Origin of the sequence: Streptomyces sp. NPDC091371 (assembly GCF_040684275.1) — a bacterium.
GTDB lineage: Bacteria > Actinomycetota > Actinomycetes > Streptomycetales > Streptomycetaceae > Streptomyces.
The window spans coordinates 53,270-107,658 of sequence record NZ_JBFBFP010000013.1; the positions used below are offsets into that span (position 1 = coordinate 53,270).

Genomic DNA, 54,389 nt, shown 5'->3' on the forward strand with positions numbered 1-54,389 from the left:
TGAAGACGTGTTGGCAGGCGGTGCAGCGCATCCAGACCATCGTTGGTGCGATGACCGGCTTGTAGAGAGGATGCCGCGAGCAGTCGCCGGTGCGCAGCACGGCGATGTCGGGGGCCGAGCAGAGCGGGCAAGCGGTGTACTGCAGGCGTGAGTCGTGCGGCGCGGGGGCGGGCGGCTGCGTGGGCGCGGCCGGGGTGACCGTGCTGGCGGACATGCCCCGGAAGGTACAGGCCGCCGCCTACGACACCACGTCGGCGCGCAGGGCCTATCGGGTGGTCCAGCCGCCGTCGAGGACGAGGTTCGCGCCGGTCATGTTGGAGGACATGTCCGAGGCCAGGAAGAGGGCCGCGGCGGCGACCTCGTCCGGGCGGCCGAGGCGGCCGAGGAGGGTGCGGGACTCGAAGTCGGCGCGCATGGCCTCCGGTTCGGGGGAGGCGAGGAAGACCTCCTCCAGGAGCCGGGTGGAGATCGGGCCGGGGCACAGGGCGTTGGCGCGGATGCCGGCCTTCGCGTGGTCGACGGCCGTGGCCTTGGTGAGCTGGATGACCCCGCCCTTGGAGGCGCAGTACGCCGCCACGCCCGCGTCGGCCACCACGCCGAGCTCGGAGGCGACGTTGACGATGACCCCGCCGCCCCGGGCGGCCATGGCGGGGACGGCGTGCTTCGAGCAGAGGAAGACGCCGCGCAGGTTCACCGACATCAGCCGGTCCCACTCCTCGACGGTGGTGTCGAGGATGGTCTTGGCGAACTCGATCCCCGCGTTGTTGACGAGGATGTCCGGGCCGCCGTGTTCGGCGGTGGTGCGGGCGATGAGCGCCTCGACCTCGGCCTCGTCGCTCACGTCGGCGCGGACGTAGTGCGCGCCGAGCGCGTCCGCCTCCGCCCGCGCGTCCAGTACGTCCGAGAGCACCACGGTCGCGCCCTCCCGCGCGAACCGCTCGGCGATCGCGTGGCCGAGCCCCCGCTTGGCGCCGGTGACGACGGCGGTCTTCCCGTTGAGCAGCATGATGTCGGCCTCCCGTGGCTCCGGGGGCCATCCTCCCGCCCGGGCGCGTCCGGCGTGCCGGGGCGAAGTCCCCGATCCGCCGGCCGAAGGTCACTTCTCGTGGTGGGCCTGGGTGATGAGGTCCATGGCGACCTCCAGCGCGGCCTGGCGGGTCTGCTCCGGGTCGCTGTCCATGTGCTGGAGGAACATCATCCCCGCGTGCATCGTGAACAGGGCGCTGACGCAGCGCACCTGGTCCACCAGCGGGCCGTCCTCCGTGCGCACCAGCCCCACCAGGCGGAACAGCCGCTGCTTCATCGTCTCGCCGATGCTCAGCTCGCGCATCGTCGCCTGGTTCTCCTGCATGAAGCGGAACAGCGGCACGCACCCGGCCACCGCCTCGCTGTAGCGCCGCAGCACTTCCTTCTTCATCTCCAGGGTGAGTGGCTGCGGCTGCTCGTCGGCCCACTCGATCAGCTCGTCGATGGGCCGCGTCAGGTCCTCGAAGAGGCTGATGATGATGTCTTCCTTGGTCTTGAAGTGGTAGTACAGCGCCGCCTTCGTGACCTCCAGCCGCTCCGCGATCTCGCGCAGCGACGTCTTCTCGTACCCCTGCTCCGCGAAGAGCTCCAGTGCGACGTCCTGGATGCGCTGGCGCGTGTTGCCGCGGCGCTGCGGACTGCTGCTGGACATGGCTCTCCTCAGGTACTTACTTGACGCCCGGCTAGTTACGGGTCTACCGTCCCCATTGTAGTGAACTAGCCGGGCGGCAAGTAAGTCCGGCGAGCGGACGAGCGGCAGAAGAAGTACACGGGGAGTGGACATGGTGGACGTGGCGAAGAAGGCCGAGGCCTCCGGGGAGGTGAAGCCGCGCAGCGTACGGGTCGTCCTGATGGCGCTCATGATCGCGATGCTGCTGGCCATGCTCGACAACATGATCATCGGCACCGCGATGCCCACGATCGTCGGCGAGCTCGGCGGTCTGGAGCACCTCTCCTGGGTGGTCACCGCCTACACCCTGGCCACCGCGGCCTCCACCCCCATCTGGGGCAAGGTCGGCGACATGTACGGGCGGAAGGGCTCCTTCCTCACCTCGATCGTCATCTTCCTGATCGGCTCCGTGCTCAGCGGCATGGCCCAGGACATGGGCCAGCTGATCGGCTTCCGCGCGATCCAGGGCCTCGGCGCCGGCGGTCTGATGGTCGGCGTCATGGCGATCATCGGCGACCTGATCCCGCCCCGCGAGCGCGGCAAGTACCAGGGCATGATGGCCGGCGTGATGGCCCTCGCCATGATCGGCGGCCCGCTGGTCGGCGGCACCATCACCGACCACATGGGCTGGCGCTGGTCCTTCTACATCAACCTGCCGCTCGGCGCGGTCGCGCTCGCGATGGTCACCGCGGTGCTGCACCTGCCGAAGCGGACGGACCAGGCGCGCCCGAAGATCGACTACCTCGGTGCGGCGCTGCTGACCATCGCCATCACCTCCACCGTGCTCGTCACCACCTGGGGCGGCACCGAGTACGCCTGGGGCTCCGCCGAGATCATCGGCCTGGTCGTCGCCGGCATCGTGTCCACCGCCGCCTTCCTCTACGCCGAGACCAAGGCCGCCGAGCCGGTCATGCCGCTGCACATCTTCCGCAGCCGCAACTTCACCCTGATGTCCGTGATCGGCTTCCTGGTCGGCTTCGCGATGTTCGGCGGCGTGCTCTACCTCCCGCTGTTCCAGCAGTCGGTGCAGGGCGCCTCCGCCACCAACTCCGGTCTGCTCCTGCTGCCGATGCTGCTCTCGATGATGGTCGTCTCGCTGATCGCGGGCCGCGTCACCACCAACAGCGGCAAGTACAAGATCTTCCCGATCATCGGCGGCGCGCTCATGGTCGTCGGGCTGTTCCTGCTCGCGACGATGGACACCGGCACCACCCGCCTGGTCTCCGGCGTGTACATGGCCATCCTCGGTGCCGGGCTCGGCTTCCTCATGCAGATCACCATGCTCGTCGCCCAGAACAGCGTCGACATGAAGGACATGGGCGTCGCGTCCTCCTCGGCCACCCTCTTCCGTACGCTCGGCGGCTCCTTCGGCGTGGCGCTGATGGGCTCCCTCTTCACCACCCGGGTCACCGACACCATGGCGGAGCGCCTCGGCCCGCAGGCCGCGAACGCCGCGGGCTCCGCCCAGCTCGACGCCGCGAGCCTGGCCAAGCTGCCGGAGGCCGTGCGCGAGGCCTACCAGCACGCGGTGGCGGCCGGCACGCACTCCGCGTTCCTGCTCGGCGCGGGCATCGCCGTACTGGGCTTCCTGGCGGCCTGGTTCGTCAAGGAGGTCCCGCTGCGGGGCGCGGGCCCGGCCCCGGCCGGCGGCGCGGAGGGCGGCGCGGAGGGCGGCAAGCCCGCCCCGGCGCAGCAGGAGTCGCTCGCGCACTGACGCAAGGCGGCACGTGACGAGTGCCCGGCCCCGGTGGAGATTGCGAATCCACCGGGGCCGGGCCTTTTCTGAACACGCGTCACACCAGCCCCGCCAGGCCGTTCTGTCCCATTAACTGGATTTTATGGCCCATTTGGCTGGAACCTCCCCGCTGTGGAGATCGTCCTGATCCACAGAACGCTGACAAGGCGGATGGGGAGTGGACAGCATGAACAAGCAGGGCATCAGGGCCCGTGCCGCCGTCGCGGCCTCGGCCGTCGCGGTGGCGGCCACGGTCTGGGGGGTGACGGCCCTCGTCGACCCGGGGGACCCGATGCCGCGCCAGAACGTGTCACGGCAGAAGGACGCCGAGCCGGGACAGCAGCAGCAACCGCAGCTCATACCCGAGTCCATAGCCCACGCGTCGGAAGCCGGCGCGAACGCGGTCAACATCACCATCGACGACGGGCCCGACCCCCGGTGGACCCCGAAGGTGCTCGACGTACTGAAGAAGTACGACGTGAAGGCGACCTTCTGCATGATCGGGCCGCAGGCCAAGGACCACCCCGACCTGGTCAAGCAGGTCGTCGCGGCCGGCCACCGGCTCTGCGACCACACCATGGACCACGACACGTCCATGGACAAGAAGCCCCTCGCCTACCAGGAACAGCAGATCCTGGAGGCGAAGAAGCTGATCGAGGAAGCCGCGGGCGGCGGCGCGAAGGTCGACTACTACCGGGCCCCCGGCGGCGCCTTCACCCCCGACAGCCGGCGCATCGCCGCCGCGAACGGCATGCGCCCGCTCGGCTGGAACGTCGACACCAAGGACTTCGAGAAGCCCGGCACGGCCGCCATCGTCGAGGCCGTGAAGCGCGAGATCGCCAACGGCCCGACCGTCCTCTTCCACGACGGCGGCGGCAACCGCACGCAGACCGTCGAGGCGCTCGACCAGGTGCTGGCCTGGCTGAAGGAACAGGGCCGGCCGACCGGCTTCCCGGTCCGCAGCTCCTGACACGCCGTCCGGCGGCGAACGGGTGAGGGTCGACGACGCGGACGGGCCCCGGGTGTTCCCTGGTCACGCGCGTACGAACGGACGCGCGACCGCCCGCACCACCCGGAGGCCCCCCGTGACCATCGCCCCCGCCAAACTCTCCGACCCCGTGGTCGGCGCCCTCGTCAGCGCCATCAACGCGCACGACAAGGACGCCTTCCTGGGTCTCCTGACCGCCGACGCGACCATGTCCGACGACGGATCCGACCGCGACCTCCAGGACTGGATCGACCGGGAGATCTTCGACTCCGGCGGCCACATGGACGTCCAGAAGGAGTCCGACGGCGGCCACCACCTGGTAGCCAACTTCCGCAACGACACCTGGGGCGAGATGCGCACCGCCTGGCGGTTCGTCATCGCCCCCGGCGGCGGAAAGATCAGCCGCTTCGAGACCGGCCAGGCCTGAACGCTGGGACCGCCCGGCGGGGCGGGGGCCGAGGGGGGCGGGCCCGGGCGGTCGCCGGGGAAGCTGAAACGTCGGCGGGTGTACGAGGGCTCCCGTACGGGTGAAAGCGCGCCCGGCGTCGTTCCGGCCCGCCGGAGGGCCCCGTTGGACGGGGCATGAAGCGCACCCGCATCGCAGCCATCGCCCTCGCCACCGCCGCGGCGGCCCTCGCCCCCGCCCTCGGCCAGGCGGCCACCGCCGCCGAGGGGACCTCGTTCCTCCAGGACCCCTCCGACGGCGAGAAGGCCATGAAGTCGATGTGGACCAAGGACGAGATGCACAAGGTGGAGGCGCAGTTCCGCTTCCACCCCGGGGTCCAGTACAAGACGGTGACCCGCCCCGGCCCCGCGGCCGCCCCGGACTACGAGCGGCAGGCGCCCGACCCCAAGACCCTCGCCTGGCAGCCGAACTACGAGTTCGCCTGGTCCGTTTCGGACTCGACGGTGGTCAAGAAGACGCTGACGACCAAGGAGGGGAAGCACCCGATCGTCGTGCACGCCGTCCTGCGCCGGGCGGGGGAGCGCGCCAAGGCGGGGGAGGTGCACCAGGAGCTGACCGGGAAGCCGGCGACGGGCCGGGCGAAGGTCGCGGGCGGCAAGCGGATCGCGTGTGACACCGGTGAGTACACGGTGGAATGGTCCGTCACGCGCTCGGGCTACGGGACGCTCACGGGCACGCTGCGCTGGGACTCCAGCTGCGAGCAGTACCGGACGGCGTTCGCGCAGGACCACGGTCGGCAGCGCTGACGGACGGGTGGTGGCCTGCCGCCCCGCGCACCTTGTGGGTGCTTGGTGGGCGACCGGGCCGCGGCCTCGGATCGAGTGCCGTGATGGCCATCCTGCCGCACGCGGTGGGCCGCGGCAGGGGGAGAAGGTCCCGTTTCAACGGGCCTTTCAGCGCTTCTTGGAGGCCTCGTTCGCCTTGCCGGCGATCTCCTCCAGGACGGTCTTCGGGTTGCCCGCGGGGTCCACGGCGCGGCCGATGTTGCGCTTGATGGTGTCGCTGACGGTCACCCAGGACGGGTCGTTCACCGGGTACAGCTGCGCGCCGCGCAGCGCCGTCAGGAACTGCGTGTCCTTCGCGTCGATGCCGCTGCTGCCCGCCACGGCGCGCGAGGCGGAGACGGTGGACGGCAGCAGGTGGTAGCGGTTCGCGAACTCCGACAGGTTCTTGTCCTGGTAGATGAACTGCAGGAACTCGCTGATCGGCTTGCGGTTGCCGTTCTGCTTGAAGGCCATCATCCAGTCGGCCACGCCGACGGTGGGCGGCTTCTCCCCGGAGCCGAGGTTGTCCGAGACCGGCATCTCGATGGCGTTGACGCGGATGCCCTTGGCACGCGCCTCGTGGAGGAGCGAGGGGTAGCCGTTGACCATGCCGACCTCATTGCGCAGGAAGGCGGCGAAGGCGTCGGCGCGGTTGAGCTGGGCGGGCGGGACGGGGCCGGTGAGGCCCGGCTTGACCAGCTGCTCCTTGACCCAGCCCCAGGTCTCGATGTTCTGCGCGGAGGCCAGGGCGTAGTTGCCGCTGCTGTCCGCGTAGCCGCCGCCGTTGCTCAGCTCCCAGATCAGCGCCTCGGCGTGCGCCTCCTCGGGACCCAGGGGCATGGCGTACGGGTAGAGCACGCCCTTGTTCTTGAGCGCCTGCGCGGCGGTCTTGAGCTCGGCCCAGGTCCTGGGGGGCCTGACGTTGGCCTTCTCGAAGAGCGCCTCGTTGGTGAAGAGGAGGCGGCTGCTCGCCACGAACGGCAGGCCGTAGAGCGTGCTTCCCACGGAGCCCGCCTCGGCGAGGGGCTGGAGGAAGTTCGCCTCGGAGGTGACGGAGAGCAGCTCGTCCGCGGAATAGAGCTTGCCCTGCGCGGCGAAGTCCGAGTACGAGCCCATGAGCGCGATGTCCGGGGCCTTGCCGGCCTTGACCTGTCGCGAGACCTCGCGGTCGATGTCGGCCCACGGCTGGAGCTCGACCTTGACCTTGATGCCGGGGTGGGCGGCGGTGAAATCGGCCGTCATCTTGTCCCAGAAGGCCTTGGAACTCGTGGCCGGGGTGTCGCCGTATTCGGCGGCCACCAGGCGCAGGGTGCCCTCGCCATCCGAGGCGTCCTCGGAGTCCCCACACGCGGACAGAGGTATCAGCAGAGCGAGCACGACCGCGGTTGCGGGCGCGCCGAAAATTCTTCGTCGCACGGGTGTATTCCCCTGAATTTCTTTCGGATGACGTTGCTACTTATGAGTCACTCCGGGCTGGGGTGTCCCTCCGTGGCCCGTTGGCCGGAATTCTCTCCCGAAGGTGGGTGGGTTGATTCCATTGGGGGCGCACTTATGGTCAATGCTCCAACCGGGCCTTTTCGCAATGGTGTTTTCCGATATGAGATCAACAATTCGGACGCGCGTAGACATGCCGAAAAGCCCGTTTCCGGTTTCGGAACGGGCTGGAACGCCTCTGGGAGGTTTGAAACGGGTTCTGGCGTGGACTAGTCGGCGAAGTCGCCCGCGTACGGGTCCGGCTCGCCCGTCTCGGGGTTGCGGCCCTCCTGCCACCGGCGCTGGGCCTTGCGCCAGTGCACGAAGCTCAGGTGGCCGCCGTCCCAGAAGGTGATGCTGACGGGGCTCACGTCGAACTCGTCGGAGCAGAGCCGGTACAGGAACTCGGCCATGCCGTACGGATACACGGCGAAGGAGTCGGCCGTGTGCCGCCCGCACACCAGGACCGGCCACCGGTCCGGGTCCGGGTCGGAGGTGAGCCAGCACAGGATGTCGGCGCCGCCGGTGACGCCCCAGGCGAGGATCGACTCCGGGTCCACGTCGAAGGCGGCCCGGCCGCCCTCGTCCTCCCAGGTCTGGCGGGCGTTGGCGGTCTCCTCGGCCATCTCCGCCGGGGCCCACTGGAGTCCGGGCTTGGGCAGCGGGAGCAGGACGCTGGCCTCCCCGTTGATGGAGCCCGCGCCGAAGCGGCCCATGAACGCGACGAAGTCGGCCGGGAACCTGGTCCCCCACGCGGTCTCGGCGGCCCGCCAGTCGATGTCCTCGTCGGCGCCGTGCGTCGCCGGCATGATCTGCTCCAGCGCCTTGACCCGCGCGTTCTCCGTCATGCCGCTCCCCTGAGACCCCAGCTCAACCGCCCCAACCTACCGCCGGGCCGGGGCCTCGCCTAGCCGCGCATGAGACGCCCGGATACGTCCACCTTCACCCGCGTTCCGACCCTCAGACCCCATCCGGCCATCGCCCCCGCCTCGGCCTCCAGGACGTGCCGGGAGCGCAGCCGGGGCCGTCCGAGGCGGCCGGGGGGCATGGTGGTGACGGCGAGGACGCGGAGGTTCCGGTCGAGGTGCGCGACGTCGATCGCGAACCGCATCCGGAAGGTGTGCACGCTGGCGGCGGGGGTCAGCAGCAGCGCGCCGTCGATCCCGCCCCGGCCGAGGAGCCCGCGGGTGCGGGCCCGGTAGGAGGCGGCCACCTCCAACGGCACCGCCGTCGCGCCGACGGTGAGCGTGCCGTAGCCGTCCTGCCAGTTCGCCATGCGGGCCAGCGTAGGGGCGCGGCGCCGTTGCCGGGGCTCCGCCCCGGGAAGCGGCGTCAAGCCCGCGCTCTTGGCGGGGGTCGCTCTTGGGGGGTACGGGCGGGGGGTATGCGCGAGCGGGGTTCCCCGGCGGGCCTGCCCTTGTGCTGCGGTGCGCGAAGGGCTCACCGGAGTGCGGCCGGGCGGCTCCGGAGCGTAATCGTGTCGCGGCAATGCACGCATCACGCTTTACGAAGGGTTATGGTGGAACCCCCCCCTCGGGCCGGTCCGTATCCCCCCCACGGACCGGCCCGTTTTTCGTTCCCCGGGCCCTGCGGGCAAACGCGCAGGTCAGCCGCGCTGGGCCCAGATGTTCGTGCCGGGCGTGGAGACCGCGAAGGAGTCGATCTCCTTCAGCTCCGCCTCCGAAAGAGGGGCTCCGGCCAGCGCCGCGACGTTCTCCTCGAGCTGCTTCACGCTCGACGCGCCGATCAGGGCCGAGGTCATCCGCTCGTCGCGCAGCACCCACCGCAGCGCGAGCTGGGCGAGGGACTGCCCGCGCCGCGCGGCGATCTCGCCCAGGCCCGTGAGACGGCGTACGACGTCCTCCGACAGCAGCGCCGGGTTCAGGGACTTGCCCGCGGCGGCCCGGGAGCCCTCCGGGATGCCCTGGAGGTACTTGCCCGTGAGCAGCCCCTGCGCGAGCGGTGCGAAGGAGATGCAGCCCATGCCGGCCTCCTCCAGGGTGTCGAGCAGGCCGTCGTCCTCCGTCCAGCGGTTGATCATGGAGTACGAGGGCTGGTGGATCAGCGGCCGCACGCCCATGCCGCGCAGGATCCGCGCCGCCTCGGCCGTCTGCTCCGCGGTGTAGGAGGAGACGCCGACGTACAGCGCCTTGCCCTGCTGGACCGCGGACGCGAGGGCGCCCATGGTCTCTTCCAGGGGGGTCTCCGGGTCGAAGCGGTGCGAGTAGAAGACGTCGACGTAGTCCACGCCCATCCGCTTCAGCGAGGCGTCGAGCGAGGCGAGCAGGTACTTGCGGCTGCCCCACTCCCCGTACGGCCCCGGGTGCATGTGGTAGCCGGCCTTGGTGGAGAGGATCAGCTCGTCGCGGTAGGGCGCGAAGTCCTGCGCGAAGATCTTGCCGAAGTTCAGCTCGGCCGAGCCGGGGGGCGGCCCGTAGTTGTTCGCCAGGTCGAAGTGGGTGACGCCCAGGTCGAAGGCCCGGCGCAGGATGGCCCGCTGGGACGCCAGGGACTTGTCGTCGCCGAAGTTGTGCCAGAGGCCGAGGGAGATGGCGGGGAGCTTGAGGCCGCTGTGGCCGGTGCGCCGGTACTCCATGGAGTCGTAGCGCGTGCGCTCTGCCCGATAGGGATTGGTATCAGTCACGTTGTCCTCCCTATCACGGAGTTGTGACAGACCGAGTTGGGTACCCCATCCCGGCGCGCAGTAATGTGGCCGCCTCGGGGGAGGGACCACACCGCATTTCGCACGGGGGCAATGCACGGAGGGGCTGGAAGATCGTGAAGCTGCGCGACCTGGTGTACAGGCTCTACGCACGCCGGGTGGAAGGCCGCCTCGACCATGACGCGGCGCCCAAGCACATCGGTGTCATCTTGGACGGGAACCGCCGCTGGGCGAAGGCGTCCGGAGGCACGACGGAACAGGGCCACCAGGCCGGGGCCGACAAGATCTCCGAGATGCTGGGCTGGTGCACCGAGACCGACGTCGAGGTCGTCACCCTGTGGATGCTCTCCACCGACAACCTGGACCGGCCCGAGGTCGAGCTCCGCCCGCTGCTCAACATCATCGAGAACACCGTGCGGGGCCTCGCCGCGGACGGCCGCTGGCGGGTCCACCACGTGGGCAACCTCGACATCCTGCCCGCCCGGACGCAGACGGTCCTCAAGGAGGCCGAGCAGGCCACGCACGACATCGACGGGATACTCGTCAACGTCGCCGTGGGCTACGGCGGCCGCCAGGAGATCGCCGACGCGGTCCGCTCGCTGCTGCTGGAGCACGCGCAGAAGGGCACCTCCTTCGAGGAGCTCGCCGAGATCCTCGACATCGACCACATCGCCGAGCACCTCTACACGCGCGGCCAGCCCGACCCGGACCTGGTGATCCGCACGAGCGGCGAGCAGCGGCTGTCCGGATTCATGCTCTGGCAGAGCGCGCACTCCGAGTACTACTTCTGCGAGGTCTTCTGGCCGGCCTTCCGCAAGGTCGACTTCCTGCGGGCCCTGCGCGACTACGCGGCCCGCCACCGGCGCTACGGCACCTGAGCGGACTTCTTCCCCTCCCTGCCCCGGGGCGTCTGACGGCGCCTCGGTCCCGGCACGCCCTCATTACGACACCAGAACCCCCCGGAACCCTTCACCAGGGATTCACCGAGCGTCCGTCATATGCCATGGCATGGCCTGGCCTGATCGGGGAATATCCCTTTCAGGTCGATGCCCGATCCACGGGTGTCGAGTCTCAGCGGACGGCATGGGGTCGTCCGCCCGGGAGGCCCTTTGCACCAGGACGCACGTGCGGTTCGCACGGACGGAGTGGGAGGGCCGGAAATCGGCCCCGGCATGGGTGCCGATGACCGGTCCGGTCTTCATGGCCCGACCTCTTCCGAGGGGGTACGTCCTTCCGTGGTGACCAGCACAAAGCGCCGCCTGCCCGACAGGCGGACCTACGTCCTCGACACCAGCGTCCTGCTGGCAGACCCCAACGCGATCTCCCGTTTCGACGAGCACGAGGTCGTGCTCCCGATCGTGGTGATCACCGAGCTGGAGGCCAAGCGGCACCATCCCGAACTCGGCTACTTCGCGCGCCAGGCCCTGCGCCTGCTCGACGACTTCCGGGTTCGCTACGGTCGCCTCGACGCCCCCATCCCACTGGGCGATCTGGGCGGCACCCTGCGCGTCGAGCTCAACCACTCCGATCCGGGTGTCCTGCCCGCCGGCTTCAGGCTGGGGGACAACGACTCGCGCATCCTGGCGGTCGCCCGCAACCTCCAGGCCGAGGGCTACGACGTCACGGTCGTCTCGAAGGATCTCCCACTGCGCATCAAGGCCTCCTCAGTGGGCCTGCTCGCGGAGGAGTACCGCGCCGAGCTCGCGATCACCGACGCGGGCTGGACCGGCATGAGCGAGCTCTCCCTCTCCGGGGAGCAGGTCGACCTCCTCTACTCCGAGGACCGGCTCTACGTGCCGGAGGCCGCGGAGCTCCCCGTGCACACCGGACTGGTCTTGCAGTCCGAGCGCGGCAAGGCGCTCGGCCGGGTCACGGCCGACGGCAACGTCAAGCTCGTACGCGGCGACCGCGAGGCCTTCGGCCTGCACGGCCGCAGCGCCGAGCAGCGCATCGCGCTGGACCTCCTGCTCGACCCCGAGATCGGGATCATCTCGATGGGCGGCCGGGCCGGCACCGGAAAGTCGGCGCTCGCGCTCTGCGCCGGCCTGGAGGCGGTGCTGGAGCGGAGGCAGCACCAGAAGGTGATGGTCTTCCGGCCGCTGTACGCGGTGGGCGGGCAGGACCTCGGATACCTGCCCGGGGACGCCAACGAGAAGATGAGCCCCTGGGCCCAGGCGGTCTTCGACACCCTCTCGGCGGTGGCCGGGCGCGAGGTCATCGAGGAGGTGCTGAACCGCGGGATGCTGGAGGTCCTGCCGCTCACGCACATCCGCGGCCGCTCGCTGCACGACGCCTTCGTGATCGTGGACGAGGCCCAGTCGCTGGAACGGAACGTCCTGCTGACCGTTCTGTCCCGAATCGGCGCGAATTCGCGGGTTGTTCTCACCCACGACGTGGCCCAGCGGGACAACCTCAGGGTCGGCCGGTACGACGGAGTCGTCGCCGTGGTCGAGAAGTTGAAGGGGCATCCGCTCTTCGCCCACGTCACGCTGAACCGCTCCGAGCGCTCCCCGATCGCCGCCCTCGTCACGGAGATGCTCGAATCGCTGTGACCGGCACACGGAGCACACAGGGGTAAAACGCCCATAGCGGGAAAGGGAGTTGATGCCGCCCGGCAAAGGCCCGAGAGCCTAGCCGGGCGGCGTCGTGCTGCACAGGCCTTTGGTGAAAACAGCGGCGACATGCCAGGTGTGACCTTTCCCACGCAACGGGGAATTGCCTTGCGGCGTCGCGGTCCGGCAGAGTCTGGTTTCCGTCAGGCCCCGCATACGGCACACCTGTATCTCCCGTGAGGTACGCGCAGCACCACAACTCCACAGCCGATTGCCGTATGCCGCCCGGAGTTTCAAACGGCAGCCCCCGCGAGGGAGCTGTCCACGGGCCCGCGCCTCCAGTGACCGAAGCAGCACGGAGGCCAGCGTCGAGGGGCAATTTTGCGCCCGCGCGGTCACTGCGGACGCTGCTGGAAGGACACCGTGTGAGCCGGATCTCGGTCCGGGGGTTCGCAGTGGCTTCGGCCACCGCGGTCACCACCGTCGGCGCAGTCGTGGGCGTTGCCACTGGCGACCCCACCAACGATTTCGAGACGACAGCGTCCGGCGCGACTCTCCTCACTGACATCCCGGTCGGCGATGAGGCATCGGTCCAGAGCGGGTCCCTGACCCAGCAGGCCGACACCATCGCCCACGCCGCCGACGCCGACGCCAAGCGCTCGACGGAGGAGGCAGCCCGTCTGCAGGCCGCCGAGGACGCCAAGGCCAAGAAGGCCGAAGCGCAGAAGGCCGCGGAGGAGAAGGCGCGGAAGGACCGCGAGGCGAAGGAAGCGGCCAGCCGCTCCGCCACCCGCAGCGCCGGCGACTTCGCCGTGCAGAGCTCCTACACGGTCGCCCAGGTCAAGGCCATCGCCCAGCAGATGGTCCCGTCCGGCCAGTTCCAGTGCTTCTCCAACATCATCAACCAGGAATCCACCTGGAACTACCTGGCCGTGAACAAGTCCTCCGGGGCGTACGGCCTGGTCCAGGCGCTCCCGGGCTCGAAGATGGCCTCGGCCGGTGCCGACTGGCGCACCAACCCCGCCACGCAGATCAAGTGGGGCCTGAACTACATGGAAGACCGGTACGGCAGCCCCTGCGCCGCCTGGAACTTCCACCAGGCCAACGGCTGGTACTAGGCACCACCGCCGCCGCACCACGCGCTCAACCCCGGAGAGCCCCGCACCGTCCTACGGTGCGGGGCTCCTCGCGTGTACCGTCGTCGGGGCGTTGCCAGTGGGGCGGGGGGAAGGGAAAGACATGGCGAAGAGGGCAGGCTGGATCGGCCGGCTGGGCAGCAGGCTGAACCGGATGGAGGCGGCGCTCGACGAGCGGCGCGCCGAGGTCGAGGCCGAGGCGAGAGGCGACCTGCCGCGTCCCGTCCCGCCCGGGCCGGCGCCCGTGCCCGCCCCGGCCCCGGTGCCGGCCGCCGCCGCCCTCCCCGAGCGACCCGATCCGGTGACCGTGGTCCCGTGGGGCATGCGCGTGGCCGCCGAGGTCAGCTGGCGGCTGCTGCTCCTCGCCGGGATGCTCTGGGTGCTGATGAAGGTGATCAGCGAAGTCCGCCTGGTCGTCCTGGCCTTCGCCGCCGCCATGCTCGTCACGGCGCTGCTCCAGCCCTTCGTGGTCCGGCTGCGCCGCCTCGGCATGCCGCGCGGACTCGCCACCGCCGTGACCGCGATCCTCGGCTTCGTGGTGATCGGGCTCGTCGGCTGGTTCGTGGTCTGGCAGGTCATGGAGAACCTCGACGATCTCTCCAACCGGGTCCGCGAAGGCATCAACGAACTCAAGACCTGGGCACTGGACAGTCCGTTCCACGTGACCGAGAAGCAGATCAACGACATCGCGAAGAACCTCAGCGAGACCATCGGCACCAACACCGAACAGATCACCTCCGCGGGCCTGCAGGGCGTGACGGTGCTCGTCGAGGTGCTGACCGGCATGCTGCTCGCGATGTTCTCGACGCTCTTCCTGCTCTACGACGGCAAGAAGATCTGGACCTGGGTGCTCGGCCTGGTCCCGGCCGCCGCCCGGCCCGGCGTGTCGGGCGCCGGCCCGCGCGCCTGGCGCACGCTGACCGCGTACGTGCGGGGCACCGTGCTCGTCGCGCTCATCGACGCCGTCTTCATCGGCCTCGGGCTCTACTTCCTCGACGTGACGATGGCCGTGCCGCTCGCCGTCTTCATCTTCCTGTTCGCCTTCATCCCGCTCGTCGGCGCGGTGATCTCGGGCGCCCTCGCCGTGGTCGTGGCGCTGGTGACGCAGGGCGTGTGGACCGCGTTGATGGTGCTGCTCGTGGTACTGGCGGTCCAGCAGATCGAGGGCCACGTGCTCCAGCCCTTCATCCTGGGCCGGGCGGTACGGGTCCACCCGCTCGCGGTGGTGCTGTCGGTGGCCGCCGGCGGGATGATCGCGGGCATCGGCGGGGCCGTGGTCGCCGTACCGCTGGTCGCCGTCACCAACACGGCCGTGGGCTACCTGCGGGCGTACTCGCGCGAGCAGCTCCACCCGACCGCCACCCCGGTCGGCCCGGCACCCCACGGCTCGACGGCCGTGGGCCGCGGGGAGGGTCCGGCGTGATAGGCGAGCCCGAGCTCGACACGGAGTGGCGGGACACCCGCCCGGCCGAGGAGGCGGAGCCCGAGCCGCCGCGGGTGGCCCGGCCACGGCCCTGGCTGTGGGCGCTGGGCGGGGCCGTGCTGGCCTCGGCGGTGTGGGCCGGGGTGCTGACCGCGCAGGATCGATTCGCCGCCGCGCCGAGGATCTCGTACCGGCACGCCGAGGACCTCTGCAAGGAGGCACCGCTGCAGGTGCTCGGCGAGCTCACCGGGGGCCTTGCGAACCGGCAGGCCGGGCACGGCGAGAGCCCTCCCCTGGACTGGGCCGGCTGCGACTTCAACGGCGAGTGGCCCGCCTCCGGGGAACCCGACGGCAGGATCGGCTACTACGGTAGGGTCGAGGTCGACCTGCACAAGAAGTCCGACCCCGAGCCGGAGTTCGGGGTCGGGCTCGGGCGCGACCCGTACATCGGCCCCGAGGTCAAGGCGGCGGTGGAGGTCCCCGGGCTGGGGGAGCGGGCGGTGCTCCACGAATACATGAACGCCTCCATGCTCCAGGTGCTCGACGGCGGTGCGGTCCTCACGCTGACCGTCCAGTGGACCAGGAGCGACGGCGACGACGTCGACAAGGACGCGGTCACGTCGGCGGCGATCGAGGACGTACGGACGCTGATGGCGGCGCTGCGCAAGCGATGAAACCCCCCAGCCCCTCCAGGGGGCACCTCCCAGCGGTAGCTGGGGAAGTTTGAGGAGCGGGGTCCGGGGCGGAGCCCCGGGGAACGGAGGAAGGGCGGGGCGGGGAGGGCTCCGCGCAGCGGCCTCGCGGGCGGCTCGCCCGGCCCGGCGGACCAGGGCCCCGCGGCCATGGAACGGCGGCGGGGCCCGGGGCTCGTACGGGGTGACTACTCGGCGGCCAGGGCCGCTTCCGCGTCGAGGGTGACCGCGACGGCCTGGATCACCGAGGCGATCTTGAAGGCCTCCTGGACCGTCTCGCGGTCGAGGCCGTGCTTGCGCAGGACCTGCTCGTGCGAGTCAAGGCACTGGCCGCAGCCGTTGATCGCCGAGACCGCGAGGGACCACAGCTCGAAGTCGACCTTCTCCACGCCCGGGTTGCCGATGACGTTCATCCGCAGGCCCGCCCGCAGGCTGTTGTACTCCGGGTCGGAGAGCAGGTGCCGGGTGCGGTAGAAGACGTTGTTCATCGCCATGACCGCGGCGGCGGACTTGGCGGCGGTGTACGCCTCCGGCGACAGGACCGCCTTCGCCTCCGGCTCCAGCTCGCGCAGGACGAGCGGGGAGCGGGCGGCGATCGCGCAGGACAGGACGGTGCCCCACAGCTGCTGCTGGGTGAGGGTGTCCTGATTGCCGATGACCGAACCGAGGTTCAGCTTCAGGTCCTTGGCGAAGTCCGGTATGGCGGACTTGAGGGAGTCGAGGGACATCGGTCACTCACCGGCCAGCAGGGCGCCGGCGTCGATGGTGGCCTCGCCCTTGTTCCAGTTGCAGGGGCACAGCTCGTCGGTCTGCAGGGCGTCGAGGACCCGCAGGACCTCCTTGGGGTTACGGCCCACGGAACCGGCGGTCACCATCGAGAACTGGATCTCGTTGTTCGGGTCGACGATGAAGACGGCGCGCATCGGCAGACCGTCCTCGCCGAGGATGCCGAGGTCGGCGGAGAGCTCGCGCTTGATGTCGGACATCATCGGGAAGGGCAGGTCGCGCAGGTCGGCGTGGTCCTTGCGCCAGGCGTGGTGCACGTACTCGGAGTCGAGCGAGAAGCCGAGGACCTGCGCGTCGCGGTCGGCGAACTCCTCGTTCAGCTTGCCGAAGGCGGCGATCTCGGTCGGGCAGACGAAGGTGAAGTCGAGCGGCCAGGCGAAGACGACCTTCCACTTGCCCTCGTACGTCTTGTGGTCGATCTGCGCGAACTCGCTGCCCGCTTCAAGCGACACGCAGGCGGTCAGGTCGAAGGTGGGGAACTGGTCGCCGACAGTGAGCACACGCTCTCCTCGCGGAAGGGAAAGTGCCCCTTTTGGGGGATTTCCTAGGGGGTTGGACGGATCTCACATGCTGACACACCTGCATTGATTAAAGAAATAGCTACTCTTGAGGCAGGTGATCGGAGGTGCCTATCAGTGGCTGTGGGCAATAGGGGAGCGAAGCCGGCGAAGCAGCCGACGCTCGCGCAGCTGCGCGCCTTCGCGGCGGTCGCCGAACACCTGCACTTCCGGGACGCCGCCGCCTCGATCGGCATGAGCCAGCCGGCCCTCTCCGGAGCCGTCTCCGCGCTGGAGGAGGCCCTCGGCGTGCGGCTGCTGGAGCGGACCACCCGCAAGGTGCTGCTCTCCCCGGCGGGGGAGCGGATCGCGGCCCGCGCGCAGGTGGTGCTCGCCGCCATGGGCGGGCTGCTGGAGGAGGCCGAGGCCGTACGCGCGCCGTTCACCGGGGTGTTGCGGCTCGGGGTGATCCCCACGGTGGCGCCGTACCTGCTGCCGACCGTGCTCGGGCTCTTCCAGCGGCGCTACCCGGGCATGGACCTCCAGGTGCACGAGGAGCAGACCGCCTCCCTGCTGGAGGGGCTGGCGGGCGGGCGGCTCGACCTGCTCCTGCTGGCGGTCCCGCTCGGGGTTCCCGGCGTCACCGAACTCCCGCTCTTCGACGAGGACTTCGTCCTGCTCGCGCCCCGCGAGCACGAGCTGGCCGGACGCCGGGACATCCCGCTGGAGGAACTGCGCGGGCTGCAGCTGCTGTTGCTGGACGAGGGGCACTGCCTGCGCGACCAGGCCCTCGACATCTGCCGCGAAGCGGGCCGGGCGGCGGGCGCGGACGTCACCACGACCGCCGCCGGACTGTCCACGCTCGTACAACTGGTCGCAGGGGGACTCGGCGTGACGCTGCTGCCGCGCACCGCGCTGCGGCTGGAGACCGCCCGCAACGAGTACCTGGCCACCGGGTACTTCGCCGAGCCGGCGCCGTCGCGGCGGATCGCGCTGGCCATGCGGGCGGGGACGGCGCGCCAGGGGGAGTTCCGGGCCGTCGCCGCCGCCCTGCGCGAAGCGGTGCGGCCGCTGCCGGTGTGGCTCACGGACTGAGCGGCCGCGCCGCCGCCGGGGCTGGGTCGGTGCGGCGCCGTTGCCGGGGGCCAGCCCCCGGACCCCCGCTCCTCAAACGCCGGAGGGGCTGGAATTGCCAGGCGGACGGCATCAGCCAAAATCCAGCCCCTCCGGCGTTTGAGGAGCAGGGCCCGGCGGGTCAGTCTCCCGACTTCGGTGGCCGCCCACGCCGTGGGATGGGGCCCGGCGCAGACGGCAGCCGGCCGGACTCGGCCAGCGCGCGCCGCAACAGGAACTCGATCTGCGCGTTCGCGCTGCGCAGCTCATCGCCCGCCCACCGCGCCAGCGCGTCGTACACCGCAGGGTCCAGCCGCAGCAGTACCTGCTTCCGCGCCGCCCGCCCCCCGGCGCCCCCGCCCGCCGCGCTCACTGGTAGAGCGTGCCCGTGTTGACGACCGGCTGCGCCGCGCGGTCACCGCACAGGACCACCATGAGGTTCGAGACCATGGCAGCCTTGCGCTCCGGGTCCAGGTCCACGATCTCCTCCTCCGCCAGGCGGGTGAGGGCCAGTTCGACCATGCCCACCGCGCCCTCCACGATCTGCTTGCGGGCCGCCACGACCGCGCCCGCCTGCTGGCGCTGGAGCATCGCGGAGGCGATCTCAGGAGCGTACGCGAGGTGCGTGAAGCGGGACTCGATGATGCTCACCCCGGCCGCGTCCACGCGGGCGTGCAGCTCGGCCGCGAGCTTCTCGGTGATCTCCTCGGCGTTTCCCCGCAGGGACAGGCCGCCCTCCTCGTGGGCGTCGTACGGGTACTCGATCGCGATGTGCCGCACCGCCGCCTCGGTCTGGGTCTCGACGAACTCCGTGAAGTCCTCGACCTCGAAGACGGCCCGGGCCGTGTCCTCGACCCGCCACACCACGACCGCCGCCAGCTCGATCGGGTTGCCGTAGGCGTCGTTGACCTTCAGGACGGCCGTCTCGTGGTTGCGCACCCGGGTGGAGATCTTCTCCCGGGAGGTCAGCGGGTTGACCCAGCGCAGCCCGTCCGTGCGGATCGTCCCCCGGTAGCGGCCGAACAGCTGGACCACCCGCGCCTCGCCCGGCGCGATGGTGTTGAGCCCGCTCATCGCGATGACCGAGCCGAGGACCAGCAGGATGCCGCCCGCGATCAGCGCGGCCTTCGCCGCGACGGCCGTCAGGACGGCGCCGGTGGCGATCAGGCCGGCCCCGGCCGCCACACCCGCCAGCCCGAGCAGCAGCGCCAGTCCGCCGCCCACGCTGCGCGCGGTGAACTCCCGTACGCCGTCCGGTGCCGTCACTGCCGAGTTCGTCATGGTCTGCCCCGTTTCTCGTGGTCGCGACTGATCGAGCCGCCTAGCAAAGTGATATCACTTTTTCGCTGTACGGCAACCCTTCGGCCCTCGCGTGCGTCGGTTCCTGTGGCGTGGGTGCTGATTCTCACGTCCGAATTGACCGGTATTGGTGATGGTTGGCCAACCTTTGTCACAGCCTGCGGTGTTAGCTTTCTGAGCTGACGTGTCGGGGGTTAGATCGAGCGGAGCGGGAGCGATGGGCCGAGCAGAAGCGCGTAGGGCGCAGCAGCAGCGCAGTGCGCGGCGTGCGCCGAGCGGACGCGCGAAGGGCACCAAGGGTGCCGAGGGCAAGGGGGGCGCCGGGAAACGCTCCGGCATACGCCGCTTCTTCACGTGGCGGAAGATCCTCGGGACCTTCTTCGGGCTGATGCTCGCGCTCATGGCCGCGGCGGTCATCCTGTACTTCTCGGTGGACGAACCCACCGACCCGAACAAGCAGGCCACGCTCCAGAGCAACACCTACCGGTACTCCGACGGCTCGATCATGGCCCGCACCGGAACCATGAACCGCGAGATCGTGACGATCGACAAGATCCCGGAGGACGTCCGTACGGCGTTCATCGCGATCGAGAACAAGTCCTTCTACAAGGACCGCGGCATCGACGTGATGGGCGTGGTCCGGGGCCTGTTCAACACGGTCCGCGGCAAGGGCACGGCCGGCGGCTCGACGATCACTCAGCAGTACGTCAAGAACTACTACCTGACGCAGGACCAGTCGGCGACGCGAAAGCTCCGCGAGCTGGTGATCTCCCTCAAGGTCGACCAGCGCATGGAGAAGGACGACGTCCTCGTCGGCTACCTCAACACCAACTTCTACGGCCGCAACGCGTACGGGATCCAGGCCGCGGCCCAGGCCTTCTACGGCGTCGACTCCGACAAGCTCACGCTGGAGCAGGGCGCCTACCTCGCCGCCGTCATCCAGGCGCCCAGCCAGTACGACCTGGCGACCGCCGGACCGAACGGCACGAGGCTCGTCAACATCCGCTTCAACGCCGTCCTCGACAACATGGTCGAGATGGGCAAGCTGGACCCGGCCAAGCGCAAGACCATGACCCTCCCGCCGCCGATCAAGCCCAAGCCCCGCCCGGGCATGGACGGCCAGAAGGGCTACCTGATCCAGGCCGCCAACGACGAGATGAACGAGCAGAAGATCACCGACGCGGAGATCGCGGCCGGTGGCTGGAACATCGTGCTCAACATCGACCCGAAGAAGCAGCAGGCGCTGGAGAAGGCCGTCAACGACGAGCTGGAGTCCAAGCTCGACCGCAAGGACACCAAGAACCGCCCCGTGGACCAGAACGTCCAGGCCGGCGCCACCTCGGTGGACCCGAAGACCGGTGCCATCGTCGCGATGTACGGCGGCCAGGGCCTGTCCGAGAAGTCCGAGAGCAACGCCCTGCGCACCGACTACCAGCCCGGCTCGACCTTCAAGCCGATCGTGCTGGCCTCCGCCATACAGGAGAACGCGACCACGCAGGACGGCAAGCCGATCAAGCCGAACACGCTCTACGACGGCACCAGCAGGCGCCAGGTCGTCGGCAGCAAGATCCCGTTCAACCCGCAGAACCAGGACGACCGGGACTTCGGCAAGGAGATCACCGTCCAGGACGCGACCAACTACTCGGTCAACTCCGTGTACGCGCAGATGATCGTGGACGCCGGCCCGCCCAAGGTGAAGAAGACGGCCCTGGCCCTCGGCATGAAGGACCGCGACGGCTGGCAGGAGGACCAGCCGGCCATGTCCCTCGGCACGATGAGCGCCAACACCGTGGAGATGGCGGGCGTTTACGCGACCTTCGACAACCACGGCAAGAAGGTCACGCCCACCATCATCAAGAGCGCCGAGCACCGGGACGGCGAGTTCACGCCCCGTCAGGCCATCGGCAGCCAGGTGATCAGCCGGCAGACCGCCGACACCGTCACCAAGGTGCTCACCGGCGTCGTCAACGACGAGGGCGGCTCGGGCAACAAGGTCCGCAGCAGCGCCTACGAGGCCGCCGGAAAGACCGGTACCGCCGAGGAGAACAAGGCGGCCTGGTTCACCGGCTTCACGCCCGAACTGGTCACCGTCGTCGCGATGTTCGGCGAGGAGCCCACCACCCACAAGCAGGTCACCCTCACCGGCACCGCCGGCGGCGGCCGCGCGGGTGGCTCCAGCTTCCCCGCCGAGATCTGGAAGGCGTACACGCTGGCCGCGCTCAAGGGCGGGAAGACGGCCGAGTTCGACCTGTCCGACGCGGAGATGGGTGCCAAGCAGACCCCGGCCCGCACCGCCTCCCCGACACCGTCGACGAGCACCTCGTCCACCCCGCCGGCGAGCAGTGCGCCGCCGGAGACCCAGTCGCCGACGCCGACGCCGAGCAAGTCGAACTCGAAGTCGCCGACCCCGACTCCCCCGCCGACCACGAGTCCCTCGCCGACCAAGTCGGGCCCCAAGCCGCCGGAACCGCCGCCGCTCTTCCCCGAGTCGTAGGCACCCCCTTCATGACGACGGAACCGCCGCCCGCAGGACGCGGGCGGCGGTTCCGTCGTTTCCGGGCCGCTCAGCGCCGCTCGTGCCCGCCCGGCAGCGACAGCTCGAACCAGACCACCTTGCCGCTGCTCAGCCGCGTCGCGCCCCAGCGGCGGGCCATCCGGTTGACCAGGAACAGGCCGCGGCCGCCCTCGTCGGTGTCCCGAGCCCGGCGCTGGCGGGGCAGCTGCGGGGAGTCGTCGCCGACCTCGCAGCGCAGCACGTCCGTACGCAGCAGGCGCAGGGTCACGGGCCGCTCCGCGTACCGGACGGCATTGGTGACGACCTCGCTGACCAGCAGCTCCAGGGAGTCGCTCAGCTCCTCCAGGCCCCAGCGGGTCAGCGCGCGGCGGGCGAAGCGGCGGGCCCGGCCCGGAGCGGTCTCCTCCGGGTCCAGGAACCAGTACGCGACGTCACTGGGCGCGATCCCGTCGAACCGGGCCGCGAGCAGCGCGATGTCGTCGTCCCGGTCGCCCGGGCCGAGCATGTCCAGCACGTCGTCGCACAGGGCCTCCAGCGGCGGCGGATGGTCCAGGCCCGTCAACTGGGCGGTGGCGGCGAGGCGTTCGCGCAGCTGCTCGATGCCGGTCCACACGTCCCGCAGCCGGGACTCCACCAGGCCGTCCGTGTAGAGCAGCAGGGTGGCCCCGGCGGGGGCGTCCAGCTCCACGGCCTCGAAGTCCACGCCGCCGACGCCGATGGGGGCGCCGGGCGGGACCCGGAGCACTTCGGCGCGGCCGCCCAGGTGGAGCAGCACCGGCGGCGGGTGGCCGGCGTTGGCGATGGTGATCCGGTGCGAGACCGGGTCGTAGACGGCGTACAGGCAGGTGGCCATGCGGTCGGAGCCGAGCCGCTGGGCCTGCTCGTCGAGGTGGTGCAGCACCTCAGCCGGGGGCAGGTCCAGCTGGGCCAGCGTCTGCGCGGTGGTGCGCAGCTGGCCCATGATCGCGGCGGACGTCATGGAGTGGCCCATGACGTCGCCGACGACGAGCGCGACCCGGCTCCCGGGCAGCGGTATGGCGTCGTACCAGTCCCCGCCGACCCGGGCCGTCTCGGCGGCCGGCAGGTAGCGCGAGGCGAGCCGCACCCCGGTGGGCTGGGGCAGGCTGTCGGGCAGCATGGTGCGCTGGAGCTCGTCCGCGATGTACGCCTCGCGGCCGTACAGCACGGCCTTGTCGATGCCCAGCGCGGTGTGCGTGGCCAGCTGGGCGGCGACTAGCAGGTCGTTCTGCTCGAACGCGGGCCGCTCGGGGCTGCGCAGGAACACGGCCGCGCCGATCACCCGGCGGCGGCCGCGCAGGGGCGCGAGAACGGCCCGGTTGCCGCGCGGCACCGGGTGCTCCGAGCCGAGCAGCTCCGCGAGGGCCTCCTTGGCGCCGGCGGCGGACCCGAAGACGGGCCGTACGCCGCGCAGCACTTCGGCGAGCGCGCCGCCGGAGCGGATCTCGCACAGCTCGGCCGCGGGCAGGTCACCTTGCGGGCCGAGCAGCGGCAACTGGCTGAAGTCGAGCTCGCCGGCGGCCCCCGCGGCCCCGGCGCCCTCGACCGTGCTCAGATCGTCGATCGGCCGGAGCCGGTCGGTGCGGCGCAGCCTTAAAACGACCGGGCCGACGGGACGCTCGTCGCCCACGGGGAGCGGGTCGCGCAGGTAGACGAGGATCGCGTCCGAGAAGGTCGGCACGGTGGCCCGGCACAGGCCGAGCACGATCTCGTCGAGGTCGATGCCGCGGGCGATCCGCCGCGTGGCGGCCCCGACGAACCGCAGCCGGTCGCCTTCGCGGCGCGCGGCGGTGGCCTCCTCGCCGGGTATCCCCGATCCGCCGTGACCGCCGGTTCCGCTCCCGCCGACACCGCCGCCGACACCGCTCTTGCCGTCCCCGGCCCGGCGCTGGGACCCGGCGGGACCGCCGTGTCCGGCGTCCTCCCCGCGCGGGCGCGGCGCCCTGGCGGGGCGGCCGTGCCCGGCCGCGTTGCGCGCGCCGCCGCGCGGGCGGGCCGCGTCCCGGTCGGGTACGGCGCCCGCGGCGCCTCCGTCGTGGTCGTCCCCGGCGGGGCCGAGCGCCGCCGGGGTACCGCTCGCCGCGTTGCGTGCGGCAGCCCCGTCACGCGGCCGCACCGCGGCCCGGCCGGGCGCTGCAAGGCCCGCTTCGTCGCCCGACTGCATGCCGCCCCCGACCGGGTCGACGCCTTCCCCGCGCGTGCCCGGCCCCTCGGCGGGACCGCCGTCCCGGGGGCGGGCCGTGCCCTGGCCGGGCGTTGCCGCGTCGGCGCCTTCGCCGCGCCGACGCGGTGCCTCGGCGGGGTCGGCTGCGCCCGTGCGCGGGCGGGGGAGTCCGCCGCCCGCGGCAGGGCCCACCGTGGAACGGGCCGCGCGGGACGCCGCCTCCACCGCCGGGCCAGCGCCAGTGTCGCCGGCATGCGTGCGTACGGCCTCGGCGGCGATGGGCGCCTTGCCGTGGCCGGGCTCGTCCGTACCTCCGCCGGAGGCGACGGGCTGCGGGCCCTCCTGGGAGGTGGGGTACTCCGTCACGCGTGGAATTCCGTCCGTTTGCGCTCGATGTGCGCTGCACTCAACTCGGTCAGTCGCGGTATACCCGCTCAGCGGCCGCGGCACCATCGCCCCGCGCTTCCGGGTCCCCCTCGTTACTTCTCGCCCTGCCTCGGCCTCCGGTCAAGTACCGCGTGTGACACGACACTTACGGATTCACGAACCGCCCGCACCGCCCCGTGCGCGCGACCTCGCGCCGGACGATCCTACGTTTGAACCCCGGGGGCGCATCAAGGGTCTCATGAGGTCATATGCGCCGGAGTGCGGTCCCAGTCCTCGGGCAGGAGCGGAACCGTCCAGGCCGGATCCGGCCGCCAGTCCTGCCAGCCGTCGGAGAACGGCGGGCCCCAGGCCTTGATCACGTCGACCGCCGCCCGCCCCGCGGCCCGCACCCGCTCCGCCTGCTCCGCGTCCATCAGCCCGGAGCGCTGCGCCTGCGCGAACTCGTCCTCGTCCAGCCACTTCCAGCTGCGGTCCGGGTAGACGGAGATGTCGAGGAAGTGGTCCTCGGAGTCGACCCCGCCGGACCACCGGGTCAGCGGTGACTCCAGGTTCACGTACCAGTTCCTGAACCGCCAGCCGTGTCCCCAGAACAGCCACACCGACCACGGCTCCCCGGGCCGGGCCAGCTTCAGCACGCCCCCGCCGAACCACTGCGACCGTACGGTGGTCCGCGGCGCGGTGTAGCGGGTGGCGAGGGGCTCCTCCTGTACGGGCGTGCCGTCGGCCAGCACCGGCTTGACGCACTCGGTGCCGGGGGCCATCCAGACGGCCAGCAGTTCCTCGGTGTCCCGCACCACGGTCACCGGGCGGCAGATGTGGACCTGGCCCTTCGGCCCCGGCGCGTGGTCGCGGTAGCGCCAGAGGATCTGCTCCCCGGGCGCCCAGCGCGTGCCGTGCGCCGCGCCGCCGCTCGCGGGCCGGAAGGTACCTGTCATGCGCAGATCTTAGGGCGGGGGCCCCCGCGCCCGCTGCGGTGCAGGTCACGGAGGGGGCCGGGGGCGGCATTCGACCGAATCCGGCCCCCAGCCGACCCCCTCCCGCCACCGCTCAGGGGTGCGTCATCCGCAGCACGTCCAGGGCCTCGTCCAGCTGCTCCAGGGTGAGGTCGCCGCGGTCCACGTAGCCGGACTCCAGGACGACCTCCCTGATGGTCTTGCGCTCCGCGAGGGACTTCTTGGCGACCTTGGCGGCCGCCTCGTAGCCGATGTAGCGGTTCAGCGGGGTCACCACGGAGGGCGAGGACTCCGCGTACTCCCTGGCCCGGGCGGTGTTGGCGGTGATCCCCTCGACCGTGCGGTCCGCGAGCAGCCGGCTCGCGTTGCCCAGCAGCCGGATCGATTCGAGCAGGTTCCTCGCCATCACCGGCAGCATCACGTTGAGCTCGAAATTGCCGGCCGCGCCCGCCACGGCGACGGTCGCGTCGTTCCCCGTCACCTGCGCGGCGACCATGAGCACGGCCTCCGGAACCACCGGATTGACCTTGCCCGGCATGATGGAGGAGCCCGGCTGGAGATCCGGGAGATTGATTTCGGCCAATCCCGTGCGCGGACCGGAGGCCATCCAGCGCAGGTCGTTGCAGATCTTGGTGAGCGAGACGGCGATCGTACGGAGCATGCCGGAGGTCTCCACCAGCGCGTCCCGCGCCCCCTGGGCCTCGAAGTGGTCGCGCGCCTCGGTCAGCGGCAGCCCGGTCGCGGAGGCCACCTCGGCGATCACCGCCGCCGAGAACCCGGGCGGGGTGTTGATCCCGGTGCCCACCGCCGTGCCGCCCAGCGGCAGCTCCGCGAGCCGGGGCAGGACGGAGTGCAGCCGCTCGATGCCGTAGCGGACCTGGGCCGCGTACCCGCCGAACTCCTGGCCCAGGGTGACCGGGGTGGCGTCCATCAGGTGCGTCCGCCCGGCCTTGACCACGTCCGCGAACTCGGCGGACTTGCGCGCCAGGGCCAGCTCCAGGTGGCGCAGGGCGGGGATCAGCTCGTGGGTGACGGCGGCGGTGGCGGCGATGTGGATGGAGGACGGGAAGACGTCGTTGGAGCTCTGCGAGGCGTTGACGTGGTCGTTGGGGTGGACCTCCTCGCCGAGGCGCTCGGTCGCCAGGGTGGCGATCACCTCGTTGGTGTTCATGTTGGACGAGGTCCCCGAGCCGGTCTGGAAGACGTCCACGGGGAAGTGGTCGTCCCAGCGGCCCTCGGCGACCTCGGAGGCGGCGGACCGGATCGCGCCGGCGGTCTCCTCGTCCACGACGCCGAGCCGCGCGTTCACGACGGCGGCCGCGGCCTTGATGCGGGCGAGCGCCTCGATGTGGGCGCGCTCCAACCGCTGCCCGGAGACGGGGAAGTTCTCCACCGCGCGCTGGGTCTGCGCACGCCACTTGGCGTGCGCGGGGACCCGTACGTCGCCCATGGAGTCGTGCTCGATACGGAACGCTTCGGCCTGCTGATCACCGGTCATTTTCGTAGCCTCCTCTGAAACTTGAGCAATTGTCTTGTTCGAAGTGTTCCCAACTCCCCTACCGGCCAGTAAATACCGGGGGTAACACCGACAGCCGGGGAGGCATCCATGGCACGTGCCCGTACGAAACCCATGCTCAGATCTACCTTCGCCGCGGTCGCGGCGATCGCGGCCGCCCTCGGGGGCGTCACCGCCATCACCCCGATGGCCCAGGCCGCGACCCCCGCGGCCGCCACGGCGGGAGCGGCGACCCCGCTCCCGCCCGAACTGGAGGCCATCCGCGCGGCGGAAGCCACCAAGATCTACGGCGACTCCGCGATCCGCCCGCTCGGCGAGCGCAAGACCGGCCTGATCTCGCTCGGCGACAGCGAGATCTCGGGCGAGGGCGTCGGCAACTACGACCCCGCCACCAACACCCCGTCCAACCAGTGCCACCGCTCGCCCGACGCCGCGATCCACCGCACCGGCATCCCGGCCGACCTCACCTTCAACGTCTCCTGCTCCGGCGGGTACACCGGGAACATCCGGATCGGCGGCAGCAAGCAGTACGCCGACGAGCTGGTGCAGAGCGACAACCTCGCCATCAAGGCCCGCAACACGAAGATCAAGATGGTGCTGCTGGTCGCCGGCGCCAACGACGACCTCCAGTTCGGCCCGGTCATGACCGACTGCGTCACCCGCTGGGTGCTCAGCCAGGGCACCTGCGAGCCCAAGTACGCCCCGGGCTGGCAGGCGCGCGTCGACGGCCTCCGCCCCAAGGTCGAGGCCACGGTCGCGGACCTCAAGACGGTCATGCGCGACGCCGGATACGCCGACTCCGACTACAAGCTCGTCGTCATGGGCTACCCCAGCCCCATCGGCCCCGACTTCTACGACAACCCGAACTTCCCCGGCAAGCTCCCCGGAGGCTGCGCCGGCTACGACTCCGACGCCACCTGGGGCCGCAACTACGCGGTGCCCACCTTCGAGAAGGGCATGCGCGAGGCCGCCCGCAACTCGGGTGCCCTCTTCCTCGACAACTCCCGGCTCTTCCACGGCCACGAGGTCTGCATGGAGGACGCCTGGGCCCGCGGCCTCTACCTGGACCTCGGCGACCACTTCCCGTGGGACGAGAACACCGCCCGCCAGTCCTTCCACCCCAACTACCGGGGCCACGGCGCGTTCGCGTCCTGCCTGACCCAGCTCTACAACTCGGGCCTGCGCGAGGCCTCCTGCGCAGACCCCGCCAGCACGGGCACCCCGGTCCTCCAGGCCGGCGCCTGGGACTCCCTCTACGCACCCCTGAAGAACGAGGCGACCGGCAACTGCCTCGACGCCAACGGCGGCTCCAGCGCCAATGAGACGGCCATCCTGGGCTGGGACTGCCACGGCGGCCGCAACCAGGGCTGGTGGTACGACACGGCACGCAAGTCGGTCCACATCGAGCTGACCCACGACCGCTGCCTCGACGCCCCCGGCGCCAACTACGCCGCCGGCACCGGCCTGATCCTCTGGAACTGCCACGGCGGAGCGAACCAGCAGTTCGTCCGCGACGGCGCCACCATCCGCCCCGCGGCCGCCCCGGGCATGTGCCTGACGGTCGCCGCCGCCCACGACCCGGCGCGCCTGCAGCCCTGCAACGGCGCGGCGAACCAGCGCTTCGCGTAGCCCCCGTCCCCGTAAACCCCCCACACCCGGCCGGCGCACCCCGGCCGGGTGCTCACATGTCGTCGAGCAGCTTGCGCACGTCCCGCGGCCGGTTGGTGATGATCGTGTCCACGCCGAGCCGCACGCACAGCTCCACGTCCTCGGGCTCGTCCACGGTCCACACCCGCACGGCCAGCCCCTTCGCCTTGAGCCGCCCCACCAGCCCCGGATCCCGCCGTACGAGGTCGATCCCCGGCCCCGCGTGGGTCGCGAACGGCGGCCGCGGCGGGCGCACCGTCCGCTCGATCAGATAGACGGCCGGCAGCCCGGGCGCGAGCCGGTTCATCCGGGTCAGCGCGTTCCGCGAGAAGCTCATCACCTCGACGCGCCCCGACGCCCCGTCCGCGAGCCCGTACTCCCGGAGCATCCGCACCAGCTCGGCCTCCAGCCGGCCGCCGGCCCGGGTCGGGTGCTTGGTCTCGACGGCGAGCCCGACCGGCCGCGGCGCGGCCAGGGCCTCCTTGAGCAGGTCCTCGAAGAGCAGCACCCGGGCGCCCGCGTGCTCGGCGCCCTTCCACGATCCGAAGTCGAGCGCGGCCAGCTCCTCGTACGTCATTTCGGAGACCACCCCCCGCCCGTCGGAGGTCCGCTCCACCCGCCGGTCGTGCACGCACACCAGCTTCCGGTCGGCGGTGAGCCGCACGTCGCACTCGAGCGCGTCGGCCCCGTCGGCGACGGCCTGCCGGTAGGCGGCCATGGTGTGCTCGGGGTGCTCGTGGGAGGCCCCCCGGTGGGCGACGACGCGCACGTCGCGGGCGAAGGGGAGCGTGGACTGCCGGTTCATGCGTCAGACGTTATCCGGATGCGGTGGGCGGCCGCGTACCGCATGCTGCACCGATGGCTGAACAGTTCGCGACATTGCACTGCGAGCCCTGCGAGGACTGCCGCTTCGAGGCGTGGCAGCGCATCGTCGACGGCAGGCTGCGGTGGGAGGAGTCGCACCACTGCCCCGCGTACGGAGTCCAGGCCTGCGGTGGCGGCTGGGGCCCGCCGCCACCCTGGGTCCGCGAGCGGATCGTGGCCGGGCAGGGCACGGTCCGCCTCGCCGTCGGCGGTCCGGACGGCCTGCCGCTGAAGGCCGTCCGGGAGTTGTACGGCCTCACGCTCCCGGAGCTGATCGCGGCCCGGGAGCACGGCATCGAGGCCACCCCGGTCGAGGCGGAGCTGCTCAGCCCGGGATCGGGGCCAGCGGGGCCGGGGTGACCTTGAAGCCGCCCTTCGTGACCTCCGTGAAGGGGGCCGGGGCCATGCACGTGCCCACCGCTCCCTGGACCACGGTGCCGTCCGGCTTCGTGTCGACGTTGGCGACGGCCCAGGAGAAGCCGATGCGGTCCGGGCCGCCGCGCTCGCCGTCCTGGACGCTGATGCCGATCCGCTTGCCCTCCCAGCCCATGTTCGAGGTCTTGACCATGGCGGTGAGGGTGGCGGTCTTGCCGCCCGTGACCAGGCAGTCGATCTCCGCCTCGGCGGTGCCGGTGAAGCCGGTCTCCGTGAAGTAGTGGTAGATGGTCACCCGGCCCCGCGCGTCCGTCGGCAGCCCGTTCTCCAGGCCCGGGACCGGGTAGGGCTTGGTCCACGGTGTCTGCTCGGCGTCGACCGTGAAGCGGATGTCGTCCTTGGGGGAGTAGGGGAAGAGGATCGTGCCGCCCCCGCGCACCGAGGCGACCTTCGGCGCCGCCGCCGGCGCGGCCGAGGCCGCCGGGGCGGGGGCCGCCGCGACGAGGGCGGCCACGAGCGCGGCGGCCGTTCCGGCGATAACGAGGGCGGACATGCGGTTCTTCATGCTGAACTCCCGTGTTCCAAGGGTTGTTTGGGTACGGGAACAGCCTCGCCGGGCCCCCGCCGCCCTGCCATCTGCCGATGGGCGGACATGCGCGAGGGGCCCCTCCCCCGAATGGGGGAGAGGCCCTCGGTCGCAGTGCGGGGGCGGGGGGCGTCACGCCATGGCGGTGTCCATCGCCACGTGGAAGATCCGCGAGAAGCCCGCGCGAACGGCGCCCCGGCGCGTGAGCACGGACCGGTCCACCCCGGCGAAGACGACGGCGAGCGATATGTCGGCCGCGAGGGCGCGGCCCGTCACGCTCACCTCGACGCGCTTCCACCTGGCGATGCCGGACTCCCTGACCTTGACGGTGACCCCGCGGTCCTCGTTGTCGGCCTCGCGCATGACGACGTACTCGCGGCGGTTGACCGCCCAGAGCCGGTACCGGTCACCGCCGTACCGCATGCGCAGTCCGCGGCCCCGGTGGGTGGCCGCCCACCGGTTCCGCTTCAGGTACACCACCGCGCCCCCGACCCGCAGCGTCGGCCCGTTCAGCGTCGGGCGTTCGGTGATCATCACCTGGAGGCCGCGCGATTCGAAGACCGTCGTGGGGATCAGGCCGCCGGAGGCCTCGGTGGCGCGGACGTCCTCGTGGGCGTGCGGCAGCGAGGACACGGTGATCTCGCCCCACTCCGGCGAGTTGCCCTGCCAGCCGGCCCGGCCGAGCCCGCCCTTCTCGCCGTTCTGCCACGCGCTCAGCGTGAACGGCGCACTCCGACCGTGCACGGCTCGGCCCTACAGGCCCGGGCCCCGCACCGGGATGTGCGTGAACGTCGGCTCCGGGGCCGGGTTCTGGAAGAAGTCGTTGCCCTTGTCGTCGACCACGATGAAGGCCGGGAAGTCCTCCACCTCGATCTTCCAGACCGCCTCCATGCCGAGCTCCTCGTACTCCAGGACCTCGACCTTCTTGATGCAGTCCTGGGCCAGGCGGGCCGCAGGGCCGCCGATCGAGCCCAGGTAGAAGCCGCCGTGCGAACCGCACGCGTCCGTCACCTGCTGCGAGCGGTTGCCCTTGGCCAGCATGACCTTCGAGCCGCCCGCCGCCTGGAACTGCTCGACGTACGAGTCCATGCGGCCGGCCGTGGTCGGGCCGAAGGAGCCCGAAGCGTAGCCCTCGGGGGTCTTCGCGGGGCCCGCGTAGTAGACCGGGTGGTCCTTCAGGTATTGCGGCATGCCCTCGCCCGCGTCCAGCCGCTCCTTGATCTTGGCGTGCGCGATGTCGCGCGCCACGACCAGCGGGCCGGTCAGGGACAGGCGGGTCTTGACCGGGTGCTTGGTCAGGGTCGCCAGGATCTCGTCCATCGGCTGGTTCAGGTCGATGGAGACGACGTCCGAGGACTCGTCCAGGTGAGAGTCCGTGGTGTCCGGGAGGAAGCGCGCCGGGTCCGTCTCCAGCTGCTCCAGGAAGACGCCCTCGGCGGTGATCTTCGCGACCGCCTGGCGGTCGGCCGAGCAGGAGACCGCGATGGCGACCGGGAGGGAGGCGCCGTGGCGCGGGAGGCGGACCACGCGGACGTCGTGGCAGAAGTACTTGCCGCCGAACTGCGCGCCGATGCCGATCTTCTGGGTGAGCTCGAACACCTGCTGCTCGAGGTCGAGGTCGCGGAAGCCGTGGCCCAGGGCGGAGCCCTCGGTGGGGAGCTCGTCCAGGTAGTGCGCGGAGGCGTACTTCGCGGTCTTCAGCGCGTGCTCGGCCGAGGTGCCGCCGACCACGATCGCCAGGTGGTACGGCGGGCAGGCCGCCGTGCCGAGCGAGCGGATCTTCTCCTCCAGGAACTTCATCATGGAGGCCTCGTTGAGGACCGCCTTGGTCTCCTGGTAGAGGAAGGACTTGTTGGCCGAGCCGCCGCCCTTGGCCATGAAGAGGAACTTGTACGCACCGCCGTCGGTCGCGTACAGCTCGATCTGCGCGGGCAGGTTCGAGCCGGTGTTCTTCTCCTCCCACATGGTGATCGGAGCCATCTGCGAGTACCGCAGGTTCAGGCGGGTGTACGCGTCGTAGATGCCGCGCGACAGCGCCGCCTCGTCACCGCCCTCGGTGAGCACGTTCTGGCCGCGCTTGCCCATCACGATCGCGGTGCCCGTGTCCTGGCACATCGGCAGGACGCCGGCCGCCGCGATGTTCGCGTTCTTGAGGAGGTCGAGCGCCACGAACTTGTCGTTCGAGGAGGCCTCGGGGTCGTCGATGATCCGGCGCAGCTGCGCGAGGTGCGCGGGGCGCAGGAAGTGCTGGATGTCGTGGATGGCCTCTTCGGCGAGCTTGCGCAGCGCCTCCGGCTCGACCTTGAGGAACGTACGGCCGTCCGCCTCGAAGGTGGACACGCCTTCGGCGGTCACCAGCCGGTAGGGGGTGGTGTCCTCGCCCAGGGGCAGCAGGTCGGTGTACGCAAACTCTGGCATGACGGCAGTCATTCCTCACTCGGCAGACAGCACTGGCGACCAATTGGCAGCGCGGTCATCCAGCGTAGAACCTCTCGACGCGGCCGCGGTTGTGAGGTAAGGCTCACTCGGGGCCCGCTCTGCTCCACTCAGGAGTATCGCGATCTATCGTGTCTCGCTATGCTGGGTGACGTGGACCTGGAAAAGCACCCCGCCGGCCCCGCGGCCGCCGCCCCCTCCGAGCTGCGCGCGTCCGACGCCGACCGGGACCGGATCGCGCAGACGCTCGCCGACGCCCTCGCCGAGGGCAGGCTGAACTCCGAGGAGCACTCGGAGCGGCTCGACTCGCTGTACGCGCTCAAGACGGTCGGCGAGCTGGAGGTCCTCGTACGGGACCTGCCCGCGCCCGGCGCCGGCCACACCCCGCCCGCGCACGCCGCAGGCCCGTACGCCGCCCCCGCGGGCCACCCCGACACGGTCGTCGCCGTCTGCAGCAGCTCCGCCCGCAAGGGCCGCTGGCGGCCGGGCGCGCACACCCGCGCGGTCTCGGTCATGGGCGACATCACCATCGACCTCACCGAGGCGGTCTTCGAACAGCAGGTCACCGAGATCAACGTGACCTGCGTACTGGGCAACGTCGAGGTCCTCGTCCCGGAGAACGTCACCCTGCGCGGCTACGGCAGCGGGGTCCTCGGCAACTTCGAGGTGCGCGGCGAATCCCGCGGGGAGACCGACCCGCAGGCCCCCGTGGTGATCGTCCGCGGCTTCGCGCTGCTCGGCAGCATCGAGGCCCGCCCCAAGCCCGGCGCCCGCCTGGTCGATCTGGCGCAGAGGCTCCGCAAGCGCCTCGACGGCTGACGCAAACCGCGGTCAACACGCCCTGGAAACAGCGGGATCCGGCCGCGCGGCCTCCCAGGCGCACGAGGCACTGCGCGCCACCGTCGCCGGGGTGCCCGCCGATGGCTGTGCCGCTGCCCCCGTCCACCGTGCCCGCCGAGACGGCCGTCGGCGCGGCCGCACTCGACGCCGCCGTGCACGCCTGGGACATCGCCGTCGCCACCCGGCAGCCCTCCCCGCTCCCGGCGGCCCTCGCGCAGGCCCTGCGACCTGCGGCGGACGCCCTCGCCGAGCCCCTGCGGGGCTTCGCCTACGGCCCGGCGCTCCCCGGCGCGCCCGAGCCCGACGCCGACCCGGCCGGCTCGCTGCCGGCCTTCCTGGGGTGCGATCCGGGCTGGGCGCCGCCGGGCGCGTGACGGCGGGCGCGGCAGGGGCACGTTTCGGACGAAGGCCCCGCGCCCGGTGGTGCGCAGTGCATAGGGGCGCGTACAGCGGGTAGGGACAGGTGCATCGTCTCTCGCTCGCGTATACGTCGTCAGGAGTAGACCGTGCCGCATCCGCCGCATCAGTCCTTGCAGGTAGCCGCCGTCCAGAGTCTTCAGGGGCGCGCGGCGGCGGCCGTGCCGAAGCCGCGGACGCCGTCGCGGGAAGAGGACGGCCCCTGGCACGCGGAGGCGGTGTGCCGCCGGGACGAGGCGGGGCTCTTCTTCGCGCCGTCCAAGGAGCCCACCGCGGCCCGGCTCTCCCGCGAGGAGGCCGCCAAGCGCGTCTGCGCGCGCTGCCCGGTGATGGTCGCCTGCCGGGAGCACGCGCTGCTCCAGCCCGAGCCCTACGGGGTCTGGGGCGGGCTCACCGCCGCCGAGCGCCGGGTGGTCCTGGCCCGGATGCGCCGCCGGTCCGCCGAGCTCCGCCAGGCGGCGGGCGGGGGCCCGATCGCGGCGGCGGGCTGAGCGAAATCCAGCCTCGCCGGCGTTTGAGGCGCGGGGGTCCGGGGACAGCGCCCCCGGCAACGGCGCCGCAGGGTCAGGACGCCGGACACGGTGGAGGGGCGGTCACCGCGCCCGGGGAACCCCCGGACGCGGTGACCGCCCCTCGTTTGCCGTGCGGGCCGCAGGCCTACTTCGCGCGGTCGAAGTCGATCGCGCTGTACGCACGCAGCTTCGACAGGCGGTGCGTCGAGTCGATCTGCCGGATCGTGCCCGACTTCGAGCGCATGACCAGCGAGGACGTCGTCGCCGTCTCCGCGCGGTAGTGCACGCCGCGCAGCAGCTCGCCGTCGGTGATGCCGGTGGCGACGAAGAAGACGTTCTCGCCGGACACCAGGTCGTTCGTCGACAGGACGCGGTCCAGGTCGTGGCCGGCGTCCAGCGCGCGCTGGCGCTCGGCGTCGTCCTTGGGCCACAGCTTGCCCTGGATCGTGCCGCCCAGGCACTTTATGGCGCAGGCCGAGATGATGCCCTCGGGCGTGCCGCCGATGCCGAGGAGCAGGTCCACGCCGGTGCCCTCGCGGACGGCCATGACCGAGCCGGCGACGTCGCCGTCGGAGATGAACTTGATCCGGGCGCCCGTCTCGCGGATCTCCTTGACGATGCCCTCGTGGCGCGGGCGGTCCAGGATGACGACCGTGACGTCCTCGACGGCCATGCCCTTCGCCTTGGCGACGCGGCGGATGTTCACCGAGACGGGGGCGTTGATGTCGACGAAGTCGGCGGCCTCGGGGCCGGTGACCAGCTTCTCCATGTAGAAGACCGCGGACGGGTCGAACATGGTGCCGCGGTCGGCGGCGGCCAGCACGGCGATGGCGTTCGGCATGCCCTTGGCGTTCAGGGTGGTGCCGTCGATCGGGTCCACGGCGATGTCGACCTCGGCGCCGGTGCCGTCACCGACCTGCTCGCCGTTGAAGAGCATCGGGGCTTCGTCCTTCTCGCCCTCGCCGATGACGACGACGCCGTTCATCGAGACGGTGGAGATCAGGGTGCGCATGGCGTTGACGGCGGCGCCGTCCGCGCCGAGCTTGTCGCCGCGGCCGACCCACCGGCCCGCGGCCAGGGCGGCGGCCTCGGTGACCCGGACGAGTTCCAGGGCGAGGTTGCGGTCGGGGGCCTCCGGAGAGACTACGAGCTGAGGCGGCAGGTTGTGCTCGGTCATCCGAGGGCACCTTTCTGTTCGGCGACGGCCGGGAAGTGAGGGTGCTGGAACTCTATCGGTAGGTCGATAAATTGAGCAGACCGGGTCACGTATGAGCGGCATATCGGTCAGCGGATTGGCCTGAGCGGACACCTCGCGACGCTCCGGGGCCCCCGGCGGTGATCGCCGCGGGCCATGCGGGACGATGGTGGCGTGGCAGGTATGAAAGGCAAGCAGACGGTCTGGGACATGGTCCGGTCGCTGGCGGTGATCGGCGTCGTCGTGGCGGGCATCTACATGTTCGTCCCACATGACGAGAAGGCCGACCCGACGCGCACGGTCGACTACCGGGTGGAGACGCTCACGGCCCGGCGCGCGGCCCCGTACCCGGTGGCCGCCCCCGCGGGGCTCCCGGAGCAGTGGCGGGCGACCTCGGTCTCGTACGAGCGCAAGAACGCCAACGCCTGGCACCTGGGCTTCCTCGATCCGGAGCAGCAGTACGTGGCGGTGGAGCAGTCCACGGACACCTCCGCCAAGTACCTCGACCGGGTGACCCAGAAGGCGAAGGCCACCGGCCAGACGCAGCAGGTCGGCGACATGTCCTGGGAGCGCTGGGACGGCGAGAAGTACGACGCCCTCGTGCGCCAGGAGCAGGGCCACGTCACGGTGGTGACCGGGACGGCCTCCTTCGAGCAGCTCGGCGCGATGGCGGCGGCGCTGGAGTTCAAGCAGGGCAAGTAAGGGCTGCGCGACGCGAAAGGCGGCCCGCCCCCCGGGATCGGGGGGCGGGCCGCCTTTCGCGTGTACGCGCCACCGCACTCAGACGGTGGTGACGACCTGGTCGAACTCCAGGCGCGGGGAGCGCGGGAACCAGGCGTCCTCGCCCGGCTTGCCGATGTTGACGACCATGATCGGGGTGTGGTCGCCGTCCAGGAACTCCTTCTGGATGCCGGCGAGGTCCGCACCGGTCATCGGGCCCGCGGCCAGACCGGCGGCGCGGACGCCCACGATGAAGTACGCGGCCTGAAGCGACGCGTTGACCAGCGCGGACTGCTCGCGGACCGGGCGCTCGGAGAAGAACATGTCCTTGGCCGGCGGGAAGTGCGGCAGCAGGTGCGGGAGCTCCTCGTGGAACTCGTTGTCCGCGGAGAGGATCGCGACCAGCGGCGCGGCGGAGGTCTTGGCCTGGTTGCCCTCGGCCATGTGCTGCACGAGGCGCTCGCGGGCCTCGGGGGAGCGGACCAGCGTGATGCGCAGCGGGGTCCCGTTGAAAGCGGTGGGGCCGTACTTCACCAGGTCGTAGATCGCCTGTACCTGCTCCTCGGTGACCGGCTCGTCGGAGAACGAGTTGGCGGTGCGGGCCTCGCGGAACAGCAGGTCCTGGGCGGCGGAGTCAAGAACGAGAGACATCGGAAAGCCTTCTTCCATACGGGGGTGAAGCGATGTCCCAGACTCTACGGCGGAGATAGATGAAATTTCAACTATCTCGCCCTGATGGTGGCCCGCATCACTTCCGGGGGGTCCTCTCCCCGGCCGTGCCCGGCTACTCGGCCGCGCCCGTCCCGCCCTCCGCGGCCCGCTCGCGGGCCGCCAGGGCCGAGTCCAGTCGGGCGCGGGCGCCCTCCAGCCAGTGCCGGCAGACCTTCGCCAGCTCCTCCCCGCGCTCCCAGAGCGCGAGGGAGTCCTCCAGCGAGGTCCCGCCGGCCTCCAGCTTGCGGACGACCTCGATCAGCTCGTCACGGGCCTGCTCGTACCCCAGCGCGGTATCGGCCTCTGACATTCCCTTGTCCACCCTATGTGTGTAATGCAACGAAAACGTTGCCCCAGTGTGTCGTCGCCGCGGCGTGCGGCTAGTCGGATGCGGATGCGACCCGCACGGTGAACTCGCCCTCCGCCACCCGGGCCCGCAGCTCCTCGTCCGCCGCGACCTCCTGCGGCGAGCGCACCACGTGCCCGTCGGCCCGCTGGAGCACCGCGTACCCCCGCTCCAGCGTCGCGGCGGGCGACAGCGCCACCACCCGGGCGAGGGTGTGCTCGAGCTCGGAATCGGCCCGGTCCAGCAGGTGCCCCAGCGTGCGTCGGCTGCGCGCCAGCAGCGCCTCCAGCTCGTCCTCCCGTACCTCCACCATCCGCTGCGGATGTACGAAGACCGGCCGCGCGAGGGCGTGCGCCAGGCCCCGCTCCTCCCGGTCCAGCAGTCCCCGCACCGCGCGCAGCCCCCGGCCCTGCAGCTGGCGTACGCGCTCCAGCTCCTCGCCCACGTCCGGGACGACCTTCTTCGCGGCGTCCGTGGGCGTGGAGGCCCGCAGGTCCGCGACGAGGTCCAGCAGCGGGGAGTCCGGCTCGTGGCCGATCGCCGAGACCACCGGGGTCCGGGCCGCCGCGACGGCCCGTACGACCTCCTCGTCGGAGAAGGGCAGCAGGTCCTCCACGCTGCCGCCGCCGCGCGCCACGATGATCACGTCGACCTCGTCGAGCGCGTCCAGCTCCTTGACCGCCTGGACCACCTGCGGCACGGCGTGCACCCCCTGCACGGCCACGTTCCGCACCTCGAAGCGGACCGCGGGCCAGCGGCGCCGGGCGTTCTCCAGCACGTCCCGCTCGGCCGCCGAGGCCCGCCCGACCACCAGCCCGATCAGCTGCGGCAGGAACGGCAGCGGCTTCTTGCGGTCCAGCGCGAACAGCCCCTCGGAGGCCAGCGACCGCTTGAGCCGCTCCAGCCGGGCCAGCAGCTCCCCGATGCCGACGGGCCGTATCTCCGTGGCCCGCAGGGACAGCTGCCCGCGCGGGGCGTACCACTCGGGCTTGGCGAGCAGGACGACCCGGGCCCCCTCCGACACGACGTCCGCGACCTCGTCGAAGACCTGTCGGAAACAGGTCACGCTGACCGAGATGTCGTGCGAGGGGTCGCGCAGCGTCAGGAAGACCACCCCCGCCCCCGGCCTGCGCGAGAGCTGCGTGATCTGCCCCTCCACCCACACCTGCCCGAGCCGCTCGATCCAGCCCCCGATGAGCCGGGACACCTGCCCCACCGGCAGCGGCGCCTCGGCCGACGTATTCAGACCCATGCACGAAGGCTATCCGCCGTCACTGACACCACCTCAGGCCCCGGCGGGGTGTCGCGGCCGTCGGGTGCGGCGCCGTTCCGGGGGCTCCGCCCCCGCGCCCCCGCGCCTCAATCGCCGGCGGGGCTGGGTTTTCCCTGGGCGGGGTCCTGGACCGTGCGGCCCCTGCGCGGGGTCCCGGCGGGGCGTCTCCTCGTCCTCGCGCGTGCGGGCATCTCGCGGCTGTTGAGGGTGGTTGCGCGCTCGTCCTGCGGGGACGCCCCGCCGTGCCCCCGCTCCGCCCCGCGGGCCAAGACCCCGCCCTGGCGGGTCGGGAGTGTGCTGTTGGGGTGGGGGCCCGCAGGAGGGTCCCCGCAGGACGAGCGCGCAACCACCCTCACGTGACGAAGCGGTGCCCGCAGGCGCGAGGACGAGGAGACACTCCGGAGGGACCCCGCCCCAACCCGGCCGGTCCCGCCCAGGGAAAACCCGGCAGCGCAGCCGCCCCGAGGTGGCCAGGCCCCGCCCCGGCAAAACCCAGCCCCGCCGGCGATTGAGGCGCGGGGGCGCGGGGGCAGCGCCCCCGGAACGGCGCCGCAGGCTCAGGCGGACCGCCCGCGCTGCGCGAGCAGCACGCACAGGCCCACCGCCAGCCACACCGCCCCCACCACCTGCGCCGTCCAAGAGGCCTCGACGATCACCGCCACCGTCACCGCCGCCCCCAGCACCGGCACCACCAGGTGCTTCCACCACACCGGCGCCCCCTCCCGCCGCTTCACCACGAACCAGCCGACCACGGACGCGTGCAGCAGCGTGAACGCCACCAGCGCCCCCACGTCCACCACGGAGACCAGGTGGTCGAGCCCGTCGTCGCGCCGGGCCGCCCACACCGCCGCGATCAGCGTCACCGTCGCCGCCACCAGCAGCGCCGGCCGCGGAGTGCCGTCCGAGGTCCGCGCCAGCACCCGCGGCAGCCGCCGCTCCCGGGCCATCGCGAACACCAGCCGCCCCGCCGCCGCCTGCCCGGCCAGCGCCGCGAAGGCCGCCCCGATCGCCTTGCTGACGGCCACCAGGTCGTGCAGCCACGAGCCGACCGACGCCTCCACCGCGTTGTAGAAGGCCGGCCCCTGCTGCCCCGGATCGGCCGCCAGCTCCGCCGCCGAGACCGGCATCAGCAGCGCCGCCAGGTAGCTCTGCGCGATGAACAGCACCCCGGCCAGCCCCAGGCAGAACAGCACCGCCCGCGCCACCCGCTCCGAGCCCCCCGTCACCTCCTCCGCGAAGGAGGCGATCGCGTCGAAGCCCAGGTACGACAGCACCGCCACCGACACCGCGCCCAGCACCGCGCCCACGCTGAAGCCCAGCGACCCGTCGCCGGTCAGCGGGGAGAGCCAGCCGCGCTGCGCCCCGTCCCGGACCAGTACCGTCACCGCCGCGACCAGGAAGACCAGCAGGACCAGGATCTCCATGGCCAGCACGGCGAAACCCACGCGCGCCGCCGCCCGTACGCCCCACAGGTTCAGCGCGGTGGTCACGACCACTGCCAGGGCCGTCCACACCCACCGGGAGACCTCCGGCACCAGCGCGTTCATCGCGATCCCCGAGAAGAGGTACGCGACCGCCGGGATCAGCAGGTAGTCCAGCATCGCCATCCACCCGGCGATCAGGCCGGGCCCCTCGCCCAGCCCCTTGCGGGCGTAGGTGAAGACCGAGCCGGCCTGCGGGGCGACCCGCACCATCTGCGCGTACGAGAAGGCCGTGAAGGCCATCGCGACCGTCGCGACGAGGTAGACGAGGGCGACGGCGCCGTGCGACTTCGCGTCGAGCGTGCCGAAGACCCCGACCGGGGCCATCGGGGCGATGAACAGCAGTCCGTAGACCACCAGGTCCCGGAAGCCGAGGCTCCGCCGCAGGGCGGTGGGTGCGGCGTTGCCGGAATCCGTAGCGGACGCCATCAGTTCATTCCTCCGGACGACAGTCGGGACGTTCTTTCTGATCTTCCCGCCCAGTGTGTGGCGTACGGGCGACGACCGGCCTCCTGGGGACCCCCGTACGATGGATCCCATGACTGCTCCCGCCCCTGCCCCCGCTTCCCGCCGTGTCCTGCTCGCCGCGCCCCGCGGCTACTGCGCGGGCGTGGACCGAGCCGTGATCGCCGTCGAGAAAGCCCTTGAGCAGTACGGGGCGCCGGTCTACGTACGGCACGAGATCGTGCACAACAAGTACGTCGTCCAGACCCTGGAGAAGAAGGGCGCCATCTTCGTCGAGCGGACGGAAGAGGTGCCCGAGGGCAACATCGTGATGTTCTCCGCGCACGGCGTGGCGCCGGTGGTGCACGAGGAGGCGGCCCGCGGCAAGCTCGCGACGATCGACGCCACCTGCCCGCTGGTCACCAAGGTGCACAAGGAAGCCATCCGGTACGCGAACGAGGACTTCGACATCCTCCTCATCGGCCACGAGGGCCACGAGGAGGTCATCGGCACCTCCGGCGAGGCTCCGGACCACATCACCATCGTCGACGGCCCGCACGACGTGGCCAAGGTCGAGGTCCGCGACGAGTCCAAGGTCGTCTGGCTCTCCCAGACCACCCTTTCGGTCGACGAGACCATGGAGACCGTCGACGCGCTGAAGACGAAGTTCCCGCTGCTCGTCTCCCCGCCCAGCGACGACATCTGCTACGCCACCTCGAACCGGCAGGCCGCGGTCAAGGTCATGGGCGCGGACTCCGACCTGGTCATCGTGGTCGGCTCGAAGAACTCCTCGAACTCCATCCGTCTGGTGGAGGTCGCCAAGGACGCCGGCGCCAAGGCCGCCCACCTGGTCGACTTCGCGAGCGAGATCGACGAGGCCTGGCTGGAGGGCGTCACCACGGTCGGCCTGACCTCGGGCGCCTCGGTGCCGGAGGTGCTGGTCGAGGAGGTCCTGGAATGGCTGGCCGCCCGCGGCTACGCCGACGTGGAGATCGTCAAGACGGCCGAAGAGTCCATCGTCTTCTCCCTCCCGAAGGAACTGCGCCGCGACTTGCGTGCCGAAGCCGCCGAACTGGTCGCGGACAAGTAACTGGTTTCGTACGGTATGTCCATGCAGATCATGGGTGTGGACATCGGCGGATCCGGGATCAAGGGCGCTCCCGTGGACCTGGCCCGGGGCGACCTGGCGCAGGAGCGCCACAAGGTACTGACACCGCAGCCGGCCACCCCCGAGGGGGTGGCCGGCTGTGTCGCGGAGGTGGTCCGCGCCTTCTCGTGGTCGGGGCCGGTCGGGGTCACCTTCCCGGGCGTGGTCACGGGCGGGATCACCCGTTCGGCGGCGAACGTCGACAAGGGCTGGCTCGGCGTCGACGCGGCGGCGCTCCTCTCGCGCGAGCTGGGCGGCCTGCCGGTGACGGTCCTCAACGACGCGGACGCGGCGGGCGTCGCGGAGATGACCTACGGGGCCGGTCGCGACCGCTCGGGCACCGTCATCCTGCTCACCCTGGGCACGGGCATCGGCAGCGCCCTGTTCACGGACGGGCGCCTGGTCCCGAACTCGGAACTCGGCCACCTGGAGCTCAAGGGCCACGACGCGGAGACGCGGGCGTCGGTGAAGGCCAAGGAGGACGGGGACCTCAGCTGGGAGCGCTGGGCGCACCGGCTGCAGAAGTACCTGGCGCACGTGGAGATGCTGTTCTCCCCGGACCTGTTCATCCTCGGCGGCGGGGTCAGCCGCAAGCCGGAGAAGTTCCTGCCGCTGATCGAGGGCATCCGGGCGGAGATCGTCCCGGCGAAGCTCCAGAACAACGCGGGCATCGTGGGCGCGGCCATGGCGGCCAAGGCCGCCGCGAAGGGGAATCGCGGCTAGCCGATACGCCGGGGAACCCTCCGCCTCCCGATCAGCACGGCCTTGCGTACGACCACGATCAGGGCGGCGACCAGCGTCCCGGCGTACAGCCAGCCGGCATGCAGGGACAGCGCGGACACCAGCCCCATCAGCTGCCCGCCGAAGCCGCCGGAGCCGCCGGACACGGGCCACACTCCGGCGGCGAAGGCGATGGGGGCGGCGATCGGCGCGGTGATCAGATCGGCCGGCCGCACCCACAGTGCGGTGGCGGCCGCCACGGGCGGGAACAGCAGCCCGTACACGAACAGCGAGGAATCGAACAGCAGCCAGGCGAACCCGGCCACCAGCACCATGGCGGCACACGCGAACAACCCGCCGCCGAGCCCCGTCAGCCGGGGCCGCGGCATCCGCCGCGCCACGCTCGCGGCGGAGGCGGCCGGCCGGGTGCGCTGTGCCGGGGGCCGCAGGGGCCGCTGGGGCCCCGACGCTCGCTGGGGGTGAGGGACCGGTCGCGTCCTGTATCGCTCCACCCCCCAAAACTAGGCGGGTGAGCCGCCGGATCCGCTCCCGGACACGCGTACATCGACCGCTACTCATCGGAAAGTAAACTGTCCGGTGGCCCGCACCCGGGCCGCCGCCCCCTCCAGCTACGGGAAGTCGCCAACGTGTCGCTCACGATCGGAATCGTCGGCCTGCCGAATGTCGGCAAGTCGACCCTGTTCAACGCCCTGACCAAGAACGACGTGCTGGCGGCCAACTACCCGTTCGCCACGATCGAGCCGAACGTCGGCGTCGTCGGCGTCCCGGACTCGCGCCTGGCCGTCCTCGCCGGGATCTTCGGCTCCCAGAAGATCCTCCCGGCCACGGTCGACTTCGTCGACATCGCCGGCATCGTGCGCGGCGCCTCGGAGGGCGAGGGCCTCGGCAACAAGTTCCTCGCGAACATCCGCGAGTCGGACGCGATCTGCCAGGTCATCCGCGCCTTCAAGGACGAGAACGTCGTCCACGTCGACGGCAAGGTCTCGCCCAAGGACGACATCGAGACGATCAACACCGAGCTGATCCTCGCCGACCTCCAGTCCATCGAGAAGGCGGAGCCGCGCCTGACGAAGGAGTCCCGCCTCCAGAAGGAGAAGGTCGCCGTCCTGGCGGCCGTCGTCGAGGCCAAGAAGATCCTCGAAGCCGGCGACACCCTCTTCTCGAAGGGCATCACCAAGGGCACGGAGCAGGGCGACCTCCTCCACGAGCTGCACCTCCTCACCACCAAGCCCTTCCTCTACGTCTTCAACGTGGACGAGGACGAGCTCACGGACGAGGCCTTCAAGGACGAGCAGCGCGCCCTGGTCGCCCCGGCCGAGGCCATCTTCCTGAACGCGAAGCTGGAGCAGGAGCTCATCGAGCTGGAGGACGACGAGGCCCTCGAACTCCTCCAGTCGGTCGGCCAGGACGAGCCGGGCATGGCCACCCTGGGCCGCGTCGGCTTCGCCACCCTGGGCCTCCAGACCTACCTGACGGCCGGCCCGAAGGAAACCCGCGCCTGGACCATCAAGCAGGGCGCGACGGCCCCGGAGGCGGCGGGCGTCATCCACACCGACTTCCAGCGCGGCTTCATCAAGGCGGAGGTCATCTCCTTCGCGGACCTGGTCGAATGCGGCTCGGTGGCGGAGGCCCGCGCGAAGGGCAAGGCCCGCATGGAGGGCAAGGAGTACGTCATGCAGGACGGCGACGTGGTGGAGTTCCGCTTCAACGTCTGAGCGGATGAAATAGCACCACGTCCTTGACGTGGCAAACATGCAGGTCAGAAGGGGTCGACTCCGCTGGGAGTCGGCCCCTTGTTGTTTCCCGTGCTGGGATGGTGCTGGGATGTCTGACCAGCCATCAGCCGTTCGGCCCGGCCGGAAGGTGTCGAGAGTGGTACGTTATTAGGTACCACTTGAGGGAAGAGGTCAAGTCATGTCCATAACCGCGAGTGAAGCCCGCAAGGAACTCTTTCCGCTGATCAAGAAGGTCAACGAGAACCATGAGGCCATCGAGATCGTCTCGAAGCACGGCAACGCCGTGCTCGTCTCGGCCGAGGACTACGCGGCGCTGCGCGAGGGCTCGTATCTGCTGCGCTCTCCGGCGAACGCCCGGCGGCTGCTCAAGGCCTACGAGAACGCTCTGTCCCACATCAACGTGTCGGAGCGCGAGCTGATCGATCCCGACTCGGCGGACGCGGGTGTGGGTGCCGCGTGAGGCTCGTCTTCGAGGACCAGGGCTGGGAGGACTACACGTCCTGGCTCAAGAACGACCGCAAGATGCTCGCCCGGATCAACAAGCTCATCGAGGACGTCAGGCGTGACCCCTTCACGGGGATCGGCAAGCCCGAACCATTGAAGTACCACCTACCCGGGGCATGGTCACGGCGGATCGACGACGAGCACCGCCTCGTCTACCTGGTAACCGACAAAGAGGTCGTCATCCTCGCGGCTCGTTACCGCTACTGACCGTTCATGTGGCGGGGCGGTGCTCGCGATCGCGGAACCGGAGGCACGGTCAGGCGTGGGGCACCGCCGTGGCGAGGACCACCTCGAATTCCTCGAGGCTGCGGGTGGTTGCGCGAGCCTTCGCCGTTGCCTCTCCGCGGACCGCCGCGACGGCGCCACGGGATGCCACGAGTGCGTCGCGATCGGTGTAGAGCGCGCCGACAGCGGCTCTGCCCCGCTCGCGGTCGATGAGCAGGGAGATGCCGGCCAGTCCGGGGATCTTCTGGACCTTGGGCAGTGAGGTGTCGCGGAACGTGTCCACCAGCAGGTCGAGGTCGGCCGGCTCGACGTCCATGCGGACCAGCCGGAACCCCGCGCCCGGCCCGAGTTCCTCTGCGCGTCGGGTGACCGCCGCTTCCCAGTTGTCGACCGTCACGGTCTGCGCGAAGGGCGCCATCATCTCGGCCCGCCGCTTGCTCAGGTTCTCGTAGCTGGCCTGCCGGGAGGCCTCGTCCTCCCACCACGATCCCACCAGGAGCTTGCCGAGCTCGCGGTCGGCGAACAGCCCCATCCCGCGAAAGCCCGGTTGCGCCGACAGCAGCGCACGCCCGTCGGTCCGGAGCGCCTCGGCGACCCCGTCGAGCTCGGCCGGATCACCCGTTGCATAGATGCTGCGAACGTACATAGCGCCCTTTCCTGCCTTCCGGTGGCCCCGCGCGGGCTCGTGTTCCCACTCCATGCGATGACCGGGGCGGATGGGGGGCAACACGGCAGGGGCATTCAGGTGAAGAGGCGAGCCGTCGCCCCATGCTGTTTCCCGTGCTGGGATGGCGCTGGGGTATCTGGTCATCCATCAGTCGTTCGGCCCGCCTGAAGAGCGCCGGTGCGCGCTCCAGAGGGGCGAGGAGGCCGCGCTTCACGGTGCTCACAGCGAGAGGAAGGCCGTGCCCACCGAATGGAATCCGCACCGACTTCACCTTCGCTCCGCCCCAGGGTGACGGCGGAGCCTGGCGCGCTACGGCCGAGTCCCTGGAGAGGGCTCTGAGGGAGACATTCCCGAGCCCACCTTGCGCGGTGGCTCCGGGACTCCTCGGCCGTCGTCACCAGCAGGTCCGGTTCGGGGCGGTTGCGCTGGTCGAGCTTGATGGTCATCTCGCGGCCGACTCTGGTGTCGGCGGGCACCTGCTCCATGAGTGCGACGGTCAGCATGGTGACGAGGTGGCCGTGCCACCACCTCTGGGGCGACACCATGAAGACGAGGGCTCCGTCGATCAGCTCGGTGTGGCGGGGTGCCTCGGGGAGGCGGTCGAGGTCCTCCGCGAACCAGCCTTCCGCGCGCGGCGGGCGCATCCAGCCGGGCAGTGCGGACATGGGTTCACGGTAGCGGCCCACAGTTCAGGCTGGAGAGCCGACGATCCCGGCCGGAGGTCCTTCGGCAACTTGCCGCACCATGACCGGCCACCCACCTGGCGTCCGGCCCCTTTGCCGTCACCCCGGAAGGGCCGCAGGGCCGCTGATCCATACTTTGCGCATGGATGTCGTCGGGATGCTGGAAGCCGCCTCGCTGCTCGTGCCCGAGGCGGTTGCCACCGACAACGACGTCACCGTCTCCGATGTCTGGGACTACCTCGCGCACGACGAGTGGGAAGTGGCGCTCGACCTGCTCCAGGCGCTGGGTGACGGATGGAGCGCGCCGGCGGGTTTCTGGGACGAACTGGCACGCGCGGCCGGGATGTTGGGGCTCGAGCGGAGCCGGGAGTGGTGCCGGTGGCGCGGGGCCGAGACGCGGGTGGGGGTCATCCGGGCCGAACTGGTCCTCCGCCCCGCCGGGGAGACGTTCCGGCGTACGCCGATACCCGGGGCCGGGGTGCTGCGGCCGATGTGGGACATCGGCAACCGGAGGGACGACGGGGCGCGTGAGCTGGACATCGCCCGCGTGTGGGTCGAGTTCGCCCCCGGCCTCGCGCCCGGCGCCCAGGCCCCGGTGCGGCTCCTGCCCCTGACCGCGGCGCGCTGGCGGCACCTCGCCCCCGGCGACCGGATCACGCTGTACGAGACCTCGGTGGCCGGCGGGACGGCGACGATCCTGGAGGCGGCCCCGCCGTCCGCCGGCGCGGACCGGCACGGCCGCCCGGTACGCGGGTAGCGTCACCGGGATGTCAGAGGAGCTGCCCGTCTTTCCCTATCACCCCGACCCACTGGCGACCGGGGCGGTCGTCGCGGCCGGCACGGCGTGCGTCTGCTGCGGGCGGTCGCGGGGGTACGTCTACGCAGGACCCGTGTATGCGGTCGAGGAGCTTTCCGGTCGGCTGTGCCCGTGGTGCATCGCGGACGGCTGCGCGGCCGCGAGGTACGAGGCGCACTTCATCGGCGATCCGGTCGGCGAGGACGTCCCGCGCGCGGTCGTGGTGTCCGTGGACGCGCGCACGCCGGGCTTCTCCTCCTGGCAGGATCCGAGGTGGTTCTTCCACTGCGGCGACGGTGCGGCCTTCCTGGGGCCGGCGGGGGCGGCCGAGCTGGCCGCCTTCCCGGACGTGCTGGAGGAGTTGCGGCGCGAGGCCGGCCGGTGGGGGTGGGCGGCCGAGGTGGTGGAGAGCCACCTCGGTGCTCTGGACAAGGACGGGCAGCCCGTCGGCTACCTCTTCAGGTGCCGCGCCTGCGGCCGTCACATGGCGTACGCGGACTTCACCTAGCCGGCCGCCGTTCAGAGCCCCCGTACCGAGGCCACCGTGAAGGTGGTCGGGGTGCCCGTGCTCGGGGTCAGGGGGCCGCCCTTGTCGAACTGGGAGCGGACCACCAGGGTGCGGCCCCGGGTGTGGGTGAGGGTCGTCGGGATCTGCAGGGACGGGTCCGTGACCGTGCGGGTGAGGCGGGCGCGGGTGCCGTCCGCGGTGAGGTGCCAGCGGGTCAGCGTGTTCGTGGTGTTGTGCGCCACGCGCAGGGTGCCGTCGGGGGCGAGGTCGAGGCCGTCGGCGGCCTTCATGTCGCGGCCGCCGAGGTCGACGCGGCTGACGGCGCCGGTGGCGAGGTCGACGCGGTAGAGGTCGCCCTCCGGCATGTCCACCGTGAGGAGGTGGCGGCCGGCGCGGTCCGCGACAATGCCGTTGAGGCTGAAGCCCCCTGCCGGGCGGGGGCGCAGGGCGGGGGAGAGGTCGTACGCCGCGGTGAGCGGGCCGCTGCCGGCCGCCAGTTGCCCGGGGGTCACCCGGTAGATCACCCCGCGGATGCTGTCGGTGAGGTACGCGGCGCCGTCCGGGGTGATCGTCAGGTCGTTGACGAAGCGGGGCGCGTCGCCCGCCACCTCGAAGTGGGCCAGGCGGGAGCCGGTCGCGGTGTCGTAGACCGAGACCCCGGCCGTGGAGTCCGTCACCCAGAGCCGGCCCCGGGCGTCGACCCGCAGGCCGTTGGCCGTGTGGCGGCCGTCGGTCCCGGCGGGCAGGAACACCTCGGCCTCGGTGCGGCCGGGGCGGGCCCGGTAGACCGTGCCGTCCGCGTACGAGCCCACGTAGACGGTGTGCGTACGGGAGTCGGTGGCTATGCCCTCGGGGTAGACCTTCCCGCCCGGTATGGAGAACGCGGTGGATATGCGGGTGTCGGCCGAGGGCGGGGCCGCTCCCAGGAGGGCGAGGGTCAGGGCGGTGGTCACGGCGGTCACGGTGGCGGTGGGCAGGAGTTTCATCACGTCTCCCCGAGTGGGTTCTCGTTCGTCTGTGTGGGCGAATGTATGTTAGGGCTCTAATGTGCGCAAGGGTCGTAGGATGCGGGGATGACCTCCATGGCCCCCGAAGAGCGCATCGGCGCGCACATCAAGCGCGCCGAGCAGGCGCTCCTCGCGGCGAAGAACGCCGCGGTCAAGCCGGCCGCAGTAACGGTTCCTCAGTACGCCGCGCTGCTCTGGCTGGCCGAGAAGCCCGGCGTCTCCGCCGCCGCGCTCGCCCGCCTGTGCGGAGTGACTCCGCCGACCATGAACACCGTGCTGAAGAACCTCCAGGAGCGCGGGCTCATCGAGCGGACCCCGCACGAGCTGCACCGCAACGTGCTGGAGACCCGGCTCACCCCGGAGGGCCGCGCGGTGATGGAGCAGGCGGACTCCGGCGCGGTGCGCGTGGAGCGGGCGCTGGCCGCCGCGTTCAGCGCGGAGGAGCGCGAGCAGCTCATCGCGCTGCTCGGGCGGTGCGCCGAGGTCCTCGACGAGCAGCGCTGATGTTCATCTGGCCTTCCCGCCATGTTTTTGCCGGGATTTGGAACTGCGCGGGGCATTCGTACATCAGGAGAAACAGCAAGCCGTCCTGCCCGTGGGGCAGCCACAACGTTCGGAGCGAAGTTCGTGCACCAGCACCCGCAGCCCCCGGCCCCGCCCCGGCCCCATGAGCCCGAGGAGCCGCCGTACCAGCCGCAGTCCCGGCGGTCCCGGCGCCGAATATGGATCAGCGCGGCGGTCGCCCTCGCGCTCCTCCTCGGCGGCGGTGGCTTCGCCGCCTGGAAGCTGGACTGGTTCTCCGGCAACGGCGACGCCGTGACCTTCGGCAAGCCGACCCCGCCGCCGGCCGCGCCGGAGAAGACGGACCCGGTCACGCCGTCGGCCTCGCCCACGCCCACCGGCGACCCCGACGTACAGCTGCCGAGCGGCCCGAAGTCCGACTTCAAGCAGACCACCAAGCTCGACGACGGCACGATCATCGCCAAGACCCGCCTCGCGGGCGCGAAGTCCGGCTTCGAGGGCGACGTCTGGGTGTGGGCGCCCAAGGAGTACGAGGACCCGAAGTACGCCAAGAGCGCCTTCCCGGTGCTCATCGCGCTCCCCGGCGGCAACGGCTTCCCGAACAACTACTGGGCCGACCGCAGCCTCGGCCTCCAGAAGGCCATCAGCGAAGGCGTCCAGGCCGGCACCAGCCTGCCCTTCGTCGTGATCATGCCGGTGCTCAACCCGGACAACAAGTACTACTACGACGGCGCCGACATCCCCGGCCAGCCCAAGATGGGCACCTGGATCGCCGAGGACGTCCCGGACTTCGCCCGGGCCAACTTCCGTACGTACAAGTCCCGTGACGGCTGGGCCTTCATGGGCTCCTCCTCCGGCGCCTTCGTCGGCATGAAGACGGTCCTCCAGCACCCGGACAAGTTCAAGGCCGTGATCGCCAGCGGCGGCGAGATCGTCCCCGACTCCCCGCTCTGGAAGGGCCACCAGGCGGAGATGGACGCGAACAACCCCGAGACCCTCGCCAAGAAGCTGATCGACACCAACGGCCCCGAGGTCTACATCAACTTCCAGATCGGCACGAAGGAGAGCGGGAAGGACCGGATGGTGAAGTTCGTGCAGGCCTACGGCAAGGGGCCGGTCAAGACGACCATCCGCGACATCCAGAACGGCGAGCACAACGGCTGGCACTACGTCCGGGGCATGAAGGAAGGCTCCCTGGAGTGGATCAGCAAGGTGCTGAAGGGCCCGAAGCCCGCCGCCGGCTGATCCGCCGCGGCAGCGGAGCGGGCGGCCCGCCGGCCCGCGGGTGGCGCTCGACACGTCACGCCCGTCCCAGGCAACCCGTCCCGTCGTTCATACCTCTGTAAAGGGTGTAAGGGGGACCGATCGGTCCGACCCGCGCTCCGAGGTGAGCGCCGGAGAAGGAACGGGACAAATCCGTGCAGTATGACCAGCAAGGCGACGGCAGCCCCACGACCGAGGGCGGCCGTCGCCCCAAGCGCCTGCGCCTGCTTCTGATCAGCGGTGGGCTCGCTCTCGTCCTCGCAGCCGGAGGCGGGGCGGCAGCGTACAAGTACGGCCTCTTCTCGGACATAGGGGAGCCGGTCTCCTTCGGGAAGGTGCAGGAGAAGACCTCCAAGACCTCGAAGGCCGCCGCGGCCTCCGACCTGCCGGCGGGGGTGAGCATGCCGACCGGGCCGAAGGCCGAGTTCGTCCGGACCAACCGGCTGCCGGACGGCACCCAGATCGCGCGGACCACCCTCACCGGGGCGAAGTCCGGGTTCACGGGGGACGTATGGGTGTGGGTGCCCAAGGAGTACGACGAGCCGAAGTACGCCAAGAGCGCCTTCCCGGTCCTGATCTCCCTGCCCGGAGGCCGCGGCTACCCCACGAACTACTGGGGCACGGGACCCGGCCTCGGCCTGCAGAAGGCCGTCAGCGACGGGGCGAAGGCCGGCACGAGCCTGCCCTTCATCCTGATCATGCCGGTGCACAACGCCGACACCAAGCACCACTTCGACGCCTCCGACATCCCCGGCCAGCCCAAGATGGGCACCTGGATGGCCGAAGACGTCCCGGATTTCACGAAGGCCAATTTCCGGACCTTCACCTCCCGCGACGGCTGGGCCTTCATGGGCTCCTCGGCCGGCGGATTCGGGGCCTTCAAGCACGTCCTGAAGCACCCCGACCGCTTCAAGGCGGCCATCGCGAGCGGGGTCGACATCGTCCCCGACTCCCCGCTGTGGAACGGGAACACGCAGGCCATGGACCAGGACAACCCGGAGAAGCTCGCCGAGAAGCTGATCGGCGCGGGCGGCCCCGACGTCTACATCAACTTCCAGATCGGCACCGCCGAGTCCGGCCGCGACAAGGCCGAGAAGTTCATGAAGGAGTACGGCAAGGGTCCCGTGCACACCACGCTGCAGGTGATCCAGGATGGTGGGCACAACGGGAAGTCGTACGTACGAGGCATGAGGGAGGGCGCGCTGGAGTGGATCAGCAAGGTGATGTCGGCGCCGACACCCGACCCCGCCGTGCGTTGAGCACCGTGGTGAAGGGGGCCTCGGCCGCCGCCGCGGCGGGGCTCGCGGCGGTGTGCGCCGTCGCGTTCCTGGAGTCGCCCGGCGACCCGCGGGTGCTCCCCTTCCCCACCGTCGGCGTGCTCATGGCGGGCGGCGAGCACTGGTGCACGGCGAGCGTCGTCGACAGCCCGAAGGGCAACGTCGTCGCCACCGCCGCGCACTGCGTGGCACCGGCCGGCGAGGACGGGCAGCCGGGCGAGGTGGCCCACGACGGCCTGGCCATCGGCGAGCTCGCCTTCGCCCCCGCCTTCTCCGGCGAGGGCGCCGGCACCCACCCCCTGGGGGTGTGGAAGGTCCGCTCGATCCATGTCGACGACCGCTGGACGAAGTGGGGCGAGGACACCGCCGACTTCGCCTTCCTCACCCTCGCGGCGGACGAGGACGGACGCAGCGTGCAGGAGGCGGTCGGCGGCGCGGCGGAGGCCCCGAAGCCCGAATGGACCTCCGGGTACGACCGGGACGTGACCGTCGTCGGCTACCCGGAGTCCGAGCACAACCCGCAGAACAAGCCCGTCTCCTGCACCACGCAGACCCGGCACGACGAGGACGACCCCGACATGCTGTACATGAGCTGCGCGGGCTTCTGGACGGGCACCAGCGGCAGCCCCTGGATCGCCGACCGCGGCGGTCCGGGGCGCCCCGGCCGGCTGATCGGCGTCCTGAGCGGCGGGGACACGGACGTGGACTCGACGGCCGCGCTGTTCGACGAGCGCGCCAAGGCCCTGTACGAGCGGGCGGCGCGGGGCTGAGCACCCGGCGCGGGGCGGACGGCCCCCGCCGCACGCCGGGCGGGCCCGCCTATCCCAGCGCGCCCCGGCGGAAGCTCCACCACTGGTTGGAATTGCTCGACGAGCAGGTCTTCAGCAGCACCTGCTGGCCGGTGCCGGTCCTGGTCGGGCACTTGCCGTCCTGCTTGTCCGTGTCCGGCCCCCGGCCGGTCGTGCTGCGGTCGTGCCGGCAAGTTCCCTGCCGTTGACGAGTTGTGACGTTCCGTCGGGGAAGCGGTTGCGCGCGGGCGGGTGTGCCCCGAGGGAGGATGGGGAAACAGGAGTGCGGGTTCCGGGAGGGGCGGACTACCGCTGGGCGGGCTTCGTGCGCTCCGTGCTGACGATCACGCACACCGCCGCCACGACGATCGCGCCGCCGAGCACGATCGGCCAGGTCAGGGCCTCGTCGAGGATCAGCCAGCCGAGGGCGACGGCGACCACCGGATTGACGTACGCGTACGTGGACACCAGCGACAGCGGCGCGGCCTGGAGCAGCCACACGTACGCCGTGAAGCCGACGAGCGAGCCGAAGACGACCAGGTAGCCGAGAGCCAGCCAGGAGGCGGTGGAGAACGCCGCCGGATCCAGACCGCGGTGCTCGCCGCGGAGCAGGCCGACGAGCACGCCGGCGATCCCGCCCGCGAGCATCTGGTACGCGCTGCCCGTGAACGGGTTCTCCGGCAGGGTCAGCTTCGACGCCGAGAACGAGCCCAGCGACCACAGCACCGAGGCCGCCACCACCAGCAGCACCCCGGAGAGCCGCACGGCCCCGCTCAGCCCCGGGCTGGTCAGCACCGCGAGCCCGGCCAGTCCCACCAGGACCCCGCCCAGGGTGCGCGGCGGCGGCAAGTCCCCACTGCCCGCCCGCAGCACCACCACCCACATCGGCACCGCCGCGACCAGCAGCGCGGCCAGCCCGGACGGCACCGAGGTCTCGGCGAGCACGACCAGGCCGTTGCCGCCGAGGATCAGCAGCAGGCCGACGAGGGCCGCCGAGCCGAGCTGGGCGCGGGTCGCCTTGAGCGCGGCGGGGCCGTAGCGCCAGGCGACGGCGGCGGCCAGCAGCAGGCCGGCGGTGATGAAACGGGCTCCGGCGGAGAGGAAGGGGGGCATCGTCTCGACGGCGATCCGGATGCCGAGGTAGGTCGAACCCCAGACCACGTAGACGAGGGCGAGGGCCGTCCAGACGGCCGCGGCAGGCTTGCTCTCCACCGGAGTTGATGCGCGCATGACCGGATCCTATGGTCGTTGGCCTATGCAGGCTTCTGGGTTTTTGCGGCTGTCTCAGCCCTTGAGCAGCTCGTTCAGCTCGCCGTACGGGAGCGCGTGCGCGAGCGTCCCGTACGTGCCGGTGGCGAGCAGCTCCTCGGTGGCGCGCCGGACCACGGCGTACGCGGCCTCCGCCACCCAGGAGCCGAGGCTGACGCGGGAGACGCCGAGAGCGCCGAGCTCGGCGACGCTCGGGGCGCCGGGGCCGACCAGGATGTTCAGGGGGGCGTCGATGCCCTTGGCGAGCTCGGCGACGGTGGCCGGGTCGGTGACGCCGGGCACGAAGATGCCGGTGGCTCCGGCGCGGAGGTAGGCGGCGGCGCGGGCGAGGGTCTCGTCGAGGCGGGTCGCCGGGTCGCCGAGGCCGAAGAGGTAGGTGTCGATGCGGGCGTTGACGTAGAGCGGGACCCCGGCGGCCTCGGCGGCGGCGCGGGCCGCGGCCAGGCGCTCCGCGTGCTCGGCGGGGGCGCGGTGGCCGTCCTCGATGTTGATGCCGACCGCCCCGGCGGCCAGCACCCCGGCGACGGTCTCGGCGACGCCCGCGGGGTCGGCGCCGAAGCCGCCCTCGATGTCG

57 protein-coding genes (2 of these 57 running past the window's edge) are annotated in these 54,389 nt (G+C 71.3%); 28 read left to right on the forward strand and 29 right to left on the reverse strand.

The window, feature by feature from the left end; genetic code table 11:
* The 3 genes from AB0O21_RS17000 to AB0O21_RS17010 all read right to left on the reverse strand — a co-directional run.
* Positions 1 to 214, reverse strand: the beginning of a protein-coding gene (locus AB0O21_RS17000; protein WP_365171815.1) for a class I SAM-dependent methyltransferase. The gene continues 620 nt to the left of window position 1, outside the view; 214 of the gene's 834 nt are visible here — the first part of the coding sequence; the start codon lies at positions 212 to 214; the stop codon falls past the left edge of the window.
* 51 nt (positions 215 to 265) lie between these two features.
* Positions 266 to 1,006, reverse strand: a complete 741-nt coding sequence (locus AB0O21_RS17005; RefSeq protein ID WP_365171817.1) for an SDR family oxidoreductase — start codon at positions 1,004 to 1,006, stop codon at positions 266 to 268.
* 90 nt (positions 1,007 to 1,096) lie between these two features.
* Positions 1,097 to 1,678: a TetR/AcrR family transcriptional regulator gene (locus AB0O21_RS17010; RefSeq protein ID WP_365171819.1), complete on the reverse strand. Its 582-nt coding sequence runs from the start codon at positions 1,676 to 1,678 to the stop codon at positions 1,097 to 1,099.
* 130 nt (positions 1,679 to 1,808) lie between these two features.
* On the opposite strand from AB0O21_RS17010, the gene AB0O21_RS17015 reads away from it, so the two are divergent.
* From AB0O21_RS17015 to AB0O21_RS17030, 4 genes are all read left to right on the forward strand, one after another.
* Positions 1,809 to 3,410, forward strand: coding sequence for an MDR family MFS transporter (locus AB0O21_RS17015; RefSeq protein ID WP_365171821.1), 1,602 nt, complete (start codon positions 1,809 to 1,811; stop codon positions 3,408 to 3,410).
* A 208-nt stretch (positions 3,411 to 3,618) separates the two neighbouring features.
* Positions 3,619 to 4,401, forward strand: coding sequence for a polysaccharide deacetylase family protein (locus tag AB0O21_RS17020; protein WP_365171823.1), 783 nt, complete (start codon positions 3,619 to 3,621; stop codon positions 4,399 to 4,401).
* Between the two features lie 115 nt (positions 4,402 to 4,516).
* On the forward strand, positions 4,517 to 4,846 hold the full coding sequence (locus AB0O21_RS17025; protein WP_365171825.1) for a nuclear transport factor 2 family protein: 330 nt from the start codon (positions 4,517 to 4,519) through the stop codon (positions 4,844 to 4,846).
* A 155-nt stretch (positions 4,847 to 5,001) separates the two neighbouring features.
* Positions 5,002 to 5,631 carry a hypothetical protein gene (locus AB0O21_RS17030; protein ID WP_365171827.1) on the forward strand — a complete coding sequence of 210 codons (630 nt, stop codon included), beginning with the start codon at positions 5,002 to 5,004 and terminating at the stop codon, positions 5,629 to 5,631.
* 147 nt (positions 5,632 to 5,778) lie between these two features.
* Here AB0O21_RS17030 and AB0O21_RS17035 read toward each other — a convergent pair whose 3' ends face one another.
* The 4 genes from AB0O21_RS17035 to mgrA all read right to left on the reverse strand — a co-directional run bounded on the left by AB0O21_RS17035 (position 5,779) and on the right by mgrA (position 9,766).
* Entirely contained in the window at positions 5,779 to 7,065 is a 1,287-nt protein-coding gene (locus tag AB0O21_RS17035) for an extracellular solute-binding protein (protein WP_365171829.1), read from the reverse strand.
* 287 nt (positions 7,066 to 7,352) lie between these two features.
* Complete coding sequence (locus AB0O21_RS17040; protein WP_365171831.1) at positions 7,353 to 7,970, reverse strand: SMI1/KNR4 family protein; 618 nt, start codon at positions 7,968 to 7,970, stop codon at positions 7,353 to 7,355.
* A gap of 59 nt (positions 7,971 to 8,029) precedes the next feature.
* Positions 8,030 to 8,398: a DUF192 domain-containing protein gene (locus tag AB0O21_RS17045; protein WP_365171833.1), complete on the reverse strand. Its 369-nt coding sequence runs from the start codon at positions 8,396 to 8,398 to the stop codon at positions 8,030 to 8,032.
* 330 nt (positions 8,399 to 8,728) lie between these two features.
* Positions 8,729 to 9,766 (reverse strand): L-glyceraldehyde 3-phosphate reductase, encoded by a 1,038-nt coding sequence (mgrA, locus tag AB0O21_RS17050; protein ID WP_365171835.1) that lies wholly within the window; start codon positions 9,764 to 9,766, stop codon positions 8,729 to 8,731.
* 134 nt (positions 9,767 to 9,900) lie between these two features.
* Between mgrA and AB0O21_RS17055 the strand changes: the two genes are divergently transcribed.
* The 5 genes from AB0O21_RS17055 to AB0O21_RS17075 all read left to right on the forward strand — a co-directional run bounded on the left by AB0O21_RS17055 (position 9,901) and on the right by AB0O21_RS17075 (position 15,569).
* The gene (locus AB0O21_RS17055) at positions 9,901 to 10,662 is read left to right on the forward strand and encodes an isoprenyl transferase (RefSeq protein WP_365171837.1); all 762 of its coding nucleotides are present in this window, start codon (positions 9,901 to 9,903) and stop codon (positions 10,660 to 10,662) included.
* A gap of 357 nt (positions 10,663 to 11,019) precedes the next feature.
* Entirely contained in the window at positions 11,020 to 12,336 is a 1,317-nt protein-coding gene (locus tag AB0O21_RS17060) for a PhoH family protein (RefSeq protein WP_365171839.1), read from the forward strand.
* Positions 12,337 to 12,761: 425 nt separating this feature from the next.
* Positions 12,762 to 13,454 carry a transglycosylase SLT domain-containing protein gene (locus AB0O21_RS17065; RefSeq protein WP_365171841.1) on the forward strand — a complete coding sequence of 231 codons (693 nt, stop codon included), beginning with the start codon at positions 12,762 to 12,764 and terminating at the stop codon, positions 13,452 to 13,454.
* Positions 13,455 to 13,575: 121 nt separating this feature from the next.
* Positions 13,576 to 14,895, forward strand: coding sequence for an AI-2E family transporter (locus AB0O21_RS17070; protein WP_365171843.1), 1,320 nt, complete (start codon positions 13,576 to 13,578; stop codon positions 14,893 to 14,895).
* Positions 14,892 to 15,569, forward strand: coding sequence for a hypothetical protein (locus AB0O21_RS17075; protein ID WP_365171845.1), 678 nt, complete (start codon positions 14,892 to 14,894; stop codon positions 15,567 to 15,569). The genes AB0O21_RS17070 and AB0O21_RS17075 overlap by 4 nt, the downstream gene beginning before the upstream one ends.
* 206 nt (positions 15,570 to 15,775) lie before the next feature.
* On the opposite strand, the gene AB0O21_RS17080 is transcribed toward AB0O21_RS17075, so the two are convergent.
* Positions 15,776 to 16,315 carry an alkyl hydroperoxide reductase gene (locus AB0O21_RS17080; RefSeq protein ID WP_365171847.1) on the reverse strand — a complete coding sequence of 180 codons (540 nt, stop codon included), beginning with the start codon at positions 16,313 to 16,315 and terminating at the stop codon, positions 15,776 to 15,778.
* 3 nt (positions 16,316 to 16,318) lie between these two features.
* Positions 16,319 to 16,873: a peroxiredoxin gene (locus AB0O21_RS17085; protein ID WP_365171849.1), complete on the reverse strand. Its 555-nt coding sequence runs from the start codon at positions 16,871 to 16,873 to the stop codon at positions 16,319 to 16,321.
* A 135-nt stretch (positions 16,874 to 17,008) separates the two neighbouring features.
* On the opposite strand from AB0O21_RS17085, the gene AB0O21_RS17090 reads away from it, so the two are divergent.
* Positions 17,009 to 17,965, forward strand: a complete 957-nt coding sequence (locus tag AB0O21_RS17090) for a hydrogen peroxide-inducible genes activator (protein WP_365171851.1) — start codon at positions 17,009 to 17,011, stop codon at positions 17,963 to 17,965.
* Positions 17,966 to 18,125: 160 nt separating this feature from the next.
* Here the strand turns inward: AB0O21_RS17090 and AB0O21_RS17095 are convergent, their stop codons facing one another.
* Both AB0O21_RS17095 and AB0O21_RS17100 read right to left on the reverse strand, forming a co-directional pair.
* Positions 18,126 to 18,356 carry a hypothetical protein gene (locus tag AB0O21_RS17095; RefSeq protein WP_365171853.1) on the reverse strand — a complete coding sequence of 77 codons (231 nt, stop codon included), beginning with the start codon at positions 18,354 to 18,356 and terminating at the stop codon, positions 18,126 to 18,128.
* Entirely contained in the window at positions 18,353 to 19,264 is a 912-nt protein-coding gene (locus AB0O21_RS17100; RefSeq protein WP_365171855.1) for an SPFH domain-containing protein, read from the reverse strand. Before AB0O21_RS17100 ends, AB0O21_RS17095 begins: the two co-directional genes overlap by 4 nt.
* Positions 19,265 to 19,499: 235 nt before the next feature.
* Between AB0O21_RS17100 and AB0O21_RS17105 the strand changes: the two genes are divergently transcribed.
* Complete coding sequence (locus tag AB0O21_RS17105; RefSeq protein ID WP_365171856.1) at positions 19,500 to 21,776, forward strand: transglycosylase domain-containing protein; 2,277 nt, start codon at positions 19,500 to 19,502, stop codon at positions 21,774 to 21,776.
* A gap of 70 nt (positions 21,777 to 21,846) precedes the next feature.
* Here the strand turns inward: AB0O21_RS17105 and AB0O21_RS17110 are convergent, their stop codons facing one another.
* The 3 genes from AB0O21_RS17110 to AB0O21_RS17120 form a co-directional block, all read right to left on the reverse strand.
* Positions 21,847 to 23,979 carry an ATP-binding SpoIIE family protein phosphatase gene (locus AB0O21_RS17110; RefSeq protein WP_365172025.1) on the reverse strand — a complete coding sequence of 711 codons (2,133 nt, stop codon included), beginning with the start codon at positions 23,977 to 23,979 and terminating at the stop codon, positions 21,847 to 21,849.
* A 623-nt stretch (positions 23,980 to 24,602) separates the two neighbouring features.
* Entirely contained in the window at positions 24,603 to 25,301 is a 699-nt protein-coding gene (locus AB0O21_RS17115) for a DUF402 domain-containing protein (protein ID WP_365171858.1), read from the reverse strand.
* 112 nt (positions 25,302 to 25,413) lie between these two features.
* A complete protein-coding gene (locus tag AB0O21_RS17120) occupies positions 25,414 to 26,817 on the reverse strand; it encodes a class II fumarate hydratase (protein ID WP_365171860.1) in 1,404 nt (467 codons plus the stop codon).
* 108 nt (positions 26,818 to 26,925) lie between these two features.
* On the opposite strand from AB0O21_RS17120, the gene AB0O21_RS17125 reads away from it, so the two are divergent.
* Entirely contained in the window at positions 26,926 to 28,464 is a 1,539-nt protein-coding gene (locus tag AB0O21_RS17125; protein ID WP_365171862.1) for a ricin-type beta-trefoil lectin domain protein, read from the forward strand.
* A 52-nt stretch (positions 28,465 to 28,516) separates the two neighbouring features.
* On the opposite strand, the gene AB0O21_RS17130 is transcribed toward AB0O21_RS17125, so the two are convergent.
* Positions 28,517 to 29,287 carry a glycerophosphodiester phosphodiesterase gene (locus tag AB0O21_RS17130; RefSeq protein ID WP_365171864.1) on the reverse strand — a complete coding sequence of 257 codons (771 nt, stop codon included), beginning with the start codon at positions 29,285 to 29,287 and terminating at the stop codon, positions 28,517 to 28,519.
* A gap of 53 nt (positions 29,288 to 29,340) precedes the next feature.
* On the opposite strand from AB0O21_RS17130, the gene AB0O21_RS17135 reads away from it, so the two are divergent.
* Entirely contained in the window at positions 29,341 to 29,706 is a 366-nt protein-coding gene (locus AB0O21_RS17135; protein WP_365171866.1) for a hypothetical protein, read from the forward strand.
* Here the strand turns inward: AB0O21_RS17135 and AB0O21_RS17140 are convergent.
* The 3 genes from AB0O21_RS17140 to AB0O21_RS17150 all read right to left on the reverse strand — a co-directional run bounded on the left by AB0O21_RS17140 (position 29,672) and on the right by AB0O21_RS17150 (position 32,725).
* The gene (locus tag AB0O21_RS17140; RefSeq protein WP_365171868.1) at positions 29,672 to 30,286 is read right to left on the reverse strand and encodes a hypothetical protein; all 615 of its coding nucleotides are present in this window, start codon (positions 30,284 to 30,286) and stop codon (positions 29,672 to 29,674) included. The two genes, AB0O21_RS17135 and AB0O21_RS17140, sit on opposite strands and share 35 nt — an antisense overlap.
* Before the next feature lie 153 nt (positions 30,287 to 30,439).
* Positions 30,440 to 31,051, reverse strand: a complete 612-nt coding sequence (locus AB0O21_RS17145; protein ID WP_365171870.1) for a hypothetical protein — start codon at positions 31,049 to 31,051, stop codon at positions 30,440 to 30,442.
* Positions 31,052 to 31,060: 9 nt separating this feature from the next.
* Complete coding sequence (locus AB0O21_RS17150) at positions 31,061 to 32,725, reverse strand: fumarate hydratase (protein ID WP_365171872.1); 1,665 nt, start codon at positions 32,723 to 32,725, stop codon at positions 31,061 to 31,063.
* A gap of 171 nt (positions 32,726 to 32,896) precedes the next feature.
* Here AB0O21_RS17150 and AB0O21_RS17155 point away from each other — a divergent pair, with 171 nt between their 5' ends.
* The 3 genes from AB0O21_RS17155 (at position 32,897) to AB0O21_RS17165 (ending at position 34,491) form a co-directional block, all read left to right on the forward strand.
* Positions 32,897 to 33,562, forward strand: coding sequence for a DUF1707 domain-containing protein (locus AB0O21_RS17155; RefSeq protein WP_365171874.1), 666 nt, complete (start codon positions 32,897 to 32,899; stop codon positions 33,560 to 33,562).
* Positions 33,563 to 33,663: 101 nt separating this feature from the next.
* The gene (locus AB0O21_RS17160) at positions 33,664 to 33,957 is read left to right on the forward strand and encodes a hypothetical protein (RefSeq protein ID WP_365171876.1); all 294 of its coding nucleotides are present in this window, start codon (positions 33,664 to 33,666) and stop codon (positions 33,955 to 33,957) included.
* A 204-nt stretch (positions 33,958 to 34,161) separates the two neighbouring features.
* Positions 34,162 to 34,491, forward strand: a complete 330-nt coding sequence (locus tag AB0O21_RS17165) for a WhiB family transcriptional regulator (RefSeq protein WP_365172026.1) — start codon at positions 34,162 to 34,164, stop codon at positions 34,489 to 34,491.
* Positions 34,492 to 34,657: 166 nt separating this feature from the next.
* On the opposite strand, the gene glpX is transcribed toward AB0O21_RS17165, so the two are convergent.
* Positions 34,658 to 35,689 carry a class II fructose-bisphosphatase gene (glpX, locus tag AB0O21_RS17170; protein WP_365171878.1) on the reverse strand — a complete coding sequence of 344 codons (1,032 nt, stop codon included), beginning with the start codon at positions 35,687 to 35,689 and terminating at the stop codon, positions 34,658 to 34,660.
* Between the two features lie 201 nt (positions 35,690 to 35,890).
* Here glpX and AB0O21_RS17175 point away from each other — a divergent pair, with 201 nt between their 5' ends.
* The gene (locus tag AB0O21_RS17175; RefSeq protein ID WP_365172027.1) at positions 35,891 to 36,409 is read left to right on the forward strand and encodes a DUF4245 domain-containing protein; all 519 of its coding nucleotides are present in this window, start codon (positions 35,891 to 35,893) and stop codon (positions 36,407 to 36,409) included.
* A gap of 78 nt (positions 36,410 to 36,487) precedes the next feature.
* Here AB0O21_RS17175 and AB0O21_RS17180 read toward each other — a convergent pair whose 3' ends face one another.
* From AB0O21_RS17180 to AB0O21_RS17195, 4 genes are all read right to left on the reverse strand, one after another.
* Positions 36,488 to 37,078, reverse strand: a complete 591-nt coding sequence (locus tag AB0O21_RS17180; protein WP_365171880.1) for a malonic semialdehyde reductase — start codon at positions 37,076 to 37,078, stop codon at positions 36,488 to 36,490.
* 133 nt (positions 37,079 to 37,211) lie between these two features.
* Complete coding sequence (locus AB0O21_RS17185; protein WP_365171882.1) at positions 37,212 to 37,448, reverse strand: exodeoxyribonuclease VII small subunit; 237 nt, start codon at positions 37,446 to 37,448, stop codon at positions 37,212 to 37,214.
* 70 nt (positions 37,449 to 37,518) lie between these two features.
* Positions 37,519 to 38,736, reverse strand: coding sequence for an exodeoxyribonuclease VII large subunit (gene xseA, locus AB0O21_RS17190; RefSeq protein ID WP_365171884.1), 1,218 nt, complete (start codon positions 38,734 to 38,736; stop codon positions 37,519 to 37,521).
* A gap of 578 nt (positions 38,737 to 39,314) precedes the next feature.
* Positions 39,315 to 40,667: an APC family permease gene (locus AB0O21_RS17195; protein WP_365171886.1), complete on the reverse strand. Its 1,353-nt coding sequence runs from the start codon at positions 40,665 to 40,667 to the stop codon at positions 39,315 to 39,317.
* A gap of 109 nt (positions 40,668 to 40,776) precedes the next feature.
* Between AB0O21_RS17195 and AB0O21_RS17200 the strand changes: the two genes are divergently transcribed.
* Together AB0O21_RS17200 and ppgK are read left to right on the forward strand one after the other, a co-directional pair.
* Complete coding sequence (locus AB0O21_RS17200; RefSeq protein ID WP_365171888.1) at positions 40,777 to 41,772, forward strand: 4-hydroxy-3-methylbut-2-enyl diphosphate reductase; 996 nt, start codon at positions 40,777 to 40,779, stop codon at positions 41,770 to 41,772.
* 21 nt (positions 41,773 to 41,793) lie between these two features.
* A complete protein-coding gene (ppgK, locus tag AB0O21_RS17205) occupies positions 41,794 to 42,552 on the forward strand; it encodes a polyphosphate--glucose phosphotransferase (protein ID WP_365171890.1) in 759 nt (252 codons plus the stop codon).
* On the opposite strand, the gene AB0O21_RS17210 is transcribed toward ppgK, so the two are convergent.
* Positions 42,549 to 42,938, reverse strand: a complete 390-nt coding sequence (locus tag AB0O21_RS17210; protein WP_365171892.1) for a DUF6542 domain-containing protein — start codon at positions 42,936 to 42,938, stop codon at positions 42,549 to 42,551. The genes ppgK and AB0O21_RS17210 overlap by 4 nt on opposite strands.
* 258 nt (positions 42,939 to 43,196) lie before the next feature.
* Here AB0O21_RS17210 and ychF point away from each other — a divergent pair, with 258 nt between their 5' ends.
* From ychF to AB0O21_RS17225, 3 genes are all read left to right on the forward strand, one after another.
* Complete coding sequence (ychF, locus tag AB0O21_RS17215) at positions 43,197 to 44,285, forward strand: redox-regulated ATPase YchF (RefSeq protein WP_365171894.1); 1,089 nt, start codon at positions 43,197 to 43,199, stop codon at positions 44,283 to 44,285.
* Positions 44,286 to 44,484: 199 nt separating this feature from the next.
* Positions 44,485 to 44,766, forward strand: a complete 282-nt coding sequence (locus AB0O21_RS17220; RefSeq protein WP_365171896.1) for a type II toxin-antitoxin system prevent-host-death family antitoxin — start codon at positions 44,485 to 44,487, stop codon at positions 44,764 to 44,766.
* Entirely contained in the window at positions 44,763 to 45,017 is a 255-nt protein-coding gene (locus AB0O21_RS17225) for a Txe/YoeB family addiction module toxin (RefSeq protein WP_365171898.1), read from the forward strand. Before AB0O21_RS17220 ends, AB0O21_RS17225 begins: the two co-directional genes overlap by 4 nt.
* A gap of 49 nt (positions 45,018 to 45,066) precedes the next feature.
* Here the strand turns inward: AB0O21_RS17225 and AB0O21_RS17230 are convergent, their stop codons facing one another.
* A complete protein-coding gene (locus AB0O21_RS17230; protein ID WP_365171900.1) occupies positions 45,067 to 45,681 on the reverse strand; it encodes an antibiotic biosynthesis monooxygenase in 615 nt (204 codons plus the stop codon).
* 161 nt (positions 45,682 to 45,842) lie between these two features.
* Entirely contained in the window at positions 45,843 to 46,367 is a 525-nt protein-coding gene (locus AB0O21_RS17235) for a Uma2 family endonuclease (protein WP_365171902.1), read from the reverse strand.
* A gap of 160 nt (positions 46,368 to 46,527) precedes the next feature.
* On the opposite strand from AB0O21_RS17235, the gene AB0O21_RS17240 reads away from it, so the two are divergent.
* Positions 46,528 to 47,142, forward strand: a complete 615-nt coding sequence (locus AB0O21_RS17240; protein ID WP_365171904.1) for a hypothetical protein — start codon at positions 46,528 to 46,530, stop codon at positions 47,140 to 47,142.
* A gap of 10 nt (positions 47,143 to 47,152) precedes the next feature.
* Positions 47,153 to 47,689: a CbrC family protein gene (locus AB0O21_RS17245; RefSeq protein ID WP_365171906.1), complete on the forward strand. Its 537-nt coding sequence runs from the start codon at positions 47,153 to 47,155 to the stop codon at positions 47,687 to 47,689.
* Between the two features lie 11 nt (positions 47,690 to 47,700).
* Here the strand turns inward: AB0O21_RS17245 and AB0O21_RS17250 are convergent, their stop codons facing one another.
* Entirely contained in the window at positions 47,701 to 48,675 is a 975-nt protein-coding gene (locus AB0O21_RS17250; RefSeq protein WP_365171908.1) for an SMP-30/gluconolactonase/LRE family protein, read from the reverse strand.
* An 87-nt stretch (positions 48,676 to 48,762) separates the two neighbouring features.
* Here AB0O21_RS17250 and AB0O21_RS17255 point away from each other — a divergent pair, with 87 nt between their 5' ends.
* From AB0O21_RS17255 to AB0O21_RS17270, 4 genes are all read left to right on the forward strand, one after another.
* Positions 48,763 to 49,200 (forward strand): MarR family transcriptional regulator, encoded by a 438-nt coding sequence (locus tag AB0O21_RS17255; protein ID WP_365171910.1) that lies wholly within the window; start codon positions 48,763 to 48,765, stop codon positions 49,198 to 49,200.
* 123 nt (positions 49,201 to 49,323) lie between these two features.
* On the forward strand, positions 49,324 to 50,463 hold the full coding sequence (locus AB0O21_RS17260; protein ID WP_365171912.1) for an alpha/beta hydrolase-fold protein: 1,140 nt from the start codon (positions 49,324 to 49,326) through the stop codon (positions 50,461 to 50,463).
* Between the two features lie 173 nt (positions 50,464 to 50,636).
* Positions 50,637 to 51,740: an alpha/beta hydrolase-fold protein gene (locus AB0O21_RS17265; RefSeq protein WP_365171914.1), complete on the forward strand. Its 1,104-nt coding sequence runs from the start codon at positions 50,637 to 50,639 to the stop codon at positions 51,738 to 51,740.
* Positions 51,741 to 51,745: 5 nt separating this feature from the next.
* Complete coding sequence (locus AB0O21_RS17270) at positions 51,746 to 52,528, forward strand: trypsin-like peptidase domain-containing protein (protein WP_365172028.1); 783 nt, start codon at positions 51,746 to 51,748, stop codon at positions 52,526 to 52,528.
* Positions 52,529 to 52,852: 324 nt separating this feature from the next.
* On the opposite strand, the gene AB0O21_RS17275 is transcribed toward AB0O21_RS17270, so the two are convergent.
* Entirely contained in the window at positions 52,853 to 53,776 is a 924-nt protein-coding gene (locus tag AB0O21_RS17275; protein WP_365171916.1) for an EamA family transporter, read from the reverse strand.
* A gap of 54 nt (positions 53,777 to 53,830) precedes the next feature.
* Positions 53,831 to 54,389, reverse strand: partial view of an isocitrate lyase/phosphoenolpyruvate mutase family protein gene (locus AB0O21_RS17280; RefSeq protein ID WP_365171918.1) — the 3' portion only. 260 nt of this gene lie beyond the right edge of the window; 559 of the gene's 819 nt are visible here — the last part of the coding sequence; its start codon lies off the right edge, out of view — the gene reads right to left on this strand; its stop codon occupies positions 53,831 to 53,833.

What these genes read in the sequence shown, in the direction of transcription:
- AB0O21_RS17045 (WP_365171833.1), bottom strand. Translation starts at nt 8,398, where the DNA reads ATGGCGAACTGGCAGGACGGCTACGGCACGCTCACCGTCGGCGCGACG.
- AB0O21_RS17235 (WP_365171902.1), bottom strand. Translation starts at nt 46,367, where the DNA reads ATGTCCGCACTGCCCGGCTGGATGCGCCCGCCGCGCGCGGAAGGCTGG.
- AB0O21_RS17080 (WP_365171847.1), bottom strand. Translation starts at nt 16,315, where the DNA reads ATGTCCCTCGACTCCCTCAAGTCCGCCATACCGGACTTCGCCAAGGAC.
- AB0O21_RS17180 (WP_365171880.1), bottom strand. Translation starts at nt 37,078, where the DNA reads ATGTCTCTCGTTCTTGACTCCGCCGCCCAGGACCTGCTGTTCCGCGAG.
- AB0O21_RS17110 (WP_365172025.1), bottom strand. Translation starts at nt 23,979, where the DNA reads ATGCAGTCGGGCGACGAAGCGGGCCTTGCAGCGCCCGGCCGGGCCGCG.
- AB0O21_RS17200 (WP_365171888.1), top strand. Translation starts at nt 40,777, where the DNA reads ATGACTGCTCCCGCCCCTGCCCCCGCTTCCCGCCGTGTCCTGCTCGCC.
- AB0O21_RS17015 (WP_365171821.1), top strand. Translation starts at nt 1,809, where the DNA reads ATGGTGGACGTGGCGAAGAAGGCCGAGGCCTCCGGGGAGGTGAAGCCG.
- AB0O21_RS17010 (WP_365171819.1), bottom strand. Translation starts at nt 1,678, where the DNA reads ATGTCCAGCAGCAGTCCGCAGCGCCGCGGCAACACGCGCCAGCGCATC.
- AB0O21_RS17115 (WP_365171858.1), bottom strand. Translation starts at nt 25,301, where the DNA reads ATGACAGGTACCTTCCGGCCCGCGAGCGGCGGCGCGGCGCACGGCACG.
- AB0O21_RS17275 (WP_365171916.1), bottom strand. Translation starts at nt 53,776, where the DNA reads ATGCGCGCATCAACTCCGGTGGAGAGCAAGCCTGCCGCGGCCGTCTGG.
- AB0O21_RS17230 (WP_365171900.1), bottom strand. Translation starts at nt 45,681, where the DNA reads ATGTACGTTCGCAGCATCTATGCAACGGGTGATCCGGCCGAGCTCGAC.
- AB0O21_RS17210 (WP_365171892.1), bottom strand. Translation starts at nt 42,938, where the DNA reads ATGCCGCGGCCCCGGCTGACGGGGCTCGGCGGCGGGTTGTTCGCGTGT.
- AB0O21_RS17125 (WP_365171862.1), top strand. Translation starts at nt 26,926, where the DNA reads ATGGCACGTGCCCGTACGAAACCCATGCTCAGATCTACCTTCGCCGCG.
- AB0O21_RS17070 (WP_365171843.1), top strand. Translation starts at nt 13,576, where the DNA reads ATGGCGAAGAGGGCAGGCTGGATCGGCCGGCTGGGCAGCAGGCTGAAC.
- glpX (WP_365171878.1), bottom strand. Translation starts at nt 35,689, where the DNA reads ATGACCGAGCACAACCTGCCGCCTCAGCTCGTAGTCTCTCCGGAGGCC.
- AB0O21_RS17175 (WP_365172027.1), top strand. Translation starts at nt 35,891, where the DNA reads ATGAAAGGCAAGCAGACGGTCTGGGACATGGTCCGGTCGCTGGCGGTG.
- AB0O21_RS17100 (WP_365171855.1), bottom strand. Translation starts at nt 19,264, where the DNA reads ATGACGAACTCGGCAGTGACGGCACCGGACGGCGTACGGGAGTTCACC.
- AB0O21_RS17240 (WP_365171904.1), top strand. Translation starts at nt 46,528, where the DNA reads ATGGATGTCGTCGGGATGCTGGAAGCCGCCTCGCTGCTCGTGCCCGAG.
- AB0O21_RS17140 (WP_365171868.1), bottom strand. Translation starts at nt 30,286, where the DNA reads ATGAAGAACCGCATGTCCGCCCTCGTTATCGCCGGAACGGCCGCCGCG.
- AB0O21_RS17250 (WP_365171908.1), bottom strand. Translation starts at nt 48,675, where the DNA reads ATGAAACTCCTGCCCACCGCCACCGTGACCGCCGTGACCACCGCCCTG.
- AB0O21_RS17195 (WP_365171886.1), bottom strand. Translation starts at nt 40,667, where the DNA reads ATGGCGTCCGCTACGGATTCCGGCAACGCCGCACCCACCGCCCTGCGG.
- ppgK (WP_365171890.1), top strand. Translation starts at nt 41,794, where the DNA reads ATGCAGATCATGGGTGTGGACATCGGCGGATCCGGGATCAAGGGCGCT.
- AB0O21_RS17040 (WP_365171831.1), bottom strand. Translation starts at nt 7,970, where the DNA reads ATGACGGAGAACGCGCGGGTCAAGGCGCTGGAGCAGATCATGCCGGCG.
- AB0O21_RS17150 (WP_365171872.1), bottom strand. Translation starts at nt 32,725, where the DNA reads ATGCCAGAGTTTGCGTACACCGACCTGCTGCCCCTGGGCGAGGACACC.
- AB0O21_RS17020 (WP_365171823.1), top strand. Translation starts at nt 3,619, where the DNA reads ATGAACAAGCAGGGCATCAGGGCCCGTGCCGCCGTCGCGGCCTCGGCC.
- AB0O21_RS17105 (WP_365171856.1), top strand. Translation starts at nt 19,500, where the DNA reads ATGGGCCGAGCAGAAGCGCGTAGGGCGCAGCAGCAGCGCAGTGCGCGG.
- AB0O21_RS17245 (WP_365171906.1), top strand. Translation starts at nt 47,153, where the DNA reads ATGTCAGAGGAGCTGCCCGTCTTTCCCTATCACCCCGACCCACTGGCG.
- AB0O21_RS17160 (WP_365171876.1), top strand. Translation starts at nt 33,664, where the DNA reads ATGGCTGTGCCGCTGCCCCCGTCCACCGTGCCCGCCGAGACGGCCGTC.
- AB0O21_RS17005 (WP_365171817.1), bottom strand. Translation starts at nt 1,006, where the DNA reads ATGCTGCTCAACGGGAAGACCGCCGTCGTCACCGGCGCCAAGCGGGGG.
- AB0O21_RS17030 (WP_365171827.1), top strand. Translation starts at nt 5,002, where the DNA reads ATGAAGCGCACCCGCATCGCAGCCATCGCCCTCGCCACCGCCGCGGCG.
- AB0O21_RS17185 (WP_365171882.1), bottom strand. Translation starts at nt 37,448, where the DNA reads ATGTCAGAGGCCGATACCGCGCTGGGGTACGAGCAGGCCCGTGACGAG.
- AB0O21_RS17220 (WP_365171896.1), top strand. Translation starts at nt 44,485, where the DNA reads ATGTCCATAACCGCGAGTGAAGCCCGCAAGGAACTCTTTCCGCTGATC.
- AB0O21_RS17130 (WP_365171864.1), bottom strand. Translation starts at nt 29,287, where the DNA reads ATGAACCGGCAGTCCACGCTCCCCTTCGCCCGCGACGTGCGCGTCGTC.
- xseA (WP_365171884.1), bottom strand. Translation starts at nt 38,736, where the DNA reads ATGGGTCTGAATACGTCGGCCGAGGCGCCGCTGCCGGTGGGGCAGGTG.
- AB0O21_RS17135 (WP_365171866.1), top strand. Translation starts at nt 29,341, where the DNA reads ATGGCTGAACAGTTCGCGACATTGCACTGCGAGCCCTGCGAGGACTGC.
- AB0O21_RS17120 (WP_365171860.1), bottom strand. Translation starts at nt 26,817, where the DNA reads ATGACCGGTGATCAGCAGGCCGAAGCGTTCCGTATCGAGCACGACTCC.
- AB0O21_RS17255 (WP_365171910.1), top strand. Translation starts at nt 48,763, where the DNA reads ATGACCTCCATGGCCCCCGAAGAGCGCATCGGCGCGCACATCAAGCGC.